This window comes from Aeromonas dhakensis, from assembly GCF_000820305.1.
Classification (GTDB): domain Bacteria; phylum Pseudomonadota; class Gammaproteobacteria; order Enterobacterales; family Aeromonadaceae; genus Aeromonas; species Aeromonas dhakensis.
Map to the genome: position 1 here is coordinate 1 of NZ_CDBH01000017.1, position 56,382 is coordinate 56,382.

The window sequence follows — 56,382 nt, forward strand, 5'->3', positions numbered from 1 at the left end:
GGCCGAGCTGCTGACCGGCGTCAAGGTCACCGACGAAGCGAGCGCCCGCGAGGCGGCCGCCCGTTTCCACCAGATGGGCATTGCGGACGTGATGATCACCCTGGGGTCGCAAGGAGTCTATTGCAGCAAGGGGCAGCAGCAAGCGCTCATCCCGGGCTTTCGGGTGAAAGCAGTAGACACCACGGCGGCCGGCGATACCTTCAACGGTGCCCTCTTGGCGGCTGAGCTCGCCGGCGCCGACTTTGACGCGGCCGTGCGCTTTGCCCACGGCGCCGCGGCGCTCTCCGTCACCCGGTTTGGTGCCCAGAGCTCCATCCCGAGCAAGCAGGAGGTCGACGCCTTCCTGCTTGAGCAGATTGCGCAGGGGCACTGATGGCCAATATCAAGGAGGTGGCGGCGCTGGCGGGGGTGTCGACCACCACCGTCTCCCACGTCATCAACGAGACCCGTTTCGTCGCCGAGGAGACCCGCGAGCGGGTCTTCGCCGCCATGCGCGATCTCAACTACGCCCCGAGCCTGGTGGCCCGCAGCCTCAAGGTGAAGGAGACCAACAGTATCGGCATGCTGGTCACCACCTCCAGCAACCCCTTCTTTGCCGAGGTGGTACGCGGGGTGGAACGCTACTGCTTCGAGCAGGGCTACAACCTGATGCTGGGCAACACCGAGGGGCAGGCCGAGACCGCCCTCTCCTACCTCAAGATGATGCTGCGCAAGCGGGTCGACGGCCTGCTCATCATGTGCAGCGAAGGGCAGCAGGAGGTGTTCAACCAGCTCGACTGGCTCAAGAGCCTGCCGGTGGTGGTGATGGACTGGGGGATGGAGAGTGCCGACGTGGACCTCATCGCCGACAACTCCCATCGTGGCGGCTACCTGGCGACCCGCCACCTGCTGGGGCTGGGTCACAACGCCATCGGCTGCATCACGGGCCCCCACAGCCGCGCCCCCGCTAACCAGCGGCAGGCGGGCTTCGAGCAGGCGATGCAGGAGGCCGGTCTCACCGTCAATCCGGACTGGGTCCAGGAGGGTGACTTTGACTGCGCCAGCGGCCATCAAGCGATGCGCCGCCTGCTGGCGCTGCCCGAGCGTCCCACTGCGCTGTTCGTCTGCAACGACATGATGGCGATGGGGGCCATCAGCGCGGCGCATCAGGCGGGACTGGTGATCCCGCGGGATCTCTCCATCGTCGGCTATGACAACGTGGCGCTGGCCGAATTCATGTCGCCACCACTCACCACCGTCAATCAGCCGAAAGAGGAGCTGGGCCGCCTCGCCGTCACCCGGCTGCTGGCGCGCATCAACGGCGAGGCGCTGGCGGATCACCTGATCACCGTCGATCCCGACCTGGTGATCAGAGATTCCTGCGCCCCTCGCCCCTGACATACACGTACAATAAAAAACAAGGCGGCCCCAGGGTCGCCTTGTTTCATTCCATCTTTGCTCAGCGCAATCCTTGTTGCCACTCAGGCCAGTTGTCTTGCCTCACCGCCCGCCAGCACCTGCAGTTGCACCAGCCCCAGTCGCCAGGCCAGCGGCTGCAACAACTCGCCATGTTCATCATCCTGCGGTAACCAGTAGCGCACGGGCCAGCCGGCCGCCAGCTGCGCCGGGGTGGCGCTGCCAATGTCTCTGAGCGCCAGGGTGCAACCCTGCTGCCGCAATCCCGCCAGCAAGGCAGTATCCGGTTGCAGTGCCGGCACCAGCAGCACCAGCGGCGTGCGGGATGCCCCCGGCATACAGGCCAGTACTTGGGCCAGCTGAGCCTGATTGTCGAGCGGGATCAACAGCCCCCGACCATCGCCATGCAGCGTCTCGTGCGCCTGCAGCAGCCGGGCCAGCACGGGGCCCTGCACGCCGCACTCCTGCAGCCAGCGCATGGGACAGGATGTACCCTGCTCTTGCCAGTAGAGCGCCAGTTGCCACAGGCCGTTGCCCTGTTCATCCGTCATCGCCTGCAGTGCCACCCGCAGCGGCGCCGGCTCGCGTCCGGCCAGCCAGTCGCGCAGCTGATGCAGCTGGTGCTGGGTCAACTGCAACTGCTGCAGCATGGCCGGCGCAAACCAGCTGATGTCCCCCTCCTGGCTGCGCTTGGCCTGATTGAGGGCCAGGATGGCCTGATCCAGCAGCCGGCCGGCATCCTGCTGCTGCGCCCTGGCCACCCCGAGCCGGCAGGCCAGCTCGAAGCTGCACTCCCGGGTCACGAACTCGAAGTGGAGCAGGCTCATCAGCTGGTGGATGCGCGCTTCCAGCGTCCCGTCCGCCGTGGTCAGCACCACGGCGAACTCGTCGCCACCGAGCCGGTAGGCGTGGCTGCCGTGGGCCTGCTGCAGCTTGTCGGCCACCGTCTGCAACAGCCGATCACCCACCTGATAGCCGAGCAGATCATTGACCTGCTTGAAGCGCTTGAGATCGAGTACCACCAGGGCGCTCGCCTCGCCGGCATACAGGGCGCGAGAGAGCTGCTCCTGCAGGGCGCGGCGGTTGCCAAGCCGGGTCAGGGGGTCGAGCAGGGCGAGCCGGCGATTGGCAAGGTTGGCACGAATGAGGGCGGCCACCAGAGCGCCGCCAGTCAGCAACAGGATCAGTTGCCAGATCTGCAACCAGAACAGGCTGCTGCGGATCTGGCTCACCGAACGTTCCCGCTCCTGACCGGAGAGGATTTGGTTGCCTATCTGCTCGATGAGCCGGGTCTGGCTGGCGATCTCCTCCTGCAGGCGGGCGAGTTGGGCCCCTTCCCGCAGCGCCCCTGCCGCCATCTGGGGCTCAAGCCGCTTGATCTGCTCGAACAGTCCGGCCAGCGCCCTGCCAAGCCCGTGCCGCTCGCGCGCCTCGGCGGTTTCACTGCTGATGAGAAAGATGTCGAGCCGGTTCCACAGCAGATCGTAATCGAGGCTCAGGGTCTCCATCTCCACTTGACCGACCCGATAGAGCCGCAGATCGGCGAGGAAACGCTGGGATTCGAGCATCACCTGGCTGATGTTCCAGTGGATGTTGCGATAGAAGGTGTCGACCAGCTGCTCCTGGCGATGCTGCAGATAGAGGCTGCTGCCCGATGAGAGCAGAAACAGCAGCGAGACCGCCACCAGCAGCAGTTTGTGGCGGGATAGCCCCATCAATCGACGATCTCGATGCGGGTCACCTGCCACACCATGCAGTTGTGGATGGCGGGCACGTCCAGCTTGGGGTAGCTGGTAAACGGGATGAGCAACCAGAGCGGCCCCTTGTTGCGCCGGGTCAGCGGCTTGCCGTCCTCCGCACGCACCAGGGTCAGCGGCACGCCGTCGAACAGGGCCAGATCCACCACCTGTTGATAACCGTTGAGGGCCGAGACGGCGATCTTGCGGGCATCCTGGATCCCTTGTGCCGCCAGCACGGTTGCCAGGGTCGGCCCACGATAGTGGTGGGCGCCCTGGGTCCAGGGAGTGGTGGTGGTAAACTCGGTCTGTGGCAAGGCGGAGAGGGTCGCCTCATCGAGGGCCACTTGCTGGCCGCCTGGCAACACCAGAGTCATCAGGGAGGCCTGTGCCGATGCGCCGGCACAGGCCAGCATCAGGAGGGAAAAAGCGATCCATTGCTTGAGAGTGATCATGTAAGTTGCGCCAACTGCGTCCCATTTTTTGGCTGCCAGTGTGGCGATTTCACCGGTTCATTGCAACTGCGCTGATGCACAATAGCTAGGGGCCGCGCATCTCCATCCAGTTGTGCCCCTCGATCTGCGCCGGCTGGTGTACGCCGCAGCGTTGCAGCAGCTCATCCACATAGGCCGGCACCAGCAGGGAAGCCGGACCGTAGCGCTTCTCGTCAAACTGGCTGCCCACTTCGCTCGGCTCCAGATTGAGCTCTATGGTGTGGGCCCCGTTCAATCCCGCTTCGTGTACGAAACCGGCCGCCGGATAGACGGCGCCAGAGGTGCCGATGGAGATGAACAGATCGCATTGGGCCAGCGCGCTGTAGATGCGATCCAGCCCGAGCGGCATCTCGCCAAACCAGACCACGTGCGGGCGCAGCGGCTGGGGAAACTGGCAACAGGTGCACAGCTCCTCCTGATGGAGATCGCCGCGCCACTCGATCACCTGACCCGAGCCTGGGCAGCGCGCCTTGAGCAGCTCACCGTGCATGTGAATGAGGTTCTTGCTGCCGGCGCTCTCGTGCAGGTTGTCGATGTTCTGGGTCACCAGGGTGACGCAGCCCGGTAGCAGGCGCTCGAGCCGGGCCAGCGCATAGTGGGCCGGATTGGGGTGAATGTGGGGTTGCTGCAGCTGATGGCGGCGAGAGTTGTAAAAGCCCTGTACCAGCTCAGGATCCCGGGCATAGCCCTCCGGCGTCGCCACATCCTCCACCCTGTGCTCCTCCCACAGACCGTCACAGGCGCGAAAGGTCTTGATGCCCGACTCGGCCGAGATCCCGGCACCGGTAAGAATGACGATGTGTTTCGCTGACTGCACCATGACTGACTCCCTCTGGCTAGCTCTCTGGCTGACCTTAGCACAGGGTGAAAAACCGGCCTATTCGCCCTTGGTCTTATTATGATGGCGCTTACAGGGTGTCGAACACGCTCAAATCGAGTCGCACGAACACCAGCTCCCGCCCTGTCACCAGGGTGAGCGGCAGGCCCAGCCCGCGCAGCAGCGCCAGCATGGGGCGATTCTGGGGCAGCACCTCCGCCGTCCATTCGCGGATCCCCTCGCCGCGCGCCAGCAAGGCCAGCGCCAGCAGGATGCGCCGCCCCGCCCCTCTGTGCTGGAAGTGATCGGCGACGATGCAGGAGAACTCGGCCCGATCCGGGTGCAGCCGCCGCCGGATGGACTGGGCCTGGGCCAGCGGCCGCCCCTGACCGTCGGTCAGCAGCAGGCCAATCTGGTGTTCCCTAGGGTAATCGAGGAAGAAGGCGAGCTGCTCATCGCTCAACCTCTGCTTGGCGCGCATGAAGCGCAGGTAGACGCTCTGCTCGCCGAGTTCGTCATAAGCCGCCCGGATGCGGGCGGGATCGGCCCCCGCCAGCTCCTGCAAACGGCAGGGAACGCCCCCGACCTCCATCATCAAGGGCAGGTCGGCGCGGGTACGAGGATGAAGCCAGCCGGCCAGGGAGCGCCGCAGCCGGGCTTCGTCCGGCGGCCAGCAGAGGTAGCGGGCCACCCTCTACCAGCGCCCCGCCATGCCGCGATCGCGCCACAGATTGTGGTCCAGCAGATTGAAGGGGTCGTCCAGATAGAGGGCGATGCCAAGCTCCCTGGCTCGGTTGATGAAGCGCCCCAGCAGGGAGTCCGGGGTCATGGCCTCCAGGCTCGGCAGCAGGCTCTGCCCCAACAGCAGGTGCTGCAGCGGCATCCGCTCCAGCAAGTCGAACGGAATGTGCTGATCGTTGTCCAGCAGCAGGGCGAGCCGTGCCCCCGCCAGACTAGCCTGCAGCACCAGGGCAAAACGCTCCGCCTGGCTCAACAGGTGGTCGCGCCGGTGGATCAGCAGGGTGAGCTCGCCAGGCTCCCTGCCCCGCTGGACGAGCCACTCGCGCACCAGCTCCCAGCGCGGCGGCAAGCCGGTCACCGCCAGCCAGATGGGCAAGGGGGACGGGGGATCGGACAAGAGTCCGAGCAACCCCTTCTCCTCCCCCTGCCAGGTGCGGATGGTACGGCGCAGTCCGCTCAGGCGTCGCTGACGCTGCGGCCCCAGATAAAGCCCCTTGAGCAGGCTCAGCAGATCGTCGGCCAGCAGCGGCTTGGCCAGGGCCGCCAGCACGTTGAACCCGGCATCGTGCAGCAGGCGGCGGGCACCGTCGATCAGGGTCTGGTCGTGGGCGGAGAGCAGCACGATGGGCAGGCCGCTGTGCTGGTATTGGGGCTGGCTCATCAGCAGGCTGATGGCATCCTGATCCACCAGGCTGAGATCGCTCACCAGCAGCTTGACTTCGCCACCGGCCAGCGCCTTGATGCAGGCATTGCCATCCTGCACCCACTGACAGGGCAATCCCAGTCCCCTGATCTCCTGCTGAATGTGGGCCCCCTGAAACGGGTGATCCTCCAGCAACAACACCTGGGTCTGGGCCAGCCACTCCTGCCACGCCAGATAGCGGCCATTGACCCCCGCCAGCCAGTCATCAGTGAGGCGATAGATCCCCTCCGCCTGCGCTGTCAATTGCGGCAGGTAGTCGGCACCAGCGTGGGAGTCGGGATCGAACAGGGCGATGGCGCCGGCGGCAAACAGACCTTCCCACTGCCAGCAGGCATCGGGCCGGGTGCGGCGCAGGGTGGCAAATTCCGGCAGTTCGACGGCTTTTGCCGCCCGATAGGCAACCCCGTCCAGGGCATAGATGGTCACGGGGTGGAACAGGCGCTCATCCGTCTCTTCCGAGTTCAGCAAGGCCAGTAACTCTTCATCTGTGATGATCATGTCAGAGCCTCTCACGTAGTCGCCGGCACACCTCGTCCAGAGCTTGCCGCAGCGGGGGTAGCAGGGGTTGCCGTGGATCCCGTTTCCACTGTTCAATCACCTGGACGAGCGGGGTCACGCCCACCATTTTGGCGGCCCCCTTCATCTTGTGTAAAGCGGCTTCCAGTGCCATCTCGTCTGCTTGTGTGACACAGCGCTCAATGTCGGCCAGATCCTGGCCGGTCGCCTCCAGATAGAGGGAGATGAGCTCGGGGGTGAGCAGCGGCATCTGGGCTTCTGACCAAGAAGCAGGCGCTGCCGCCTTCTGCTCCGGGTTCGGCTCGGGTGCGGGATCCCCCAGAGTGCGCAGCAGATTGGCGAGATCCTTGAGCAGCAGCGGCTTGTCCAGATGACCACGACAACCGCAGCTGGCCAGCTGCGCCGCCGCCGGCTCGCTGAGATCGGCGGTGATCACGTAGGTGGGCAGATGTTGCCAGCGCGGGGTGTCGCGCAGTCGGCGGCAGAGCTCGGCCCCGTCCATCACCGGCATCTGCAGATCGGTCAGCACCAGATCGACCGTCTCGTGCTGCAGCATGTCGAGCGCCAACTGGCCGTTGGCCGCGCTGATCACCTGGGCCCCCAGCTGGGTCAGCTGCATGCTGATCAATACCCGGTTCACCTCGTGATCTTCAACCAGCAGCACCCGCATCCCCTGCCCCGGCAACGTGATCATGCCCTGGGCGGAGGGCACCAGCCGCGGCTGCATCAGGCTGACTACAGAGCCCGGCACCCAGGGTTCGCCCTGCCAGTCCCAGTAGCGCAGCCCCTGTTCATCCTGGCGGGCGCTCAGTACCGGGCCGGCCGGATCGTCCGGCAGATCGAGCTCGCCGAGCCAGGGCAGCAGATAGTCCCGCTCCGCCCCGTCGAGTGCCACATGGACGCTGCTCACCCGCGGGCGCCAGCGCGGCATCTCCTGCAGCAGCACCAGCGGCAATGCACAGGTGAAGCGGCTGCCGCCGGTTGTGCGCGGCTCGACCCGGATCTCGCCCCCCATCTGCTCCATCAGCTGGCGACAGATGGCGAGCCCGAGCCCGGTCCCCTGGGCCCGCGGCTGGCCCTCCTCCCCACCCTGTTCAAAGGGCAGGAACAGGCGCGGCAGCAGCTCGGCACTGATGCCGGGCCCCTCGTCATCCACCCCGCACAACAGCTGGGTGCCGTCCCGGCGGGCCCACAGCACCACCTCGCCACGGCTGCTGAACTTGATGGCATTGGCCAGCAGGTTGTGCAGCACCTGCTGCACCCGATGGGGATCCAGCTCCACCTGAGCGGGCAGCCGGTGATCCAGATCCAGCCGCAGCTGCAGCCGCTTGGAGCGAGCCTTGGACCAGTGCACGGCTGCCACATGCTCGCACAAGTCCACCAGATCGGTAGGCTGGGGCGAGAGCGCCAGCTGCCGGTTCTCGTTGCGGCTGAAATCGAGCACGTCGTTGAGCAGGCCCAGCAGCTCGTCCCCTGCCTGCCTGACATGGGAGAGCGCAGAGTGCTGCTCGGCATTGAGGGGGGTGTGGCTGAGCCACTCCAGCAGCCCCAGGATGGCGTTCATGGGGGTGCGAATTTCGTGGCTCACCGCCGCGAGGAAGCGGCCCTTGGCCAGCACGGCCTGCTCGGCCCGCTCATGGGAGGCCTGCAGTGCCTGCTCCTGCTCGACCCGCACCGTCACATCCTGCACCACCCCGTATACCCGCCACCCCTGCTCGGGCAGGCTGCGCCCCCGGCCGTAGAACTGCAGCCAGCGGGTACCCTTGAGCGGATGCTGGTAGCGCAGGGCATAGGAGAAGGGCTGGCCGGCCTGCAGCATCTCGCGCATGGGCTGCTGCATCTCGACCTTGTCCTGCGGCGCAAGCCGTCCCAGCGCCTCGCCCGGGTTGCGGCGGATCTGCTGACTGGCCAGCCCCAGCAGCTCATAGCTGCCGCGGCTGATGAACTCCACCTGGCGGATCCCCTCCTCGTGCAGCAGGAACTGGATCACCACGCCGGGTACCGTGTTGGTCAGCGCCCGCAGGCGCCGCTCGGCCTGACGCAACAAGCGGGTGCGCTCGCGCAGGGCACTGATGTTGGAGAGCGCGATGAGATCCCCCGCCGGCGACTGCTTGCCGAGCTGGAGCGGGATCTGGGCGTAGGAGTAAACCTGATCACCCAGCGCCATCTCCCCCTCGCTCTCTTGCAACTGGGCCTGCGGCAGCTGCAGTTCCGCCAGGTAGCGGGCCTCCAGCCGCTTGGCCTGCTTGTTGCGCTTGATGATCTCGCCCTGATTGTCCCGCAGGAACACCGGCACCGGCAGTGCCTGGAACAGGGACTCCCGGAACTGGCTCTCCAGAGCCAGGGTCCGCTCCATCGCCTGGCGCTGACTCACCTCCCGGGCCAGCTGCTGGCGCGAGCGCCAGATCAGCCAGATGACACCGGCACTGATCAGCAGCGCCAGCAACACCGAACCCAGCCAGATCCCGTAGCTGACCCCGGCCTGCTGGGTCAGTACCAGACGGTGCCAGCGCAGTTTGAGATCGTCATTCTGCTTGCCGGTGAGGGTCATCAGACTCTGCTCCATCACCCCGGCAAGCCTGGGGCTGTGCCGACTGATGGCAAACCCCAACCCGAAACGCTGCGGCAGCTCCCGCACCTCCAGCCCGTCCAGCTGGTTGTTGCGAAGCGGGTATTGCAGCTGATAGAGCTCGGCCAGCATGGCGTCGGCCGCGCCGCTCTGTACCGCCGCGATCCCCGCTGCCAGGGTGTCGCTCTTGCGCCAGTGATGCGCACCCTCCAGGCGGGTCAGCATCTCTTCGTCATAGAGGGTGGCGGGCACCGCTATCCTGCCCTTCACCGCCGCCAGCGTCTCGAACGGCTGGGTCTTGCGGCTCACCAGGGCATAACGGCTGACCGCCATGATCCGGGTAAAGTCGAAGGCATCGGTCAGCGCCGGCGTCTCCAGCAGGCCGACCATCATGTCAGCCTCGCCGCTTTGCAGCTTGGCCAGCGCCTCTTCTCGGCTTGCGGTGGGGATCACGTGGAAGTTGAGCCCGGTCTGCTGGCTCACCAGTTTCAGCACGTCCGCGCTCCACCCCTTGAGATCGCCCTGCTCGTCGAGGCCGCTGTAGGGCATCAGATCCGGGTTGACCACCAGCTTGATGGCGCTGGAGGTGCCGACCAGCCAGGCCTGCTCCTTGTCGGTGAAGTGGAGCGGGTTGATGTCCTGCTCCCCCTGCGCCAGGTAGCGGTCGAGATCCTGATAGAGGGAGCCCGGCGGCAGGTAGCGGATGGCGGTGTCGATCAGCTCGCGCAGCGCCGGTTTGTCCCGCATCATCAGCCGGTAGCTCACCACCAGCTCGTCGCTGCGCAGGCGGCGCAGCCGCAGCCCGGTGTCCGGGTATTCGCGCATCAGGTAACGCAGTTGCAGGTAGTCGCCGAGGTAGGCCGTCCCCTTGCCCGCCGCCAGCGCCGCGTACCAGTTGTCCGCCTCGGTCAGGGGCTGCTGGGTTGAATGGGGATAGAGGGCCCGCAGCACCTCGTTCGCCTGCCAGATGGGCGAGACCAGAAACCTGGCCTGCTCCAGCTCGCCGCGATAGAGGATGGCGGACTCGGCCTCCAGCATGGCACGACTGAGCGCCATCCCGGGCAGTGCTTCCAGAGAGGGGCCCACGTTGGGAATGAGATCGCAGCGCCCCTCCAGCAATCCGCTGCGCACGGCAGACCAGTTGGGCAGCTTCTGATAGATGAGCGGAAAGGGGAGCTGTTCGGCCAGTCGCTCCATCTGATCGACCAGCAGCCCTCCCGACTCATCGAGATAAGGCGGTCTGATGAGCGCCGGATAACAGATGGTCAGCGACTTGGTGGCATCGGCAAATGCCTTGGCTGTCGTGGAGAGAGGCAGATCCATCGCCTGCAGTGGCGCGGCCAGCAGCAGACCTAGCAAAAGACTGGTTTTTATCATGAAAAAGTAAAAGCCAGGCGGTTGCCTGGCTTTTTGTCACTCGTTGGGTTCAACATTTTCTACCCTGGCCTTGAGTTTCTGACCAGGCCGGAAGGTGACCACCCGCCGGGCGCTGATGGGAATATCTTCGCCGGTTTTCGGGTTACGTCCTGGACGCTGGTTCTTCTCACGAAGATCAAAGTTACCGAAGCCTGAAATCTTGACTTGTTCACCACGCTCAAGCGCTTGTCTGATCTCTTCAAAGAAGGCTTCCACCATATCTTTGGCTTCACGCTTGCTCATCCCGAGCTGGGTGAACAGGTGCTCTGCAATGTCGGCTTTGGTAAGCGCCATAGATCAATCCCTCAAGGATGCATTCAACTCTTCACCAAGGGCCCGCACGACATTGTCTACGGTCTCGGCAATCTCTTTCTCCTCCAGAGTGCGCTGGGTGTCTTGCAGAACAAGACTGATGGCCAGGCTCTTCTTGTCCTCGGCCATACCAGCACCCTGGTATACGTCAAACAAGTTTATTCCAACTACCTGATTTCCGCCAACTTTTTTAATTACTGCCAGCACATCGCCAGCCAGAACCGCAACATCAACCACCACGGCGATGTCACGACGGTTGGCCGGGAAGCGGGAAACTTCGGCTGCAACCGGCACCTTGGCCGGGGTCAGCTTGTCCAGTTCCAGCTCGAACATCACGGCGCGGCTCTTGAGGCCCAGCTTCTTCTCGAGGCTCGGATGGATCACACCGATGTGGCCGATGACCTCGCCATTGCGCAGGATCGCCGCGCTCTGGCCCGGGTGCAGGGCACTGTGCTCGGCACGCTCGAAGGTGAAGGTGGCGCCTTCGGCGGTCAAGTCCAGCACCGCTTCCAGATCCCCTTTCAGATCAAAGAAGTCGGCAGCGCGGCTCTTGATGTCCCAGTGCTCGTCGCTCTGGTTGCCGGTGATGATGCCGGCCAGCATGGGCTCCTGACGGATGCCGTTCTCCGCATTTTCGTCCTTGATGAAACGCAGGCCCTGCTCGAACAGACGCACCCGCGGCTGCTGACGGTTCTGGTTGTAGACCACCGCCTGCACCAGACCCGGGAACAGAGAGACACGCATGGCAGACATCTCGACCGAGATCGGGTTCGGCAGCACGATGGCATCGCTATGCGGGAACAGGGTCTGCTGAGCCTTGGGATCCACGAAGCTGTAGGTGATCGCTTCCTGGAAGCCGCGATCGACCAGCAGGTCGCGCACCCGCTTCAGGGTCACCTGCCCTTCTGCCTGCTCGACCATCGCGAGCGATGCGGCGGGCTTGAGGTTCGGGATGTTGTTGTAGCCGTAGATGCGGGCCACTTCCTCGATGAGGTCTTCCTCGATGGCGATATCGAAACGCCAGGAGGGGGCCAGCGCAGTCCAGCCGTCGGCATCCACAGTCACCTGCATGCCGAGGCGAGTCAGGATCTCGACCACCTGCGCATCCGCTACGCTGATGCCGATCACCTTGTCGAGCTTGCTACGACGCAGCTTGGTGGGGGCAGCCTTGGGCAGATGGGCATCGGATTTGACCTCGATGACTGGACCCGCTTCACCGCCGCAGATATCCAGCAGCAGACGGGTGGCACGATCCATCACCTTGGCCTGCAGCTCAGGGTCGACGCCGCGCTCGAAGCGGTGGGAGGAGTCGGTGTGCAGACCGTAGGCACGGGCACGGCCGGTGATGGAGAGCGGCGCGAAGAAGGCGCACTCCAGCAGGATGTCGGTGGTGGTCTCGGAGACACCGGTGCGATTGCCGCCGAAGATGCCGGCCATGCAGGCAGGGCCCTGGGCGTCTGCGATAACGAGCGTGGTCTCTTTGAGCTTCACTTCGTTGCCATCGAGCAGGGTCATGGGCTCGTCGGCCTTGGCGCGGCGCACCACCAGTTCCCCTTCAAGCGTCGCCAGGTCGAAGGCGTGCATCGGCTGACCGTATTCCAGCAGCAGGTAGTTGGTGATGTCGACGATGGCATCGATGGAACGGATACCACCACGGCGCAGCTTCTCCTGCATCCAGAGCGGGCTCTGGGCGTGCAGGTTCAGCCCCTTGATGACGCGGCCGAGATAACGGGGGCAGTCTGCCGGCGCTTCAACCCGGATCGGGAAGGTAGCGTCGATGGTGGCAGCAGCAGGGGTCCAGGTCGGCTCGACCACGTCAACGCTGTTGAGCACGCCGATTTCACGGGCCAGACCGGCGATGCCGAGGCAGTCGGCGCGGTTCGGGGTCAGATCCACGTCGATGCTGACGTCGTTGAGCGCCAGGTAGTCGCGGATATCGGTGCCGATGGGGGCGTCAAGCGGCAGCTCGATGATGCCATCGGCCTCGACGTCGATACCCAGCTCGCTGAAGGAGCAGAGCATGCCGTGGGACGGCTGGCCGCGCAGCTTGGCTTTCTTGATGGTGAAATCACCCGGCAGGGTCGCCCCGACCTTGGCCACGCACACTTTGAGGCCGGCGCGGCAGTTCGGTGCACCGCAGACGATGTCCAGCAGCTCTTCTTCGCCCACGTTGACCTTGGTCACCCGCAGCTTGTCGGCGTCCGGGTGCTGGGCGCACTCGACCACTTCACCCACCACCACGTTGTTGAACTGCCCGGCCACCGCTTCCACTGCGTCCACTTCCAGACCGGCCATGGTGATTTGCTCGGCCAGTGCGTTGTCACTCAACTCGGTGCGGACCCACTCCATCACCCAGGATTTACTGAATTTCATGTTCTCTCGCCCTTACTTGAACTGCTTGAGGAAGCGCAGGTCGTTTTCGAAGAAGGCACGCAGGTCGTTGACCCCGTAACGCAGCATGGTTAGGCGTTCAACGCCCATGCCGAAGGCAAAGCCGGAGTATTTTTCCGGATCGATGCCGACCGAACGCAGCACGTTCGGGTGCACCATGCCGCAGCCCAGCACTTCCAGCCACTTGCCGTTCTTGCCCATCACGTCCACTTCGGCGCTCGGCTCGGTGAACGGGAAGTAGGAAGGACGGAAGCGAATGGTCAAGTCTTCCTCGAAGTAGTTGCGCAGGAAGTCGTGCAGGATGCCCTTGAGCTCGGTGAAGCTGGCATGCTCGTCAACCAGCAGGCCTTCGACCTGATGGAACATCGGGGTGTGGGTCATGTCGTAGTCGTTACGATAGACGCGGCCCGGCGCTATGATGCGGATCGGCGGCTGCTGATGTTCCATGGTGCGGATCTGCACGCCCGAGGTGTGGGTGCGCAGCATCAGATCAGGATTGAAGTAGAAGGTATCGTGATCGGTACGCGCCGGGTGATGGGCCGGGATATTCAGCGCATCGAAGTTGTGGAAGCCATCTTCAATCTCGGGACCACGGGCAACCTTGAAGCCCATCTCGCCAAACAGGCGCTCGATGCGCTCGATGGTGCGGGTCACCGGGTGCAGACCGCCATTCTCGATGCGGCGGCCCGGCAGGCTGACGTCGATGGTCTCGGCGGCCAGCTTCTGGTTCAACACGGCAACTTCGAGGGCTTCACGACGCCCGTTCAGGGCATCCTGAACCTGCTGTTTGGCCTGGTTGATCACGGCGCCCGCGGCGGGACGCTCTTCAGCGGACAGGGCGCCCAGGCCCTTCATCTGCTCGGTAAAAAAGCCCTTTTTACCCAGATATTTGACCCGGATTTCGTCAAGGGCGGCGATGTCGCTTACGCCCTCAATTTCGGCCCTGGCTTGGCCGACTACTTCTTCAAGCTGTTGCATGTCTTCCTCGTCACCACTCCCGGTACAGGAGCCTTTAGGCTAAATAAGGTCAAGAGGGGAATAATACAAAAAAAGCCCCTTCACTGACCATAGTTAAGGTGCCCTTTTCTCCCTAGAAATCATTTTGTTATCAAGTAGGGCTTCGAGCCGGACCTGCTTCTTCTTTGCGATTGGGTACACAATTTTAGTTTGATGGCATATGAAGCCATATGTATAGCTATCATGATGGTAGAGTCATCGCCGCCTGCAAGCGACAAATGACAGACAACAAAAAAGGAGGCCTAGGCCTCCTTTTAGCATTTATAACAGAACCGGATTAAACCAGAGCTGCTTTGGCCTTTTCAACCAGGGCGGTGAAAGCCAGCTTGTCGTGAACGGCGATATCGGACAGGATCTTGCGATCGATCTCGATGGAAGCCTTCTTCAGACCGTTGATCAGACGGCTGTAGGACAGACCGTTCTGACGGGCTGCTGCGTTGATACGAGCAATCCACAGTTGACGGAACTGACGCTTTTTCTGGCGACGGTCACGGTAGGCATACTGACCAGCTTTGGTTACCGCTTGTACCGCTACGCGGTAGACACGAGAACGGGCGCCGTAGTAACCCTTGGCGGCTTTCATTACTTTCTTGTGACGAGCGCGAGCGGTCACACCACGTTTAACTCTTGGCATTTTTCACATCCCCCCTTATGCGTACGGCAGACAAGCGACAACACGTTTGTGGTCGGCAGCGGAAACAAAGAACTTCGGTCCCAGCTGACGCTTACGCTTACTGCTCTTCTTGGTCAGGATGTGACGCAGGTGGTTGTGCTTGCACTTGAAGCGACCTGAGCCAGTCTTCTTGAAGCGCTTTGCGGCGCCCCGGTTGGTTTTCATCTTCGGCATTTCATACTCCGCATTGTGAGTGACAACAAAATCGCAAGGCGAACCGACTCATGGGGCTGGCCCCATGAGTCAATTTCTTGTGGGCCTTAAGATTTCTTCTTGGGTGCGAGGACCATCACAGCTTGACGGCCTTCGACTTTCGGGAACGATTCGACTACGGCCAGCTCTTCCAGGTCGTTCTTGACGCGCTCCAAAACCTTGATACCAAGATCCTGGTGTGCCATTTCACGACCACGGAAGCGCAGGGTGACCTTTGCCTTGTCCCCGTCTTCCAGAAAGCGAACCAGGTTGCGTAGTTTTACCTGATAGTCGCCTTCGTCGGTGCCAGGACGGAATTTGATTTCCTTGACCTGGACGACTTTCTGCTTTTTCTTCTGTTCTTTGGTGGTTTTGCTCTTTTCGTAGAGGAATTTGCCGTAATCCATGATCCGGCAAACGGGCGGCTCAGCGTTCGGACTGATCTCGACCAGATCCACTCCGGCCTCAAGGGCCAAGTTCAGAGCATCCTGGATGGAGGTGATGCCAATGGCTTCACCATCCAGGCCAGTCAGACGAACTTCTTTCAGACGGATCTCTTCGTTGATCCGGTGAGCGCGGGCTTGCGGTTGCTTGCCCAGTTTTTTTCCGCCTTTTATAGCTTATTCCTCCACTTTCTTTTGTCCGCGGGTCTGAACTTCCTGGGTCAACAGAGCAATCAGCTCTTCAACAGGATAAGAGCCCAGGTCAGCCCCTTTACGGGTACGTACTGCAATCTTGCCGACTTCTACTTCTTTGTCGCCGCAGACCAGCATAAAAGGTACCCGCTTCAAAGTATGCTCGCGGATTTTAAAGCCAATCTTCTCATTTCTCAAGTCCGCTTTTGCGCGAAGGCCCGCATCATTCAATGCTTTGGCTACTTTCACCGCATAATCGGCCTGATTGTCGGTAATATTCATGACCACGGCCTGGGTAGGTGCCAACCAGGTCGGGAACAGTCCGGCGTACTCTTCGGTCAGGATCCCGATGAAACGCTCCAGCGAGCCCAGAATGGCGCGGTGGATCATCACGGGGACGTGACGTTCGTTGTCTTCGCCCACATAGGTGGCACCCAGACGGCCCGGCAGGGCAAAATCGAGCTGCACGGTACCACATTGCCAGGCACGGTCAAGGCAGTCATGCAGGGTGAATTCGATCTTGGGACCGTAGAAGGCCCCCTCGCCCGGCTGCAGGTCGTACTTCAGACCGTTCAGCACCAGCGCTTCGGCCAGTGCGGCCTCGGCGCGATCCCAGGCTTCGTCGGAGCCGATACGCTGTTCCGGACGAGTGGAGAGCTTGACCACGATGTTCTCGAAACCGAAGGTGCCGTAGACGTCGTAGACCATGCGGATGCACGCAGACACCTCTTCCATGATCTGCTCTTCGGTACAGAAGATGTGGGCATCATCCTGAGTGAAACCCCGTACCCGCATCAGGCCGTGCAGGGAGCCTGACGGCTCGTTGCGGTGGCAGGAGCCGAACTCGGCCATGCGCAGCGGCAGGTCGCGGTAGGATTTCAGACCCTGGTTGAAGATCTGCACGTGACCCGGGCAGTTCATCGGCTTGATGGCGTACTCGCGGTTCTCGGACTGGGTGGTGAACATGGCCTGGGCGTACTTCTCCCAGTGACCTGAACGCTCCCACAGCACGCGATCCATCATGAAGGGACCCTTCACTTCCTGATAGTCGTACTCTTTGAGCTTGCCGCGGATAAAGGTTTCCAGCTCGCGGAAGATGGTCCAGCCGTCGTTGTGCCAGAACACCATGCCAGGCGCTTCTTCCTGCATGTGGTACAGGTCGAGCTGCTTGCCGATCTTGCGGTGGTCGCGCTTGGCGGCCTCTTCCAGACGCTGCAGATAGGCCTTGAGCTGCTTCTTGTCGGCCCAGGCGGTACCGTAGATGCGCTGCAGCATCTTGTTGTTGGAGTCGCCGCGCCAGTAGGCACCGGACATCTTCTGCAACTTGAAGTGGTGGCAATGACGCATGTTGGGCACGTGCGGGCCGCGACACATGTCGATGTACTCTTCGTGATGATAAAGACCTGGCTGGTCATCACGGGCAATGTTCTGATCCAGGATCTCGACCTTGTAAGTCTCGCCACGGGCTTCGAACACATCGCGTGCTTCCTGCCAGGAGACCTTCTTCTTGACGACGTCGTAATCCTTGGCGGCCAGCGCCAGCATGCGCTCTTCCAGGGCAGCCAGATCTTCATCGGTCAGGGTACGGTCGAGATCGATGTCGTAGTAGAAACCGTTGTCGATGACGGGACCGATGGCCATCTTGGTCTGGGGCCAGAGTTGCTTGATGGCATGACCCAGCAGGTGAGCACAGGAGTGGCGCAGAATGTCCAGACCTTCTTCGTCTTTGGCGGTGATGATGGCCAGGGAGGCATCGGCTTCGATCAGCTCGCAGGCATCCACCAGTTCACCGTTTACCCGACCGGCAATGCACGCCTTGGCGAGACCGGGACCGATGTCCGCGGCCACGTCCATGACGGAAACGGCGTGGGCAAATTGACGTTGGCTGCCATCAGGCAGAGTAATGATTGGCATTGTGTGTTTCCTTATACAGTGGTGCCCCCTACCAAAGGGCACATGCGGGATGGAAAGATTCATTCAAAAATGGGTGATGTTCTGGCTCTCCACAGCACTTTGCGAAGACGCCCCGTGACGCAAACAACCCGTTCAACGTCGCAAGACAAACCAAAAACCGAACCATGCTACCAGAAGTAGGCGGGGCTGTATCGGGTTTGCTGAGATTTTCTACAACCAGATGAACCGCTTGGAGGTTATTCTCCTAGCAGAGGCTGCCAGTTGAAGTCGAACGTGGAGCTCCCCTCCTGGGCCAGTTCCAGCTCCTGCAGCACCTTGAGCGCCAGCTGGTTGCCCTGCCTGGCGGCCTGATAGAGCCACTCCTTGGCACGGGGCAAATCGACCCGCCCGCTGACCCCCATCAGATGGAGCACCCCCACCTTCAACATGGCGGGCACATCGCCGTTCCTGGCCGCCAGCTCCATCCAGTGAAATGCCTCGCGCAGATCCCGCTTCACCCCGGCACCCCGCAAATAGAGCTCCCCCAGCCGGTATTGGCCGAAGGCGTCCCCCGCCTGCGCCGCCTGACGATAGAGGCTGATGGCGCGATCCATATCCTGCTCGCTCCCCTGCCCCATTTCATGGCTCCAGCCCATCAGCGCCTGCGCCCGTGGCTGGCCCTGATCCGCCAGCGGCGACCAGATCCGGGTTGCCTCATCGAAGTGACCGGTGCGCCAGGCGCGGTTGGCCGAGGCCAGCTCCTGCTCGGTAGAGAGCGGGATCAGGCGCCAGATAACCAGCGCAATGACAGCGATGAAGAGCCAGCGGTAGGTGATGGGTGCCATGATGATTTCCGTGATCCAGTTCGCATTTCGTCTATGTAAACGAAATGTAGCGCCGCGATCAAGCAAGAGATCCTTTTGACATGCTTTTTATGGCGGGATAGGTCGGCAGAACTTGCATTCGGCAATGGGGGGCAGCATGATAACTGTATATATAAACAGTGCTAGTGCAATGCGATGGCAGGACGAGGCAGTTCCCACAATGTTGATCACCGTTTCAGCGGCCAGCGGGTCGATGCGGTCGACGACGGCTGGACCCAACCCGAGTGGGAAGCGGCATTCGCCGCCAGCGCTCCCCGCACCGAGGTGACGGAGATCAGCGCCCGCAGCATCATCAGTTACAACAGTTCCCCCGACGTTCCCTTCGGCCGCTCCATCAATCCCTATCAGGGGTGCGAACACGGTTGCATTTACTGTTATGCCAGACCGAGCCACGCCTATCTCGAGCTCTCCCCCGGCCTCGATTTCGAAACCCGGCTGTTCGCCAAGCTCAATGCCGCCGAGCTGCTGCGCCGGGAGTTTGCCAGACCCGCCTATCAGCCGCAGACCATAGTGCTGGGGGCCAATACCGACCCTTATCAGCCCATCGAGCACCACTATCGCCTCACCCGCCAGTTGCTGGAAGTGATGCTGGCCCATCGCCATCCGGTGGGGATCATCACCAAGAGCGCCATGATATTGCGCGACCTCGATCTGCTGACGGAGCTGGCCCAAGAGGGCCTCTGCCAGGTGATGGTGTCGGTCACCACCTTGAATGAAACCCTGCGGCGACAACTGGAGCCAAGAGCAAGCACGGGGGCCGGCCGGCTCAAGGTGGTGGAGAGACTGGCCCGCGCCGGCGTGCCGGTCGGCGTGCTGGCGGCCCCCATGATCCCGCGGCTCAACGAACCCGAGCTCGAGCAGATCATCAAGAGCGCCGCCGAGGCCGGCGCCCACTGCGCCGACTATATCCTGCTGCGACTGCCCCACGAGCTGGCACCGCTGTTCAGTGACTGGCTGGAACAATACTACCCAGGCCAGAAGGAGGCGATCCTCAACCAGCTGCGAGCCAGCCGGGACGGCGCCCTCAACAGTCCAGCCTTCGGGACCCGGATGCGGGGAGAAGGCCAGTTTGCCGATCTGCCGGCCCAGCGCTTTCGCTTGATCGCCAAGCGGCTCGGGCTCGGCAAGCGCCACTTTCAACTGCGCCAGGATGCCTTCATCCGCCCGGGCGAGCAGCTGCGGCTGTTTTAATTCCCGTCATGACGCCAGCCCGTGGGCATGACCAAGTCAGCCTCGGGGGCGCACTCCTACAGCGCGCTCGCGGGCAATCAGCTCGACCGGCAGCCTCGCCGGTTCATGGGCCACTTCCAGCTCCTGTTCGTGCTGCGCCTCGTCCCTCCCGGCTTCGCCCCATACCCGGCTCCACCAGATTTCCCACATCACCCAGCTGGTCATAAGATGCTCCTGTGCGGCAGAGGCCGCCGTTGTGATCGCCGACGCAGGCAAGATGCCCTGCCCCCATGACAGAGGCATGACGCCCCGATGACATCTCGGTTGCCGCTCTGGCGGCAGCCTGGCTGGGGCGGCCAACGGCGGGCATAAAAAAAGAGCGACCTGAAGGTCGCTCTTTCGTATCGGGCAAAAGGGGAACGATTACTCGTCGCCCGCCTCCCCGGCATCGACAGCACCGGTGTCCGCGGCGGTATCGGTGCCTTCAGACACCTCACCCTCGACGGCCAGCGCCTCGGTTTCCTCTTCGTCGCTCTCGGCAACGCGCTGCAGACCGACCACGGTTTCGTCTTCACCGGTACGGATCAGACGCACACCGCCGGTGTTGCGGCCGATGACGCTCACCTCGGACACCCGGGTACGTACCAGGGTACCGCCGTTGGTGATCAGCATGATCTGGTCGGTATCCTCGACCTGGATCGCATCGATCACCTTGCCGTTGCGCTCATCCACCTTGATGGAGATAACGCCCTGGGTACCACGGCTCTTGGTCGGGTATTCGTCCAGCGCGGTACGCTTGCCGTAACCGTTCTCGGTGGCGGTGAGGATGGCACCGTCGCCACGGGGCACGATGAGGGAGACCACCTTGTCACCGGCGCCGAGCTTGATGCCGCGCACACCGGCAGCGGTACGACCCATGGGACGCACGCCCTTGAAGGTGCCCTTGCTTTCGGTGCCTTCGCCGTTGTCGCTGCCATCATCGTCGTTGCCGGCGTCGTCGTCGGTTTCGACCTCGTCAGTGGCATCGGCATCGGCGCGACCGCTGCCTTCCGCGAAGCGAACAACCTTGCCCGCATCGGAGAACAGCATGATTTCGTTGCTGCCATCGGTGATGTCCACCCCGATCAGCTCATCACCCTCTTTGAGGTTGATGGCGCGGATGCCGGAGGAGAGCGGACGGCTGAAGTCGGACAGGCTGGTCTTCTTCACGGTACCGTTGGCAGTGGCGAAGAAGACATACTTGTCGGCGTCATATTCCTTGACCGGCAGAATGGCGGTGATGCGCTCACCCTCATCCAGCGGCAGCAGGTTGATGATCGGACGACCGCGGGCGCCACGGGACGCCTCCGGCAGTTGATACACCTTGAGCCAGTAGACCTTGCCACGGGTGGAGAAGCACAGAATGGTGTCGTGGGTGTTGGCCACCAGCAGACGCTCCACAAAGTCCTCTTCCTTGATCCGGGTGGCCGACTTGCCACGACCACCGCGGCGCTGGGCCTCGTAGTCGGAGAGCGGCTGATACTTCACGTAACCCTGGTGAGACAGGGTAACGACCACGTCTTCCGGGGTGATCAGATCTTCGATGTTGATCTCGGCGCTGGACATGCTGATTTCGGTACGACGCTCGTCGCCGTACTGCTCGCGCACGGCCAGCAGTTCGTCGCGGATCACTTCCATCAACCGTACCGGGCTTGCCAGGATGAACAGCAGCTCGGCGATGAGATCCAGCAGAGATTGGTACTCTTCCAGGATCTTCTCATGCTCGAGGCCGGTCAGCTTGTGCAGACGCAGGTCAAGGATGGCCTGGGCCTGCTGCTCGGTCAGGTAGTAGTGACCCTCGCGAATACCGAACTCGGGCTCCAGCCACTCGGGGCGGGCCGCGTCGTCACCGGCTTTTTCCAGCATGGCAGCCACGTTACCGAGCTCCCAGCCTTTGGCAACCAGGCCCGCTTTCGCATCGGCCGGGGTCGCACTGTGGCGAATGAGCTCGATCACCGGATCGATGTTGGCCAGGGCTACCGCCAGACCTTCCAGGATGTGGGCCCGATCCCGCGCTTTGCGCAGTTCGAACACGGTCCGGCGGGTCACCACTTCGCGGCGGTGCAGCAGGAACGCATCCAGGATCTCTTTGAGGTTCATCACCTTGGGCTGGTTATTGTCCAGCGCCACCATGTTGATGCCGAAGGTGGTCTGCATCTGGGTGTGCTTGTAGAGATTGTTCAGCACAATCTCGCCGGACTCGCCGCGCTTGATCTCGATGACGATGCGCATGCCGTCCTTGTCGGACTCATCGCGCAGGGCACTGATGCCCTCGATCTTCTTCTCTTTGACCAGCTCGGCGATCTTCTCAATCAGGCGAGCTTTGTTCACCTGATAGGGGATCTCGTGGACGATGATGGTCTCGCGACTGGTCTTCTCGTCTACTTCCACCTCGGCCTTGGCGCGCACGTAGATGGAGCCACGACCGGTACGGTACGCCTGCACGATGCCGGAACGACCGTTGATGATGCCACCGGTGGGGAAATCCGGGCCGGTGATGTAGGTCATCAGCTCGTCGATGGTGAGGTCGCCGTTCTCGATCAACGCCAGACAGCCGTTGACTATCTCGGTGAGGTTGTGAGGCGGAATGTTGGTCGCCATGCCCACCGCAATACCGGAGGAGCCGTTGACCAGCAGGTTGGGAACCTTGGTGGGCATGACAGCCGGGATCATCTCGGTGCCGTCATAGTTCGGCACCCAGTCCACGGTCTCTTTGTCCAGATCGGCCAGCAGCTCGTGGGAGATGCGGGCCATCCGCACTTCGGTATAACGCATGGCCGCGGCGCTGTCGCCATCGACCGAACCGAAGTTGCCCTGACCGTCGACCAGCATGTAACGCATGGAGAAATCCTGCGCCATGCGGACGATGGTGTCATACACGGCACTGTCGCCGTGCGGGTGATATTTACCGATTACGTCACCGACCACGCGGGCCGATTTTTTATAGGGCTTGTTCCAGTCGTTCCCCAGCTCGTTCATTGCATACAGAACGCGGCGGTGAACCGGTTTCAAGCCATCACGCACATCCGGCAGAGCTCGTCCTACGATCACGCTCATGGCGTAATCAAGATAGGAACTCTTGAGCTCTTCTTCGATGTTGACCGGCGTGATCTCTCTGGCCAGATCGCTCATAGAAAGCCTTAATCCCTAATTAGTTGTTCTTTGGCTTAAACAGCGCGACATGGTAACACACTGAGCCAAATATCTTAAGCCACAAATCCGGTAACAAGTCGGGCTGGTGTGACAAAGTCCGTCCGTTATAATGCCCGCCAGGACAATAGATTGCGCGCGCACTACCCTGCCTGCGCGCCCTTGCCACAGGATCATCAAAAAATGCACAGTGATGCCAATGTCGATCTGACAGAAATCGCCAAATTCGAAGCCATCGCCTCCCGCTGGTGGGACATGGAGGGAGAGTTCAAGCCGCTGCATCAAATCAACCCGGTGCGCCTTGACTGGATCACCGACAAGAGCGGCGGCCTGTTTGGCAAGCGCATCCTCGACATCGGCTGCGGCGGCGGCATCCTCGCCGAGAGCATGGCTCGTCGCGGCGCCCAGGTCACCGGCATCGACATGGGCAAAGAGCCCCTGGGCGTCGCCCGCCTGCATGCCCTGGAAGCGGGTGTGGAGCTCGAGTATCGCCAGATCACCGCCGAGGCCCACGCCGACGAAGCCCCGGGTCAGTACGACGTGGTCACCTGCATGGAGATGCTGGAGCACGTGCCGGATCCTGCCTCCGTGCTGCGCGCCATCGCCACCCTGGTGCGCCCGGGCGGCAAGGTGTTCGTCTCCACCATCAACCGCAACCCGAAAGCCTATCTGATGATGATCCTCGGCGCCGAGTACCTGATGAAGATGGTCCCCAAGGGTACCCACGATCACAAGAAATTCATCACCCCGGCCGAACTGTGTCGCATGGGTGAGGCGGCAGGCCTGCTGGTACGGGACATGAGCGGCGTCCACTACGCGCCTCTCTCCAACAGCTTCAAGCTTGGTCGCAACGTCGACGTCAACTACATGGTGGCGTTCGAGCGCCCGGAGCAAGGCTGATGACGACTCACCCTGCTGCGCCCCTTGGCTGCGTGCTGTTTGATCTGGACGGTACCCTGCTCGACACCGCGCCGGATCTCGGCGCTGCCGTCAACCATGTGCTGATAAGCGAAGGCTTTGCGCCGCTCTCTGACGACATCATTCGTCAGACCACCTCTCACGGGGCCCTGGGGCTGCTCAGGGCCGGTCTTGGTGACGAGCTGCTGGAGGAGCTGGGCGCCACCCGCCTTCGCACCGCCCTGCTCGACTACTACGCGGCCAACCTCTGTGTTGGCACCCGCCCCTATGAAGGCATGGTGGATCTCATCGAGTGGCTCGACGAGAAAAAGCTGCCCTGGGGCATCGTAACCAACAAGCCAGGCTTTCTCACCGAGCCGCTGCTGGCTGCGCTGCCGGCGCTTGCCAGTTGCGGCGTCACCGTCAGCGCCGACACTCTGCCGGTGCGCAAGCCCGACCCCGCCCCCATGTTCTTTGCCTGCGAGCAGCTTGGCGTCGCGGCCAACCACTGTCTCTATGTGGGGGATCATGTGCGCGACATCGAGGCCGGACGCAATGCCGGCATGCGTACCGCCGTCGCCGGCTGGGGTTACCTCAATGACGACGAGGATCCGGCCCAGTGGGGCGCCGATCTTCACTTTGATACCGTGCAGGCCCTGCATCACTGGCTGCGCTACGAGCTGGATTAAGCGGCCGCCTGCCTGAGCAGTCGGGCAAGGCTGCCGTGGATACATATAGAAGTGGATGATCAGGGGGAGCTCCACGCTTGGGTTCTCTTGGATAACGCAGCAGGTGGATAACACAAGAGATGGATATCAGACGCAGCTTTGCGACCATCCCTTGAGCTGAGCGGTGAAAATGACGCCCATCTGGTCACTCGCGCAGCAAAACGGAGGATCGGCAATTGATCCCCCGTTTTGCCGGTTTGACAAGCAGTGCGGCAGCGGGATCGGACACCTTTTGACCCTTGCTGCACAAGGGATAATCAGGCTGAATTTGCTAGTAAAAACACCCCGTTTTCGCAAGCAAAAAAAGTTATTTAAATTTTCCATGTTCGATCATCAGACTTGCATTTACCGGATCGGACGGATGAAAACCCGTTCGCTGTGAGCGTCCACTAACTCCATCGACAACACCCACAATTTATCCACAGCAATTGCCTTATCCACAGATTGCAAAGCCGGGCAGACCTCACTATCTTGTAGCTCGAATTCAAAATAACACTATATCTTGTGATTCATCGCACAATAGGTACTCACCTCCATCGCCCTGCCCGGGCCGGAGGCCAACGCCGTGCGATGGTTTTTCGGGAATCAACTAAAGGTCATCAGCCAATGAACTTGTTTGTGACGAAGCGTAACGGCCACAAAGAACCCATCGATCTGGATAAAATTCACCGCGTGCTGGACTGGGCCGCCGAGGGTCTCGACAACGTGTCGGTCTCCCAGGTGGAACTCAAGTCCCACATCCAGTTCTATGACGGCATCCGTACCGCCGATATCCACGAAACCGTCATCAAGGCCGCTGCTGATCTGATCTCCGAGCAAAGCCCGGACTACCAGTACATGGCCGCCCGTCTGGCCATCTTCCACCTGCGCAAGAAGGCCTACGGCCAGTTCGAGCCGCCCCACCTCTACCAGCACGTCGCCAAGCTGGTGGACATGGGCAAGTACGACAAGCACCTGCTGGAAGACTACAGCCAGGCCGAGTTCGAGGAGCTGAACGCCCACCTCGACCACTGGCGCGACATGGACTTCTCCTACGCCGCGGTCAAGCAGCTGGAAGGCAAGTACCTGGTCCAGAACCGCGTCACCGGCGAAATTTACGAGAGCCCGCAGTTCCTCTACATCCTGGTAGCGGCCTGCCTCTTCTCCAAGTATCCGAAAGATACCCGTCTGGACTACATCAAGCGCTTCTATGATGCAGTCTCGACCTTCAAGATCTCGCTGCCGACCCCGATCATGAGCGGCGTGCGCACCCCGACCCGTCAGTTCAGCTCCTGCGTGCTGATCGAGTGCGACGACAGCCTGGATTCCATCAATGCCACCGCCAGCGCCATCGTGCGTTACGTCTCCCAGCGCGCCGGCATCGGCATCAACGCCGGCCGCATTCGTGGTCTTGGCAGCCCCATCCGTGGCGGTGAAGCCTTCCACACTGGCTGCATCCCCTTCTACAAGTACTTCCAGACTGCCGTGAAGTGCTGCTCCCAGGGCGGCGTGCGCGGCGGGGCGGCCACCCTGTTCTACCCGCTGTGGCACACCGAGGTGGAGAGCCTGCTGGTACTGAAGAACAACCGTGGCGTGGAAGAGAACCGGGTCCGTCACATGGACTACGGCGTGCAGATCAACAAGCTGATGTACCAGCGCCTGATCAAGGGCGGCGACATCACCCTGTTCTCCCCGTCCGATGCGCCGGGTCTGTACGATGCCTTCTTCGCAGATCAGGACAAGTTCGAAGAGCTCTACGTCAAGTACGAGCAGGATCCGAGCATTCGCAAGAAGACCCTCAAGGCGGTGGATCTCTTCTCCCTGATGATGCAGGAGCGCGCCGGCACCGGTCGCATCTACATCCAGAACGTGGACCACTGCAACACCCACAGCCCGTTCGATCCGAGCGTGGCGCCGGTACGCCAGTCCAACCTCTGCCTCGAGATTGCGCTGCCCACCAAGCCGCTCAACAACGTGGATGACGAGGATGGCGAGATCGCCCTGTGCACCCTGTCGGCCTTCAACCTGGGCGCCATCGAGAAGCTGGAAGATCTGGAAGAGATGGCCGAGCTGGCCGTGCGCGCCCTGGATGCCCTGCTCGACTATCAGGACTACCCGCTCAAGGCCGCCAAGAAGGGCAGCATGAACCGTCGTACCCTGGGGATCGGCGTCATCAACTACGCCTACTACCTGGCGAAGAACGGTGCCCGCTACTCCGACGGTTCTGGTCTGGCGCTGACTCACCGCACCTTCGAGGCGATCCAGTACTACCTGCTGAAGGCCTCCGTGCAGCTGGCCCGCGAGTTCGGCCCCTGCCCGGCCTTCAACGAAACCACCTATGCCCAGGGGATCCTGCCCATCGATACCTATAAAAAGGATCTGGACAACCTGTGCAACGAGCCGCTGCACCTGGACTGGGAAGCGCTGCGCGAGGAGATCCGCACCGTGGGTCTGCGCAACTCCACCCTGACCGCCCTGATGCCGAGCGAGACCTCCAGCCAGATCTCCAACGCCACCAACGGCATCGAGCCGCCGCGCGGTCTGGTCTCTGTCAAGGCCTCCAAGGACGGCATCCTCAAGCAGGTGGTGCCCGAGTATGACCGTCTGAAGGATCAATACGAACTGCTCTGGAAGCAACCGAGCGTCGATGGTTACCTGCAGCTGGTCGGTATCATGCAGAAGTTCGTGGATCAGGCGATCTCCGCCAACACCAACTATGATCCCGCCCGTTTCGAAGGCAACAAGGTACCGATGAAGCAGCTGCTCAAGGACTTGCTGACCGCCTACAAATACGGCCTCAAGACCCTGTACTATCACAACACCCGTGATGGTGCGGACGATGCCCAGACCGATCTGCAAGATGACGGTTGTGCCGGCGGCGCCTGCAAGATCTGATGAACCGGGCGGGAGCGACAAGCTCCCGCCCTCCTGTTTCCCCTACTTCGCGATATTCGACAACCATGGCCTATTCAACTTTCTGCCAGACCCAAAACGACCAGCTCAAGGAGCCGATGTTCTTCGGCCAGTCGGTCAACGTGGCCCGTTATGACCAGCAAAAACACGAAGTGTTCGAGCGCCTGATCGAGAAGCAGCTCTCCTTCTTCTGGCGCCCGGAAGAGGTGGACGTCTCCCACGACCGCATCGACTTCCAGGCCCTGCCGCCCCACGAGCAGCACATCTTCATCTCCAACCTGAAGTACCAGACCCTGCTGGATTCCATTCAGGGCCGCAGCCCCAACGTGGCGCTGCTGCCGCTGGTCTCCATTCCGGAGCTGGAAACCTGGATCGAGACCTGGGCTTTCTCCGAGACCATTCACTCGCGCTCCTACACCCACATCATCCGCAACATCGTCAACACCCCTGCCCAGGTGTTCGACGACATCGTCACCAACGAGCAGATCCTGAAGCGCGCCGGCTCCATCAGCCACTTCTACGACGATCTGATCGAAGCGACCGCGCTCTACCACCTGCACGGTGAAGGCACCCATCAGGTGGCCGGCCGCGAGGTGTCCATCACCTTGCGCGAGCTCAAGAAGAAGCTCTACCTGTGCCTGATGAGCGTCAACGCACTGGAAGCGATCCGCTTCTACGTCAGCTTCGCCTGCTCCTTCGCCTTCGCCGAGCGCGAGCTGATGGAGGGCAACGCCAAGATCATCAAGATGATCGCCCGCGACGAAGCACTGCACCTGACCGGCACTCAGCACATGCTGAACCTGATGCGCAGCGGCCAGGACGACCCCGAGATGGCCGAGATCGCCCGCGAGTGCGAGCAGGCCTGCTTCGATCTGTTCAAGGAAGCCGCCATCCAGGAGAAGGAGTGGGCCGAGTACCTGTTCCAGGACGGCTCCATGATCGGCCTGAACAAGGACATCCTCTGCCAGTACGTGGAGTACATCACCAACCTGCGGATGGCCGCCGTTGGCCTGCAACCGGCCTTTGCCGGCGCCAAGCAGAACCCGATCCCCTGGATCAACACCTGGCTCTCCTCCGACAACGTGCAGGTCGCCCCGCAGGAAGTGGAAGTGAGCTCCTACCTGGTGGGTCAGATCGACAGCGAAGTGAACGCCGAAGACCTGGGTGATTTCGAGCTGTGAGTGACGCCACCGGCACGCTGACCGAGCCCCTGCACACCGCCCCCGCCAAGAGCGAGACGGGCGCACCGCAGGTACACACCCGGGATGGCGTGCTGCACGCCCACCCCGGCGAGAGCGTGCTGGAGACTCTGGAGCGTCACGGTCATCACGTGGAGTTCCAGTGCCGCAGCGGCTATTGCGGCGCCTGCCGCACCCCGCTGCTGGCAGGCAAGGTGCACTATGCCGCCGTGCCGCTCGCCTTTGTCTCGCAGGGAGAGTGCCTGCCCTGCTGTTGCAAGCCGGTGGGGGCCATCCGGCTCGACATCAAGAAGGGCTGAGACCACCCTCTCTTGATATGTCCAAGCTCACCTCGCTAAACAAAAAGCCGCCGGATTGCTCCGGCGGCTTTTTTACATCCATCTCTATGCCTCGTGGGCGGGCGGCTGATGCACAACCGCCCCCACAAGACCTTACAGCCAGGGCGCGGCGGTCGGCCCATGGTGCAGGCCCAGTTTCCAGACCCGCCCGAAGTGCTTGTAGTGACCGGCCGCAACACCGGCCTTCTCGCCCATGCCGTGGTAGAGGTCGAGGTGACCCTTCTTCACCGCCCCGCCCACATCCAGCGCGATCAACAGCCGCAGCTGATGCTTGCCGGTCCAGTTGCCCTCTTTGTCCAGCAGCGGTACTTCCGCCAGGATCGGCGTACCCATCGGCAGCAGGGTCTTGTCGGCGGCCACCGCAGCCATCGGCAACAGCGGGATGCCGGCGGCCCCGATCACATCGTTGGTGGGGCGACGCTCGAAGAAGACATAGGAGGGGTTCTGCTCCACCAGCTCCTTGACGCTCTCCTCCGGCTGACGGTTTGCCCACTCCTTGATGGCCTTCATGGACATCTGCTCCCTGGGCACCTCGCCGCGATCGATCAGCACCCGGCCGATGCTGACGTAACCGTGACCGTTCTTGCCGCTGTAGCCCAGATACTGCAGCCTGTCGTCATCGCCATAGTGAACAAAGCCCGAGCCCTGCACGTCCATCAGGAAGTTGTCGATAAGAGACTTGCTGTAGCCCAGCTCCAGCCCGCGGTTGGCCAGCGCCCCCTGGTGGATCTGGGCCCGGGTCGGACAACGACTGCCGCAGTTGGGCATGGCGTAGATGGGGTACTTGTATTTCGCATCCGGGCGGTGGCGCACCTCCAGCACCGGCGAGTAGTAACCGGTGAACAGCACGTTGCCCATCCGATCCGAGCCGCCCAGCTGGGCCAGGCTGATGCCGTAGCGGGTAATGTCGGCGGGATTGCCGCCGTTCGCCACCCAGCGGGAGAGCTGGTGATAGAGTTCGCCATAGCGGCGGGTCATCTTGCCGGAGCGCTCCAGCACCAGCCTGCTCTGGGGGCCGAACTTGCTGTAGTCGGCGCGCACGCGGCTGTTGACGCGCTCAACCCGCACCAGATCGTCGGGCAGCATGCCGTCCAGATACTGCTTGCCCAGATTTTCCGGCACCTCGCAGTTGAGAAAACATCTGGCATCGGGTTTGTTTTTGGGCACCTGGGCTTGCTCAGAGTTGCCCGCACAACCGGCCAACCCCAGCACAGCGGCGGTCAGCCAGTACGCGTGTTTATTCATATGTCCTCATATAACACCAAGCGTCATGTTCGGCGGGGAAGATGCCAAATTTGCAGGGGGAAAGCAAACGCCTTCAAGCCTGCAACGACGGATTTCTCCAAAGGGGATCTTCTGGGTTATAACAAGGTAACAAGGTGTGAGGGGCCATGGATGGAACAGCTCGAAATCTTCCCGCTGCAGAGCCCCTGCATCGGGGTCTGTGAAGTGAACAACAAGGGCTACTGCAAGGGGTGTTTGCGCAGCCGCGAAGAGCGTTTCAACTGGCTCACCATGACCCCGGCCCAGCAGCAGGAGGTAATGCGCCTGTGCCGAGGCCGCAAGGCGCGGGTGGAAGCCGCCCGCCGCAAAGCGCTGGAGGGGGCCCAGAACGAGCCGCAAGAGCAACCGGGTTGGGATTTCTAGTTTCTCCCCCTCCTCCTTTCACGACAAACATAAAAAAGCGGCCCGCAGGCCGCTTTTCTTTTTGACACTATGAGATGTTGCCGGATCGCAAGGCTTATGCCGTGGCCAGCTTGGCCTGCTCTTCACCGCGTTTGAGCATGGCGTAAGCCACCCCGGTCAGCAGCGACCCTGCCGCAATCGCCACGATATACATCATGACGTTGCTGATGGCGTTCGGGATGAACAGCACGAACAAACCGCCGTGGGGTGCCATCAGCTCGCAGCCGAACAGCATGGAGAGCGCACCGGTCAGGGCGCCGCCCGCCATGCAGGCAGGGATGACGCGCATCGGATCCTTGGCGGCAAACGGGATGGCCCCCTCGGAGATGAAGCACAGACCCAGCACGAAGGAGGCCTTGCCCGCTTCCTGCTCCGCCTTGATGAACTTGGTGCGGGCCAGGAAGGTGGCGATCCCCATCCCCAGTGCCGGCACCATGCCGGCGGCCATCACGGCTGCCATGGGAGCGTAGGTCTTGGAGGCCAGCAGGCCGACCCCGAAGGCGTAGGCTGCCTTGTTGACCGGGCCACCCATGTCGAAGCACATCATGGCACCGATGATGACACCCAGCAGCACGGCGTTGGCAGAGCCCATGTTGTTGAGGAACTCGGTCATGGCATTCATGATGCCGGCCACCGGGCCGCCCACCACGTAGATCATCACCAAGCCGGTAAACAGGCTGGCAAACAGCGGAATGATCAGAATGGGCTTGAGCGCTTCCAGGGTCACCGGCAGACGCACCTTGTCGCTCAGGTACTTGGCGCTGTAACCGGCCAGGAAACCGGCCACGATGCCGCCAAGGAAACCGGCACCCAGCGAGCTTGCCAGCATGCCGCCGATCATGCCGGGAGCGAGACCCGGGCGGTCAGCGATGGAGTAGGCAATGTAGCCGGCCAGCACCGGGATCATCAGGGCGAAGGCGGAGCCGCCACCGATCTTCATCAGGGCGGCGGCCAGGGTGCCTTCCACCTTGAACGCCTCGATACCGAACACGAACGAGAGCGCGATGATGAGGCCGCCCGCCACCACCATGGGCAGCATGAAGGAGACCCCGGTCAGCAGATGCTTGTAGGGGCCGGCTTTTTCCTCTTTCTTGGGTTGGCTGGCACCGCTGTGGCGATAGGTCTTGGCCTCGTTCCAGGCCTTGTCGAGCTCGGCACGGGTTTTCTTGAGCGCCGCGCCCGTGCTGGTGCGATAGACCGGCTTGCCGTCGAAGCGAGCCATGTCCACTTCGATGTCGGTAGCGAGGAACACCAGGTCGGCGGATGCAATCTCCTCGGCAGTCAGGGCGTTCTGGGCACCGACCGAGCCTTGGGTCTCGACGCGGATCTGATGACCCAGCTGTTTGGCCATGGTCTCCAGCGCTTCTGCCGACATAAAGGTGTGAGCCACCCCGGTCGGACAGGCGGTCACCGCCACGATGCGCTTGCCAGCGGCGGCCGGTTTGGTAGCTGCGGGCGCAGCTTGATGGCGATAGACGCTGGCGCCGCTGGCGGCGGCCTCCAGCAGTGCGGCCGGATCCTGCAGGGCGAGATCCATGCTGCCCTGATAGACCCGCTTGCCGTCATAGGCGGCGAGATCCACCGGGGCGCTGGCGACAACCAGCACCAGCTCGGCCGCAGCAATCTGCTCCTTGCCCGGTACCTGACGGGGCTGCACGCTGGAGCCGACGTCGAGGGTGAGCTCCCAGCCTGCCAGTTTGGCCTGCTGTTCTATTCGTTTTGCAGCGAGAAAGCTGGTGGCAATGCCCGCCGGGCAAGCCGTAACCAAGATTGCTTTCATTGGGCATCTCCTGAGTTTTCCATTGAGGGGGTATGGCATTGAACCGGTGCCAGCGCATCCAGACGCTGTACGCGCACCTGTTCAAGCAAGGGGTCGAGCACACTGATATCGTCAAAGCCGACCGCCACCTGGCTGACCGCCAGCGCCGAGACGGCGGTGGCGAGGCGCAGGGTCTGCTCCGGCGTCCAGCCAAGGCTGAGACCATGGGCGAGACCGGCCACCAGAGAGTCGCCGGCACCAACCGTGCTGACCACCTGCATGCGCGGCGGAATGGCCTGCCAGACGGCATCCGGGGCAAACCAGATGAGGCCATCCGCGCCATTGGAGATCACCACGTTGGGGATCCCGCTTGCCTGCAGCGTGCGGGCACACTCGGCCTGCTCGCTCAGGGTCTTGATGGGGCGGCCGGCCCACTTGCCGAGCTCCTCCAGATTGGGTTTGACCAGGGTCGGCGCCGCCTTGATCCCTTCGCTTAACGCCGCGCCGCTGCAATCGAAGATCACCTGCTTGCCTTTGGCCTTGAGCAGGCGAATGAGGCGGGCGCAGTAATCGGGGGCCACCCCTTTGGGCAGGCTGCCTGCCAGCACAAACCAGTCGGCGTGAGGGGTCAATTGGTCGATGGCCTGCTCCAACGCGCCCACTTCACCCTCATGGATGGTGAGCCCCGGCAGATTGAGATCGGTGACCCGGCCGGATTGCTCGGAGATCTTGACGTTGATGCGGGTGCTGCCCGCCACGCGCACGAAGTGATCGGCCAGGGCCCGCTCCGTAAACAGGGAGACGAAGCTCTGCTGGTTATCGGCGCCAAGCCAGCCGGTGACGCCTACGTCGCGGCCCAAGTCCTTGAGCACCATGGCCACGTTGATCCCCTTGCCCGCCGCACGCAGATTGGCCTCGCTCACCAGGTTCACCTCGCCCAGGCTCATCGCCTCCAGACGGGCGGTGAGATCGAGCGCCGGGTTGAGGGTGATGGTCACTATGTCCATCAGTGCGCCCCCTCGCCCAGCCCGGCCGCAATGGCGGCGCCTATGCCCTTGAGGGCCGCTTCGGCGTCAGCCCCTTCGGCGCGAAACGCCAGACGATGGCCACACTTGACGCCAAGGCCGATCACCTTCATCAGGCTCTTAGCGGAGACCGCCTCGCCGCTGCCATCCAGGTTCGCCACCCGAATGTCGGATTCATACTCCTTGGCCACCTTGACCAGCATGGCGCCGGGACGGGCATGCAACCCGTGGGGGTTGATGATGGTGAAGGTTTCACTAAGACCGCTCGCCGGGCCCGCCTGCAGCATGGCCAGCCCCTCACTACCTGCCAAGGTGGCCAGCTGACCGGCAGCGGCCAGCTTGGCCAAGTTGTCGAGCTGCGCCAGATGGCCGCTATCTGCGGCGCACAGCAGCAGCAGGGCGCTGACCGGTTGCTCCCCGGCGTTCAGTGCAGTGCTAGGCGTGGCCAGCACCCAACCGGTCTGGGCCGCTTGCACGCGGGCAAGCCAGATCCCCTCGCCCAGGTAGGCGGGGTCGCTTGCCAGCAGGGCGCTTACCATGGCGGCATCGCCCCAGCCGGCGGATTTGGCGCGGGCGGCGGCGCCCAGCAGCAGCTGGTCGCGATCGTCTGCCGGGAAGTCGGCCAAAGCCAGGAACTGCACCTCTTTGGGCGCCGTGGCACCGGTCAGGATATTGATGATGGTGTCGGCATCGGTGGCCTCTTTCAATTGCGCCGCCGCCTGCTCGTCACCCAACACGTGGGTGAGCTGGCGCAAAATGCCCAGATGTTCGTCAGATTTGGCGGCGATGCCGATGGCGAAGTAGGCGATCTGCCCCTCATCCCATTCGATGCCATTGGGGAACTGGGCCACCATGACGCCTGTGTTCTTCACCAGATGCCGGGTGTCGGTGGTGCCGTGGGGAATGGCGATGCCGCTGCCAAGATAGGTGGCGTGCTGCGCTTCACGCGCCAGCATGCCATCTACATATCCCGCTTCCACCAGACCGGCTTCGGTCAGTTTGCCTGCCAACAGGGCAATGGCTTCGGCCTTGGTCGCCACCGACTGCCCCAGCAGGATCTGCTGTCGCGCCAACTTCAACATAGAGATTCTCCATCAGGTGCCGGGCGGCCTGACCGTACCGGCGCATCAAACATAACCATTCGTGCCACTCGCCAGCTGACAATAGACCGGATTGCATCCCTTCGGGAGCCATGCCGGGTTTTTATGCCCGGCCATCGATTGTCTGCTGACAAGCTGAATCGTTTCACTTACACTCAGACTGAATCGTTTCAGCGAATTGATCAAGTACCCACAAAGAGTGCTTTTCAATGATATGATCCCGCGCACACTTTTCGGTGCCCTCACCAGGCAGTGCCCGTGGGCCTTGCAACTCAAACAGAGCCAATATGATGAAACTGGATGAAATCGCCGCCCTCGCCGGTGTCTCGCGCACCACGGCCAGCTATGTGATCAATGGCAAGGCCGATCAATACCGCATCAGCCAGGTCACCCGCGACAAGGTGATGGCGGTGGTCACCGCCCACAACTACCAGCCGGACAGCCGCGCCGCCTCCCTGCGTGGCGGCCAGACCAGGACCCTGGGCTTCATCCTGCCCGACCTCGAGAATGCCAGTTACGCCAAGCTCGCCAAACGGCTGGAGCAAGGGGCGCGGGTACAGGGTTATCAGCTGCTGATCGTCTGCTCGGAAGATGACCCCGCCACCGAGAAGGAGCTGGCCGAGATGCTTGCCAGTCGCCATGTGGATGCGCTGCTGGTGGCCAGTTGCCTGCCACCCGAAGATCCCTTCTACCTTGGCCTGCAGACGCGCGGCATTCAGGTGCTCGCCATCGACCGTGCCATGGCAGCCGACAAGTTCGTCACCGTCGCCAGCGAGAACCAGAAGGCGAGCTTTGATCTCACCGCCTCCCTGCTCTCGCCGGCAATCAAGCACATCGCCCTGATCACCGCACTGCCGGCGCTCACGATCAGCCGTGAACGCAAAGCCGGCTTCGAGCAGGCTGTTGCCAGCCACAGCACGGCTTGCCATCTGTGTGAAGGGGCCCATTTCTCCCGCGCCGAAGGCTATCGCCTGATCAAGACGCTGCATCAGCAGCTCGGCCAGCTGCCCCAGGCACTGGTCGCCACCTCCTACATCCTGATGGAGGGGGTGCTCGACTATCTGCTTGAGCAGGAGACCGACATGAGCCGGCTCGCCATGGCCACCTTCGGCGATGATCGCCTGCTCGATTTCCTCCCCTTCGGCATCAACTCCCTGCCCCAGCAGCACGATGCCCTCGCCAGCCAGGCGCTGGAGCTGGCCCTCAAGGCGATTGGCGGCGAATACCAATGCGGCCTCCACTATGTGAGCCGCACCCTCAAACGCCGCCGCTGATCCCCTCTCCATGGCGCGCCGCTGCGGCCTCCCTCGCAGCGGCGCGTTTTTTCACCACCCCAAAACCATATCTGTCATCATTTATTTCCACATATTCTGCCAACCCAGTACAAAATCCGCTTTTTCAGGCTTGTTTCCACCATTTTGATCCGTTAACTTGGCAACCAACTTTTACAACCACAGGTTTTTCGTAACGATGGGTTCACTCCGATATTGCTAGCCTCCGGTCTCGACCCCGGAGGCGCCTTGCCAACACCTCATATGCCTGCTGTGCACCGCGCAGTTTCTCGATTCGGATGGACACCATGAACACCAAAACCCTGGGATGTACCCTGTTGATTGCCGGCACCACCATAGGCGCCGGCATGCTGGCCCTGCCGCTGGCCTCTTCGTCGCTCGGCGGCCCCGCCACCCTGCTGCTGATGATCGGCCTCTGGGCCCTGATGGCCTTTACCGCCATGCTGCAGGTGGAAGCCAGCCTCAACACCGGCAAGTGGTACCTGCACCAGCTGGCGGATCACCTGCTCGGCCCCTGGGGCAAGCGCATCGCCTCCTTCTGCATCCTGATGCTGTTCTACTCGCTGGCCTCCGCCTACATCAGCGGCGGCAGCAGCCTGCTGGCCCAGGCGCTGGCCGATGCCGGCCTCCCCCTCAGTCAGGAGCAGGCGGCCTGGGCCTTTACCCTGCTGTTTGGCGGCATGGTCTGTGTCGGCACCAAGCAGGTGGATTACCTCAACCGGCTGATGTTCACCGTCAAGCTGGTGATCATGGTGGCGGTACTGGCACTGCTGTTGCCGCGCACCGAAGGGCAGCACCTACTCGCCCTGCCGCTGGGCCAGGGGCTGTTGCTGGCGGGTCTGCCGGTCATCTTCACCTCGTTCGGCTTTCACGGCTCCATCCCGAGCGTGATGCTCTACCTGGGGGACTGCCCCAAGCAGCTGCGCCGGGTCTTCGTGTGGGGATCCGCCCTGCCGCTCATTCTCTACGTGCTGTGGCAGGTCGCCATCCTGGGTCTGCTGGGTCAACAGGCCCTGCTCCAGAGCGGTGGCGCGCTGGACACCCTGCTGGCCAACGTCGGCAAGCTGGTGAGCTGGCCCGCTTTCAACCAGGCCATGCACCTGTTTGCCGATCTGGCGCTGGCCACCTCCTTCCTCGGGGTTACCCTGGGTCTGTTTGACTTCATGGCCAAGGTGACCCGTCGCAAGGACAACTGGCAGGGTCGCACCCAGACCGGCCTCATCACCTTCGTGCCGCCCCTGCTGTTTGCCCTCTACTTCCCGCAGGGCTTCATCATGGCGCTCGGCTACGCCGCCATTGCGCTGGCGATACTGGCGGTACTGCTGCCGGTGGCCCTGGTGTGGCAGAGCCGCAAGCAGGCCGAGACGCACCACTACCGCGCCCCGGGTGGCGTGCTGTCCCTCGGCCTTGCCGGTGCCATGGGCGTGCTGATCGTCGGGGTGCAGGTGAGCGTCAGCATGGGACTGTTGCCGGCGCTCTAAGCCAGAGCCGGTATTGCATGCCCCAATAGCAAAAAAGAAAAAGCCCCTCCAACCCATTTGGCGGGGCTTTTTCTATGTCATCGGTATATGCCATCGATATAAAGGGACCCACCGGTGCGGTGATCATCTCCTTGTGCATCAAACGTTCATATATGCACCATGCATCGACACTCTGTATATATGTGAACAATTCTTGTACACTGATAACAAATCGCCTTTTTGGCAACAGAATACACGCTCAATCCAGTAAGGAGCCTGACATGGTCGCAACCGCACACGTTCAACGGCAAGATGGCGCCATTGATCCCAGCAAGGCGCTGCCGGTGGTGTTTCGCATCCTGGACAAATGGCAGTGCAACACAGATGAACAGTTGCGACTGCTCGGCATCTCTTCGCGTTCAACTTTGAACAAGTACAAGGAGTCCCACGGCGGGATCAGACTGAGTGCGGACCTGCAGGAGCGAATGAGCTACCTTCTCAACATTCACAAGAGTCTCCGGGTACTGTTCAGCGCGGACGAGAGCATCTATGGCTGGGTACGCAAGTCCAACAGCCACCCCTTCTTCGCCGGCCGCAGCGCCATGGAGGTGATGCAGGGTGGCCGCGTGGCCGATCTCTATGAGGTCGCTACCCGCCTGCACGCCTGGCGCGGAGGCATGGCCTGATGCAGACGCCCCCGCAGCGCGTATTCAAGGACGAGTCAGCCTACCGGATCATCCCGAGTCGCTACCCCACCATCTGCCTCTATGAGGATGTGGCCAACGCCGACGAGCTGGAGGCGGTCTGGGCCATCGAGGCACTGACCAACGACAGGCTGAAGGAAGAGGCCGGCGAGCTGACGCGGGTACCGAAAGCGGACTGGCTGGTGGGCTTGGCTGGTGGCAGCCATGTGATGGCTGCCTTCACCCACCTCAATCCGGAAGGGGCCCGCTTCACCACCGGTGATTTTGGCGGTTATTACTGCGCCCCCAACCTCGACACCGCCATTAAGGAGACGGTCTACCACCAGGAGCGCGTCTTCGGCTACACCCGTGAACCCGCCCAGAAGGTGCAGATGCGGGTGATCCATGCCGAGTTCAGTGCCAGCCTGGTCGACATTACCGGCGCGGCCTTTCTCGCCACTCCGCTCTACCATGCTACCGACTACGGATATTCCCAGGCCTTCGCCCGCGAGCAGAAAGCCCTAGATGTGGACGGCATCTGTTACCGCTCGGTGCGCCACAGCGGCCACGACTGCTACCTGCTCTATCGCCCGCGCCTGGTCAGCCGCGTCCATCAGCCCCGCCATCTGGAGTACCACTGGAACGGCAGCGCCATCGCCAACGTGCTGCAAATCAAGCTCTATGGGGCACCATAATTAATAAATGAAAGGAGCAGAGGATGAGGCAGCTACAAATAACTATGCGATGAAATTGGCTTTTTTTGGAACCTTTGAATTGACCATCTGAACTGAAAAATGCACTCTATTTATCGACGTTTATTCAGTTGAAGTGCGCTACATTTCATGGCTTCCTCTCTTCTTTCATGTAATGCAGCCGCAAATTTGTAAACATTATTTAACCTGTCACAGGGTATAGGTGAAGCTATGGAAGAAAAGATCTTTTTTAATCAGGGAAATGTTAGTGTCAGTAACAGTCGGTTTATTGTAGATGGTCAAACATACGCAATGAATAATGTGACGTCCGTCAAGTCGGGCGTAATCGAACCTAACAGGACTGGTTCCATCATCCTTGGCATCATTGGCCTATTAATGTTATTTGGAAGCAGTGGGGGCTGGCTCATTGCAGGCTTGGTACTGCTGGGCCTTGCCGTACTAGCTTGGAAAGGCAACAAGAGACAGTTCACGGTACTTTTGAACTCTTCATCGGGTGAGAACAAAGCTCTAGTAAGCACTGATGAATCTTACATAAAGACTGTAATTAACTCTCTGAACGATGCAATTGTAAGTCGAGGATGAACTCACTTACATCCAATACTACTTGTCACCCTTTCAACGGACCTGCTATCTAAAGCAGCTTGCTAGGATGATGGTCTGTTTTTGAACCAACAACCGACGTTGTATTAATGACAAAAGCCCCGCCAGACTGGCGGGGCTTTTTACATCAACCGAGCGAGGGAGCAGGCTCCCAGGCCGTTTACTGGTTGTGGGTAGCGCGACGGGGACGACGAGCCTGGGCCGGTTTGCCGGCACCATCGGCCGGACGCTGGCCGCCCTGGGGCTTGGGCTTGCCGCCGTTGCCAGTGCGATTGCCACCACCGTTACCACCGACGCCATTGCCGGAGCGACCGGCACCCTGGCGCTGGCCCTGGCCTTGCGGGCGCGGCGCACGGCGCTGCTCGCTCGGATCGCGCGGTTCTTTGCGCAGCGGCGCCCCGATGCCACGGGCGATGTTGTCGAGCGTCTCGCGGGAGGCTTCAAAACCGGCCACCTGCTCGCAGGGGATGCTCTGCTTGGTCAGCCGCTCGATGGCCTTGATGAGCTTGCCTTCATCGGCCGCGACCAGGGAGATGGCGTGACCGGCGGCGCCGGCACGGCCGGTACGGCCGATACGGTGTACGTAATCTTCCGCCACGTTTGGCAGCTCGAAGTTCACTACCTGGGGCAGCTTGTCGATGTCGAGGCCGCGGGCGGCGATGTCGGTCGCGACCATGACGCGCACGCTGCCATCCTTGAAGCCGGACAGGGCGCGAGTACGGGCCCCCTGGCTCTTGTTGCCGTGGATGGCGGCGGCGCTGATGCCGTCCTTCTCAAGCTTCTCGGCAACCCGGTTGGCGATGTGCTTGGTGCGGGTAAACACCAGCACCTGCTGCCAGTTGTTGCTGGAGATGAGGTGGCTCAGCAGGGCAATCTTGTTGGCCTTGTCGCACGGGTGCACCAGCTGCTCGATGCGCTCGGCGGTGCTGTTGCGCGGGGTCACTTCGATCACCGCCGGGTTGTCCAGGAGGCCAGTGGCCAGCTCGCGAATTTCGTCGGCGAAGGTGGCGGAGAAGAGCAGGTTCTGACGCTTTTTCGGCAACAGAGCCAGGATGCGGCGGATATCGCGGATAAAGCCCATGTCGAGCATGCGGTCCGCTTCGTCCAGCACCAGGATCTCGACTTCGTCGAACTTGACGGCGTTCTGGTTGTAAAGGTCCATCAGACGGCCCGGGCAGGCCACCAGCACGTCCAGACCACGGCGGGTCGCCATCATCTGCGGGTTGATGCTCACGCCGCCAAATACCACGTGGCTGCGGATCGGCAGGTGCTTGCCGTAGTTGCGCACGCTCTCGCCCACCTGGGCGGCCAGTTCGCGGGTCGGGGTCAGCACCAGGGCACGGATGCGGTTCGGGGAGACCTTGCGCTTGCTCTCGGTCAAGCGTTGCAGCATCGGCAGGGTAAAACCTGCGGTCTTGCCGGTCCCGGTCTGGGCGGCGGCCATCAGATCACGGCCAGCCAGTACCGCCGGGATCGCTTGTTGCTGAATGGGAGACGGGGTGTCGTAGCCTTGCTCGGCAACGGCACGCAACAAGGGTTCGGCCAGACCGAGGGAAGTAAAACTCATAGTTACCTGCTAGGGATAGGGGCGCCGGGGATCCGTGATGGGGCTCCTCTGCTGAGCCGATGCCATCTCGCCAGATCCGGGCCTGTTGAGAACACAACGATTTCCCCGGGGAGCAGAGCAAAGGGGAAAGAATAGGGGCGCAGTCTAACGGAGTTATTGAGGAGAAACGAGAAAAATGTGATGTTCCTCCCAGCATGTTTGCCAAAAGCCGGTCACCGTCCCGCCGAGAAAAGCCGTTCAAGAACTCATTCGAATCAGGCTATGCTTGATGCCAGACCATGGCGACGCCGCCGCGGCGATCCTGCAACAAGGAGGTTCAGGTTCATGCGTGTTCATTTTCTGCCTGCCGGCCGCTACTGGCTGCTTCTGCTGATGCTTGCCCTCACTCTGCCGCTGCAGGCCAACACCAGGTTGTCCGTCGCCTGGGGTCACTGGCCTCCGTTCAGCTACATCAATGCCCAGGGGACGCTGGATGGGCTGGACGTGAGCCTGACCCGCCAGATCCTGGCCCAGGCGGGGCTCACGCCCCGCTTTCGCAATCTGCCCTGGGCTCGGGCCCTTCATCTAATAGAGCAGCAGCAACTCGATCTCGCCATGGGGGCGCTCGATACGCCGGAGCGGCGTGCCTTCGCCCGTTTCTCGGCCCCCTATCGGCGCAGCACCTTTGTGCTGCTGAGCAGCGATCCCATTCCGGGCCAGCGCGAGCCCTGGCAGGATGTGCAGAGCCTGCAGGGGCTCTGCCAGCAAAGCCAGCTGCGCCTTGGCAAGCTACGCGGCACCCGGCCGACCCAGCTGATGGCATCCTGCCCTGCCCTGAAACAGGCGAGTGAATACAACAGCGACGATCGGCTGATCGATCTGCTGCTGGCCCGCCGCCTCGACGGCATCATCGTCGAGTGGCAATACGCCCGTTACCGGTTGCAGCAGTTGGGGGCCGACGGTTTTATCCACTGCCAGCTGCTGCTCCACCACCAGCCGGTCAGCCTGATGTTTGCCAACAGCGCCATCGATGACGACACCCTGGCCCGGGTCGATGCGGCGATCGCCAACCTGCCGCCGGCAAGCGGCAACCCTACCCCGCCCACCTGCCGGCTCGACAACCCGGCGGCCGACACGTCCCCTGGCCCACTCGCCAAGAGGGGGTGAATAGCCATCAAAAAGGCGACCCTGAGGTCGCCTTTCTATTGTGTCTGCGATAGCGCCACCCGATCAGCCGAGTGGTGAACAGGCCGATCAGCGCAACTGCGGAGTATGCGTCAGCACGCCCTGGTTCTGGGCACGGTGGCGCAGCAGGTGATCCATCAACACCAGGGCCAGCATTGCCTCGGCGATGGGCACGGCGCGAATGCCGACGCAAGGATCGTGGCGACCCTTGGTGATCATCTCGATGGCCTCGCCTTCGGTATTGATCGTTTTGCCCGGCACCGTGATGCTGGAGGTGGGTTTGAGCGCCATGCTCACCACGATATCCTGACCCGACGAGATGCCGCCCAGAATGCCGCCCGCATGGTTGCTGGCAAAGCCGGCCGGGGTCATTTCGTCGCGATGCTCGGAGCCCTTTTGCTCCACCACCGCAAACCCGTCACCGATCTCCACCCCTTTCACCGCATTGATGCCCATCATGGCGTGGGCGATGTCGGCGTCGAGACGATCGAACACCGGCTCCCCCAGGCCCACCGGCACATTGCTGGCGATGACCTGCACCTTGGCGCCGATACTGTTGCCCTCTTTCTTCAGGTCGCGCATGTATTGATCGAGCGCTTCCAGCTTGCCCGCATCGGGGAAGAAGAAGGGATTCTGCTCGATCTGCGCGGCGTCGAATGCTTCAGCCTTGATGGGGCCGAGCTGGGAGAGAAAGCCGGTGATCTCGATGCCGTGCACCTGTTTCAGGTACTTCTTGGCAATGGCCCCCGCCGCCACCCGCATGGCGGTTTCACGGGCGGAGGAGCGACCGCCGCCACGATAGTCGCGCTGGCCGTACTTCTGGTGATAGGTGTAATCGGCGTGGCCCGGACGGAACAAGTCCTTGATGTCGGAGTAGTCCTTGGAGCGCTGATCGGTGTTCTCGATCAAGAGCCCGATGGAGGTGCCTGTGGTCTTGCCCTCGAACACCCCGGAGAGGATCTTCACCTCGTCCGGCTCGCGGCGTGGCGTGGTGTAGCGGGAAGTGCCGGGCTTGCGCCGGTCCAGATCCCCCTGCAGATCCGCTTCGCTTATCTCCAGCCCCGGCGGGCAGCCGTCGACCACGGCGCCCAACGCCAGGCCGTGGCTCTCGCCGAAGGTGGTAACCCGAAAGAGTTGGCCGAAACTGTTCCCTGCCATGCTTGCTCCTGCTTAGCTCTTGTAAATCGCGAAATGGTCCTGGTACTGCACCAGCTCGGCACGGGTCATCACGAACACGCCGTGACCGCCGTTCTCGAACTCCACCCAGGTGAAGGGCACGTCAGGGAACTGGGCTTCCAGATGGATCATGCTGTTGCCCACCTCAACCACCAGCACACCATCGTCTTTCAGGAAATCGGCGGCATTGGCCAGCAGACGCTTGGTGAGCTTGAGGCCGTCGGAGCCGGAGGCCAGCGCCAGCTCGGGTTCGTGGCGAAACTCGTCCGGCAGATCCGACATGTCTTCGGAGTCCACGTAGGGCGGGTTGGAGACGATGAGATCGTACTTGTCGCCGACCGGCAGATCGCGGAACAGGTCGGAGCGGATCGGAATGACCTGCTGCTCCAGCCCGTGATCGTTGATGTTGCGCTCGGCCACGTTGAGGGCATCGACGCTGATGTCGATGGCATCCACTTCCGCTTCCGGGAACTCGTGGGCCATGATGATTGCGATGCAGCCGGAGCCGGTGCACAAGTCCATGATCCGGGTCGGTTCGTCTTTCAGGAAGGGGGCGAAGCGGTTGGCCACCATCTCGGCGATAGGGGAGCGGGGAATGAGCACCCGCTCGTCCACGTAGAACTCCCAACCGGCATACCAGGCCTTGTTGGTCAGGTAGGGGGCGGGAATGCGCTCCTGCACACGGCGGATGATGAGCTCGGCGATGCGGTGCCGTTCGCTGGTGGTCAGGCGGGAGTGGCGCATGGCCGGATCCACGTCCGGCGGCAGATGTAGCGCGGGCAGTACCAGCTGCACGGCCTCATCCCAGGCGTTGTCGGTACCATGTCCGTAGAAGATCCCGGCGTCGTTGAAACGACTCATGGCCCAGCGCAACATGTCCTGGATGGTGTGCATCTCGGCAACCACCTCATCGATAAATATCTTGTCCAAATCCACCTCCAAGTCGAGTAATATCCGGCCCGAGAATTCTATACAGCGAGCAAGACGAGTACCTGATGAAAAAAACGCCCTCACCGACAGACGAGGAAACCCTGCTGTTCCGCGATGCGATAAAAGGTACCCGGAAAATCAAGCAAGATACCATAAGGGCCGAGTTACGCCCGGTCAAGCAGAAACGCGAAATGCGTGAGAGCCGCGAATCCCTTGGGGTTGACCACTATTTCAGCGATGAATACCAGCCCCATCTGGAAGAGGATGGACCGACCCGTTACGTGCGCGACGACGTGTCGAAATTCGAGCTGAAAAAGCTCAAGCGCGGCAGCTATCCGCCGGAGATCTACCTGGACCTGCACGGCATGAACCAGCAGCAGGCCAAACAGGAGTTGGCGGCCCTGCTCACCCTCTGCCGACGCGAGAACATTCACGTCGCCTCCGTGATGCACGGCATCGGCAAACACATCCTCAAGCAGCGCATCCCGAGCTGGCTGGCCCAGCATCCCAATGTGCAGGCGTTCCATCAGGCCCCCCGCGAGTGGGGCGGTGACAGCGCCATCCTGGTGCTGCTGGATATCGAGGAGTAACGCCTTCGCGCCACCCGCCGGCAACGCCTGCGGTATGAGCCCCGCAATCAAGGTGCAATAAAAAACCACCGACGTCTGGCGGTGGTTTTTTATTGGTACTGGCACCTCTCCCCTAGCCTGCCGCCTCCACGTAGCGCTTGAAGTTGTCGAGGATCCCCTGCCAGCCCGCCTGCTGCTGGGCCGGGGTGTGGCTCGACTCGGCATCGAAGGTCTCCTGCACCCGGGTGCCGCCCGCCTCGCTCGCAAACTGCACATCGACCTCGCGCCCGTCATCCATCAAGAACGAGAGGCGGGTCGGCGCCTCCACCCGGGTAAAGGTGCCGGTGAAATCAAAACCTGCGCTGCCATCCTTGGCGGCCATGTGATGGCAAAAGCGCCCACCCACCACCAGATCGACCCGGCTGCTGGTGGTGTGCCAGTCGCTGGAGGCCGCATTCCACCTGGCGATGCAGTCCGGATCGTTCCAGGCCCACCAGACCGCCTCTATCTCCTGCTCGATATGAGCCTCGATGCTGATCTTCATCTCGCCCTCCCTGCTTCGTTGCGCTGACCAGACCGCTGCGCCGGATCCGGTGCCGTTTGTAGATGCCCGCAAGTAAAGCCCAATCCGGGCCGACCGGCCAGTTTGCCAGAGCGGACGCTCTGTGGCCGGCCCCTGCCCGGCTCCGTCAACCGGGCATCAAAGCGGCCGCACTATACTGAATATCAATATGTTATTCGCCATGGAGGTTGCATGTTCACACAGGGTTCCCACGCCGATATCAAGTCCTCTCTCGATGCCATCGGTGCCGCCGTCGCGGTGTTTTCCCTCGACAAGGACGATCGCTTTACCCTCATCTCCGCCAACGACACCTTTGCCCAGGCTTTCGAGCTGGATGTGCTGGGCTGCATCGGCAAGCGCCTGGGCGAGATGTTTCCCCGCTACATCACCGGCAGCATAGAGCAGCCGATGCACGAGTGTGTGAGCCAACAGACCGGGCTCGAGAGCGAGCTGCCCATCGATACCCTGTCGCGCACCAGCTGGTGGCGCTTTGTCATCTCCCCCATCATTCCCGAGCAGTCCCGCATCACCCGCATCATGGTCACCGCCATCGACATCACCGCCAAAAAACAGCTGGAGGAGGCGCTCAAAATGAGCCGCAAGCGCTTCGAGGCGGTGGTCAACTCCGCCTATGACGGCATCATCAGCGTCAGCAGCGAGTCGCGCATCGAACTTATCAACACCGCCGCCTGCGAGATGTTCGGGGTGGACGAAAGCTACCTCGGCAAGCGGCTGGAGACCCTGCTGCCCCAGCGCTTTCGGGCCAACCACGACGGCTATTTCAAGGCGTTCAGCAACTCCCCCATCAACTCGCGCCCCATGCACGCCCGCGCCTCCGTGATGGGGCTGCGCCGCGACGGCAGCGAATTTCCGCTGGAAGTGACCATCGCCAAGATCAACCTGGGTCAGACCACCGAGATGACCGCCATCCTGCGGGACATCTCGGAGCGGGCCAAGCTGGTGGAGGAGCTCAAGGTGGCCGCCACCACGGATCCCCTCACCGGGATCGCCAACCGGCGCCGCTTCGACGAGCTGGTCAAGCTGGAGATGCAGCGCTGCCAGCGCTTCAGTCACACCATGAGCCTGCTGCTGATCGACATCGATCACTTCAAGCAGATCAACGACACCTATGGCCATCAACAGGGCGATCAGGCCATCCTCAGCCTGGTCAAGCGGGTCGCCAAACAGCTGCGGGAGGTGGACATGCTGGGCCGCTGGGGCGGCGAGGAGTTCATCGTATTGCTGCCGGAAACCTCGCTGGAGCTGGCCTGGGCCAGTGCGGAGCGGATCCGCCTCGCCGTCGAGTCGCAGCTGCATCAGCTGGGCGCAGGCACCGAGGTACCGCTCACCATCAGCGTCGGCATCAGTGCCAGCCTGGGCCCGCAGGATACGGTGGAGCGCATGGTGCGCCGGGCCGATACCGCCCTCTATCTGGCCAAGAAACAAGGGCGCAACTGCTCAAGGAAGGCGCTGCCAGATTCCCCCTGATAGGCGACGCCAAGCCTGATAGACAATCATCAAACCTGGCGCCTTCCTCGATTCAAGGTAGCGAGACCATGTTCACTGCCCGGCCGGGCAAAGAAACGCTGCGGCCCGCCAGCGTCGTCACATGCCAGCGACACCTCCAGCACGGCCCCGTTGGCCAGCTGCCACTCGAAGAAGTCGTCAAATCCCGCCACGGTCAGCGCCCGGATCACCTTGGCCACCACGCCGTGCGCCACCAGCAACACCCGCTCCTGATGGCAACTCTGCGCCAGTTCCGCCAATCCCTGCCCGACCCGGGCAATGACTTCGTCCAGCGATTCGCCGCCGGGCGGTGCCTCGGCCCAGCGCCGGGTGATGTTGCGGGCCCACAGCGCAGGATAACGCTCCCGCGCCTCTTGCTGGGTCAGCCCCTCGAACACCCCGACATGGCGCTCGCGAAACGCGGGGGCAAGGATTCCCGGCAACGCCAGCTCGTCCGCCACCAGGGCCGTGCTTTGCCGTGCCCGCAGCAAGGGAGAGCTCAGCAGCCGCTGAAACGGAGCCTGCGCCAAGACCAGCATCTTTGCCTGCGTTCTGATCTGGGCCACGCCGGTGTCGCTTAGACCGATATCCAGCGCTCCCTGATAGCGCCCCTCGGCATTGGCCTGAGTTTGCCCGTGGCGCATCACTACCAATTGCATGGTCTGTTCCTTTGATTGCGGCCGATGCTCACGCTACCTCGCCCCCATGCTCACGGCTTGGGTGCAAACTGCTCGAACACCTGCTGACCAGTCAGGGTAGGTGTCTCGTTTTTCAGCTCGTAAAAATCGGGCTTTTCATCGATGAAGATCTGGCTCGCCAGCTGGAAAGATTCGTTTTGAAACAGGCCGGCCGGCACTATGTACTCATCCGTCGGCAACAGGTGATAGAAAAGGTGGGTGCCGCAGGTGGGACAAAAGCCCCGCTCCGCCCACTCCGAGGAGCGATAGGCCACCGGGGTGAGTCCGCTAAAGTGCACCTCCTTGCCGCAGTGCACCGCAAACAGCGGGCCGCCCGACCAGCGCCGACAGGTGCTGCAGTGGCACAACCCCACCTCCTTATGATCGCCGGCCGAGACCTCAACCCCGCCACACAGACAATGTCCCTTCATCACTCCTCCCTGCGTCTTGCTGTCGCTTGTCGTCGCTGACCTGACCGAGTCATTGCAGCCACTACCGGATCAGATGAGTACCATGTTGCGCCCTCGTCGGCCACCATCCCCATCACAAAACCGGCTGCGAGATGACTAACAAAGCCGCCGGCCAGCACTCCTTTAATGCAATCCGACTGCCTTCCGGGTCCTGAAATTTGGCCACCTTGATGCCCTCCCCGACCTCTGTCACTGGGATTTCGAAATGCACGGCAATAGTGAACATGGGGTTGCTCCCTGATGTTGACTCATTTACGCATACGCAGTGATGCCTTATGACGGGATGGCGGCCAATCCTTTTAACTCTTGCATGTCGTCGCCCGATAAAATATCGGCTGGGTGAGGCATGCCTGATGGATTAAATAAGGGGCATTTCAATAAGGCAACACATCATCAATGCCAAACTGAATAAATCTCAGCTGACGCCCCCCCAAGATAAAAAACTGAGTCAGTCCGATATAGATGACTGACTTACTGCATCAGCATCGGCAGCTGTCGGCTATTACCCCCCCCTCATTGGGCCCTCATATAAGTGATAAGGGCCTGAGTATCACCCTCTCTTTCCAAATTAAATGCAAGCTCAATTTTTCCATGTCGGATATTGCAAAAGGGGGACAATATGTCCCCCGCATTGGCTTGAAAAGCTGTTATCAACCACCTCGCGAATTGATATTGGCCGCTTTGCTTTATTTCGTCGGCACCAGCACCCAGGGATCCCCCTTGCCCGGTTCATTGCCCTGGGTCCACCACTTGGCCTGATAGATGGCCCCCTTGTAGCTCACCTGATTGCCTGCGGTATAGACCTTGCTGGCACTCCAGGCAGGTACATCGCCCACCGGGGGATCGGTCGGGTCAACCGGCGCAGGATCCAGCTTGGCCACCACTCTCACCTTGGGCCAGTTGGCGTGGGAGCCGTAGAAGTTGGTCACGCACTTCTCGTAATCTCCTGGCACCAGCGCCGAGTAGGCGGTCTGGAACCCCACCAGCTCACACTCGAACGAGTAGCCACCTGGCCGATCCGGGTAGTATTTCCAGTTGCCGTCCCAGTTGGTGTAGAGCACGTCGGTGGCGCCGTTGAGGTTGAGGCTGCCATAGGGGGTCTGCTGCCAGCAGGTGTTCTTCTCGTCGGCCTTGACCGGGATCTCGTAATGCTTGGCCAGCCCTTCCCAGTAGCGGATGCGGTTGACCGGCTGACCCTTGTCCTTGTTCTGCTCGCCGCACTCGATGCCGCCGTTGATGACGTTGATGGTGGTGCCAAAACCGTAGCCGATGCCAGCGGCGATCTCGCGCTGGGAGGGCACCCAGGTGCGGTCAATCACGTGCAGCATGGCAGGCTTGGGAGCCTGCGGGGTCAGGAAGAACCAGATAGCGGAGGCGAGGTTGAGCCAGGAGTCCGCCACCAGCCCGGGGTTGTTAAGCAGCACGGTCGCATCGCCGTCAAACATCGCCTCGGAGAAGGCACCGTAGTTGAAATGGTAGGAGAGCTGCTTGGCGCCGCGACCGAAATAACCCTGCCCTGTGCTGCAGGGCCACTTCTTGTTCTGCCAGTCGTTCTGGCCGCAGCCGGTGGTGTAGCCGGTCTGCCCCTCCGACCAGCCCATCTCGCGCACGTGCACCAGCGCCTGTTGCCACTCCTCCAGGGCCAACGGGTTGTCGGAGATATTCTCCTTGGCAATGTGGCCGCCGGTCTCCTGGGCGAAATGGGCAAAAGCGGTGATGATGGATTTTTTGCAGATGGCATCGGCATCACGGCCATCGGTATATTCACCGCAAAAAGCCGGGAATTTACCGACCGCCCGCAAGAAGCGCTCGTAGGTATATTCAGGTGCCGCCATCTGGGTTAAATAATCCCAGTCCGATTCGGTGAATACCCGCTCGACCCGTTTGACGTTATCCGGATTGCTCGCTGCCCTCGGTTTGATGGCATCAACAATGGTATTGGAACGTGTCGCCAACGCCTTTGCCCAAATCCCGTACATGGGATTGGCCGTCTTGGATTTTTCAACCGCCGCCAGATCCGGTGCGGCAATCACATATCCACCGGCATTTTGTGGGTCGGGTTGAATATTCATGGCATGACTTGGCAATGCGCAGGCAGCCGCAACCAGCCAGGCACAATGTGTAGGCTTGAACATAACAGACAGTCCTTATGTCAGAATAACGTCGGGATAAGAGTCGCCTCGAGAGTAATATTATCAGCCACTAAATTCACGATGAAAATTAAGAATATTATCGGAACTGTGAGCCAATTCACTCTGTCGGTCGGCCCCCATAAAATGCATTGTGAACCGATGTTTTGACGCGGCGGCCGGATATATGTAAATAAACCGAAGAAAAATGAAAAAAGAGCGATAAAGCCGCTCTTTCAACGAAACAAACGCCCCAGTCGGCGACCTCGAAGGTTAAACAGCAAGCCGCTGCAACAGACCCCGCAACGAAGGGCCCCGCCGCTTATTTTTCTGGCGTGCGCACCGCGCGGATCAGGATATTGCGGGGAGTCATGGGCTTGTCGCAAAACTCGCCCACTTCCACCCGGTAGCCCTGCTCCTGCAGGAAGAGGGCGCGATCCAGCACCAGCCAGAGCTCCAGCGGTCGACGAAACAGGTGACGCACCAGCTCCATGCGGGCGACATCGCCATAACGCGCCTCCCCCTTTGCCAGAAACCCGGCGTAGTCGAGGCTGGCCGGCAACACCAGCCCCTTTCGCTCGGCGGCCCAGCCACAGAAATCCTCGAAGGTGCCGGTCAGCAGGCTCTTTTGCATGTTGGGCACCGGCAGATATTCATCCACCCCGCGCACCTGGCGCTGCAGGCAGTCAAAGGCCAGCCGCCAGGCCACCTCCTGCTCGCGCAGGCGGGCGATGCGGGCGCCACCGGTGACCGTCTCCTGCAGCGGCAACTTCAGATCGCTCTTGGCAAGCTGCAGCGCACTGGCCTTGGCCGGGCCGGAGAGCGGGCGGTAGTGGCTGGTGCGGATCAGGTGATAACAGCAGGGGGAGAGGGTCACCCCCTCGGCACCGCGCGCCGCTACCTGTTCAATCAGATGGGTGTGCAGCTCGCCGCAGGCGTGCAGCGCCATGGCGTGATGGGCCGGAGCGATCAGCTGGGCGGTCTCATCGGCGAAGGCATCGGCACAGACAAATGCCATCCGGGCGCCGTCACGGGCGGCCAGCAGGCGCCCCTCTTCGCACAGGGGCGCCTGCAGCTCCAGGCTCAGCACCTCGGCCTGACGGTGCAGGGAGACCAGCCGCCCTAGGTGGCCCTTGCCTGCACACCACTCCAGATAGGGGCCGCGATGGGCGGGCAGGCAGGCGGTGAAGGCTTCAATCTGGGCCTGCTTGCGCCCCGGCATGTACATCGCCATGGTCCGCTCGCACGGGATGGGTTCGCCCGTCAGGGTCGGCAACGCACTCAGGGCATGCAGCGCCGAGCCCTGCGGGATCCAGGGGGCCAGCAGCTCGCACAGTGCGGGCATGTCGCCATCAAGCCGCTCAATCTCGGCCAGCGACAGGGCATTGAGCCGCTCGGCCAGCGCCGGCGTCGTCTTGGCAAAGGCGAGGTCAAGGTGATGATAGGGTTGATATTGCCACCAGTGCCGGGCTTCGCTCAGCAGTCGATCCAGTTGTTGAAAACGTTGAGCCAGCACGCGCGCCCCTGTTCTGCCGTCAAAATGGAGGCTCATTCTAGCGATCCCGCGCCAAAAAGCACTCTCATCCATGCTGCGCCGGCGTGGTTGTGCCACCATCCCCCAGCTTCAGCACGGGCAAAGAGAGCCCCTTAGGTCAATCCCTCCGGCCCGCCATAACCCTGCGGCGGGGCTTAGCCTGACAAAGAGCGGGGTTTTGTGGTATATTCCGCCCCTTCATTATCTTGGCCTGCCCAGCGCGGGCCATTTTACCAACGTGAATGGAACCAAAACATGACCATCAATGCCATCCTGCAAGCGCGCGCGGGCGCCAAGTGTGAACTGTGCGGTGCCGAACAGGCACTGACTGCCTTCGCGGTCCCCCACTCTCCGGCCAGCGATGATGATCACAGCGTTGCCCTGTGCGACACCTGCCATGGCCAGCTGGAGCAGCCAGAAACCACAGTGGTCAACCACTGGCGCTGCCTGGGTGACAGCATGTGGAGCCAGGTACCTGCGGTACAGGTCATGGCGTGGCGCCAGCTGAAAAACCTCTCCGCCCAGGGCGAGGTGTGGGCCCAGGACATGCTGGACATGATGTACATGGAAGACGAGACCAAGGCCTGGGCCGAAGCCGGCCTGGCCAGCGAGGATGACGACAGCGTACCGACCGTCGACTCCAACGGCGCCGTACTGGTCGAAGGTGACTCGGTGACCCTGATCAAGGATCTGGACGTCAAGGGGGCGGGCTTCACCGCCAAGCGCGGCACCCTGGTGAAGGGCATCCGCCTCACCAACAACCCGCTGCACATTGAAGGCAAGGTCAACGGCGTGCAGATCGTGCTGGTCGCCGCCTACCTGAAAAAGGCCTGATCGCCCTCACGAACCGATAGCAAGAGCGCCCCGCGGGGCGCTTTTTTTATGGCTGCCAATTGCCCTGCAGCGACCCTGTTCTGGCTTCGTAGCGTCGCAGCACAAGGCCCTACACCGGCATGCTGTCTGCCGTTATTTTGAGCGAAAGGTTGGTGTCATCAGCTACCCTGTGGCACTCTGGGGGTTCATGGACTGACCTACCCCGACACCGCGAGTGTCATCATTGCAAAAGGAGCACGCCAGATGGCCAAAGTCAGCAAGAAAGAGATCAAGAAGAAGATCGCCACCCGCCTCGAGAAAATTGCCAAGCACGAGAGCAAGATCAAGAAGCTGAAGAAAGCCCTGAAATAAGGGCCGACACAATAAAAAACCGCCAGTTGGCGGTTTTTTATTGGCTGGGTCACATCAGGCGGGCGCGGCCAAATACCCGGATTGAACTGCCGGGCTCGGGGGGGATCTCGGCGTGCAGGTGCGATGCCATCCCCATCTCCTCCCCCTGCAAGAGATCGATGATGCCACCGTGGGGCCAGTGCAGGTCCCGCAGGTAACCGGCAAAGGCTGCGGTGGCCGCGCCGGTGGCGGGATCTTCATAGACGCCACCATAGGCAAAGGGGTTGCGGGTATGAAACAGCTGCTCGCGGGCGGCGTGAACCAGCAAGATGGTGACCAGCCCCTCTTGTTGCATCAGGGTGCGCCCCGCGGCCATCTCGTAGTGCATGGCCGCCAGGGCCGCGCGGCTGTTGAGGGCCAGCACCAGATGATCGGCGCCGCCATGGATAAGGGCCGGCGGAATGCGGGGATCCAGATCAGCCCGGGTATAACCAAACAGCGCCAGCGCATCTCTTACCAACGCTGCGGGAGCGGGCTTGCTGCGAGTGGGCGGTGACTGCAATGCCGCCTGCCACTCCCCTTCCCCATCCAGCCAGCTCGATACCGAAATGGTGGCCTGATTGAGCTGCAACCCATACTCACCGGGGCCAACCCGGCGGCCCAGCGCCACCCCAAGGGCAATGGTGGCATGGCCGCAAAAAGGCACCTCGGCCAGTGGAGAGAAGTAACGCACCCGCCACTGCGACGCCGCCGTCCCGGCCGTCCCATCGGCAATGGCGAGCGGCGCGGCAAAGGCCGTCTCTGAAAAACCCACCTCGGCGGCGATGCGCTGCATCTCCTCGGCAGCGGGCAGCTGAGCACCAAGCCAGACCCCGGCCGGATTGCCTCCCGTCTCCCCAGAAGAGAAGGCGGCAATACGCACCAACTCGGGTTTCCACTGTGCTGCTGGCTCTGTCATGACTTGCTCCTGACGATGGCTGATAACCCTGGCCTGCCGACTGTGTTTGCACATACCGCAGGCCGTTTTTCATAAGATAGCGAGCCCGTCGTGGCCGGTAAATTAAATGGTACACGGGTGCCGCTTGGGCGCCGCAGAGCCGGGCGGCAGCAACTACCTTTGAGGCGTGTCTGTATAAGGTCCTGCAGTGGAGCACCCTATGTATTCTTACACCCTCACCTTCAAGGAGGAGGTCGACAAGCTGACCGCCCCCGAACATGAGATCGGCCTGCACAGCCCCGCCCAGGCCGGTGATTTCATCATCCTCTCCGATGGCAGCCGCCATCAGGTGATGTTCGTCACCCATCGTGCTCACTACAGCAGCCTCTACCTCGACAAGGGGGTTCGAGTGCCGCAGGGCTAGAGGAAAGCCATCAGCCGCTGCAGACAACCAAAGCGCGGCTCCTGGCCGCGCGTTGAACGTTCCGGGCAGATCAAGGGATATCAGAGCACCTTGATCACCGGCTGATGCATGATGGCGACCTCGTTCTGATAGACCACCAGCTCACCCGGCGGCATGCCCTGCTCACCCAAAACGGTCACGGCGCACTCGTAGCGGTAAGGGCCGCTGGTGAATTGAAAGGTGTGGTTGCCTCCTGTGCCCTCCACCCTGACGGTGCCATTGCTGAGCACCAGGTCCGGTTTGTCGCTGAGCGCCTTGCCCTTGGCCCAGGAGGCGTAGCGATAGCGGCCATCCCCCAACTCGTCGATGCGAATGGTAAATTTCTCGGTCTGCCACATCAGCTCGGGGCGTTTGTACTCCCGCAGGCCGGGATAAAGATCGCTTTTCTGTTTGGCGACAAGCTCGGCCTTGCGTTTTGCAGCCTGCGCCGTCTGATGATTGATACCGATCACCTTGCCATCGAAATCCAGCCACACCTCGCCACTGCCGAGCATGATGCCGCGCCAGCCCATGGCCTGCCAATCCTGCCCGGCCCGGGAGCTGGCGATGCGCTTTAAAATGGCCTCATCAAACACCTCGTCGAAACGGGCCACCATCTCGGACGAATTATTGATGACCGGGATGGGATACTCCTGCTTGAAGGGGTACTTGATCTGGCGGGCCAGCGCCTGCTGATCCCGCGCCTTGGCGGCATCGATCACCCGCTGCACCAGGGGCTGATACTCGGCGGCGAGCTGCGGCTTCTCGGCGTAGGCCGGCATCATAGCCAGCAGCCAGCCCAGCAGCGACACCAGCATCAGACTCCCCCAACGAAGCGCCATTTTCCCCGGCGCTTTGCCTTTCTCACCAACAGCCCACTGCACCTTGTTCATCTCATCTCCTTCAGTGGCTTGCAGCCTGCCCTGTTCATATCGTCATTCAGGGCGCATCCGGTAACCAATATTCATAGAAATCTGTTTCAGCATGCTTGGGGTTTGGCCCAAGATATCGCCACCCGCAGCGTCGATAGAAACGCAGCGCACGCAGGTTGAGGCGGCTGACCGACAGCACTGCCCGCCGGCAACCGGCCTGCTGCATTGTGTGGGCAACGTGCTGGAGCAGCAATGCGGCCAGGCCCTGTCCGCGCGCCTGCGGCGTCAAATAGATCAGGTGAACGTAGCCGCTATCCGGCTCGGATGAAGAGGTACGAAATTCCAGCTGCCCTACTATTTCGCCACCGCGCCATACATGCAGATAATGCCACTCCCGGCTGGTCAGCCTCGTCGTCATCCGTTCCCGATAGCCCGCCAGGAACGCGTCAAATCCGTCGTCGCGATGGAAGCTGCACACATAGGCGTCCCGGCGCGCTGCCACACAAAACTCATAGTCACGGGCCAGATTGACCCTGTTGAACGCGAGGTTCATTCACCATCCTTGTCATAGCGCTTGCTTATCATGGTCTGAACCGAGCTCAGGAGCATTGGATGACATCAGTCAAATGCATTCTCAGCATCTCTGATGGTGGAAGATATCAGTTTTTCGAAGATTTCCATTTGTCCGGCAGGAATAAGCTGAGATTGCATCAATCTACGTTTTTCCGGACCAAAACACCGTTCGGCCACCCAGCCAATCAAATAAACCAAGGAGAGGCAGCCGCCTGCCGTTGCAATATTTCCTTGCACTACCAGGGGAGAGTCTTGAACATCTCCCCCCATCTCCAGCAACCGGGCTTTGGCTGCAGGGTTGGTTGTCAATTTCTTTCCCTTCAGCAAACCCAGTTCATGCAATATGAATGAACCTGCGCATATTGAGCCAATCAGCTGCCGCTGCGGCTCCAGTCGCAACGCGGACATGAACTCATGGTCCTGCAGCGCGGCAGGGATGCCACGCTGCCCGCTGGTGATCAGCACCACATCCTGATCACGGGCTTCCGTCACATGTCCATCCGTCTTTACGTTGATACCCAGTGCAGAGCCATGCTCCGGTTTGGTTCCCAGTATTTTCACCGACCAGCTATCTTTGCTTCTCCCAAGCAGGTCATACATCAAGAAAAAATCCACATCGGTGAAATCATCAAATAAAACAATACCAACCTTGTACATGGCTACCCCGCCCTCCCGTGCAGATAATCAGATGGATATGTAACGCGCCGCATGAAATATCGCGTCATGTCGCCTTGAGGTGCTTTTTTACCTTCTTCAACGCCATAGTGCGCTTGCGCGGCGAGAGATAATCGATAAACAGATTTCCCTGCAGGTGATCGATCTCATGCTGCATCACGACGGCCAGGAAATCGCAGCTCTTTACCGTGATCGGGACGCCATGACGATCCAGCGCCGACACCCCCACTGTGCTGTAACGTTCGACGTCGGCGTAATAATCGGGCACGGAGAGACACCCCTCTTGCCCAAGCGCCGGTTCAGGACCGCTTATCACTTGC

52 protein-coding genes and 1 pseudogene (1 of these 53 only partly in view) are annotated in these 56,382 nt (G+C 61.6%); 19 read left to right on the forward strand and 34 right to left on the reverse strand.

Annotated elements, in window-relative coordinates; translation table 11 throughout:
- Both BN1143_RS01605 and BN1143_RS01610 read left to right on the forward strand, forming a co-directional pair.
- On the forward strand, nt 1–373 hold a 373-nt coding region (locus BN1143_RS01605; RefSeq protein ID WP_042049419.1), incomplete at its 5' end, for a PfkB family carbohydrate kinase.
- On the forward strand, nt 373–1,377 hold the full coding sequence (locus BN1143_RS01610) for a substrate-binding domain-containing protein (RefSeq protein ID WP_042049420.1): 1,005 nt from the start codon (nt 373–375) through the stop codon (nt 1,375–1,377). The genes BN1143_RS01605 and BN1143_RS01610, both read left to right, overlap by 1 nt.
- 83 nt (nt 1,378–1,460) lie before the next feature.
- Here BN1143_RS01610 and BN1143_RS01615 read toward each other — a convergent pair whose 3' ends face one another.
- The 14 genes and pseudogenes from BN1143_RS01615 to BN1143_RS01680 form a co-directional block, all read right to left on the reverse strand.
- Nucleotides 1,461–3,110, reverse strand: coding sequence for a GGDEF domain-containing protein (locus BN1143_RS01615; RefSeq protein WP_042049421.1), 1,650 nt, complete (start codon nt 3,108–3,110; stop codon nt 1,461–1,463).
- On the reverse strand, nt 3,110–3,586 hold the full coding sequence (locus BN1143_RS01620) for a putative pterin-binding protein (protein ID WP_042049422.1): 477 nt from the start codon (nt 3,584–3,586) through the stop codon (nt 3,110–3,112). The genes BN1143_RS01615 and BN1143_RS01620 overlap by 1 nt, the downstream gene beginning before the upstream one ends.
- Nucleotides 3,587–3,671: 85 nt before the next feature.
- Nucleotides 3,672–4,463: pseudogene (gene cobB / locus BN1143_RS01625) on the reverse strand (Sir2 family NAD+-dependent deacetylase); the annotation flags it as partial.
- A gap of 70 nt (nt 4,464–4,533) precedes the next feature.
- The gene (locus BN1143_RS01630) at nt 4,534–5,133 is read right to left on the reverse strand and encodes a GNAT family N-acetyltransferase (RefSeq protein ID WP_042049423.1); all 600 of its coding nucleotides are present in this window, start codon (nt 5,131–5,133) and stop codon (nt 4,534–4,536) included.
- A 3-nt stretch (nt 5,134–5,136) separates the two neighbouring features.
- On the reverse strand, nt 5,137–6,384 hold the full coding sequence (locus tag BN1143_RS01635; protein ID WP_017788034.1) for a response regulator: 1,248 nt from the start codon (nt 6,382–6,384) through the stop codon (nt 5,137–5,139).
- 1 nt (nt 6,385) lies between these two features.
- Nucleotides 6,386–10,330, reverse strand: a complete 3,945-nt coding sequence (locus BN1143_RS01640) for an ATP-binding protein (protein WP_042049424.1) — start codon at nt 10,328–10,330, stop codon at nt 6,386–6,388.
- A 54-nt stretch (nt 10,331–10,384) separates the two neighbouring features.
- Nucleotides 10,385–10,681, reverse strand: a complete 297-nt coding sequence (gene ihfA, locus BN1143_RS01645; protein WP_005300715.1) for an integration host factor subunit alpha — start codon at nt 10,679–10,681, stop codon at nt 10,385–10,387.
- Between the two features lie 3 nt (nt 10,682–10,684).
- The gene (pheT, locus tag BN1143_RS01650; RefSeq protein WP_024941823.1) at nt 10,685–13,072 is read right to left on the reverse strand and encodes a phenylalanine--tRNA ligase subunit beta; all 2,388 of its coding nucleotides are present in this window, start codon (nt 13,070–13,072) and stop codon (nt 10,685–10,687) included.
- Nucleotides 13,073–13,084: 12 nt separating this feature from the next.
- Nucleotides 13,085–14,068 carry a phenylalanine--tRNA ligase subunit alpha gene (gene pheS / locus BN1143_RS01655; protein ID WP_005300689.1) on the reverse strand — a complete coding sequence of 328 codons (984 nt, stop codon included), beginning with the start codon at nt 14,066–14,068 and terminating at the stop codon, nt 13,085–13,087.
- Between the two features lie 316 nt (nt 14,069–14,384).
- Complete coding sequence (gene rplT / locus BN1143_RS01660) at nt 14,385–14,741, reverse strand: 50S ribosomal protein L20 (RefSeq protein WP_005300683.1); 357 nt, start codon at nt 14,739–14,741, stop codon at nt 14,385–14,387.
- A 15-nt stretch (nt 14,742–14,756) separates the two neighbouring features.
- Nucleotides 14,757–14,954 (reverse strand): 50S ribosomal protein L35, encoded by a 198-nt coding sequence (gene rpmI / locus BN1143_RS01665; protein ID WP_005300673.1) that lies wholly within the window; start codon nt 14,952–14,954, stop codon nt 14,757–14,759.
- Nucleotides 14,955–15,040: 86 nt separating this feature from the next.
- Nucleotides 15,041–15,589 carry a translation initiation factor IF-3 gene (gene infC, locus BN1143_RS01670; protein ID WP_026139078.1) on the reverse strand — a complete coding sequence of 183 codons (549 nt, stop codon included), beginning with the start codon at nt 15,587–15,589 and terminating at the stop codon, nt 15,041–15,043.
- Between the two features lie 3 nt (nt 15,590–15,592).
- Nucleotides 15,593–17,521: a threonine--tRNA ligase gene (thrS, locus tag BN1143_RS01675; RefSeq protein ID WP_042049425.1), complete on the reverse strand. Its 1,929-nt coding sequence runs from the start codon at nt 17,519–17,521 to the stop codon at nt 15,593–15,595.
- A gap of 236 nt (nt 17,522–17,757) precedes the next feature.
- Nucleotides 17,758–18,345: a tetratricopeptide repeat protein gene (locus BN1143_RS01680; protein ID WP_042049426.1), complete on the reverse strand. Its 588-nt coding sequence runs from the start codon at nt 18,343–18,345 to the stop codon at nt 17,758–17,760.
- A gap of 174 nt (nt 18,346–18,519) precedes the next feature.
- On the opposite strand from BN1143_RS01680, the gene BN1143_RS01685 reads away from it, so the two are divergent.
- On the forward strand, nt 18,520–19,575 hold the full coding sequence (locus BN1143_RS01685) for a PA0069 family radical SAM protein (RefSeq protein ID WP_042049427.1): 1,056 nt from the start codon (nt 18,520–18,522) through the stop codon (nt 19,573–19,575).
- A 36-nt stretch (nt 19,576–19,611) separates the two neighbouring features.
- On the opposite strand, the gene BN1143_RS22585 is transcribed toward BN1143_RS01685, so the two are convergent.
- Nucleotides 19,612–19,779, reverse strand: coding sequence for a hypothetical protein (locus BN1143_RS22585; protein WP_162851586.1), 168 nt, complete (start codon nt 19,777–19,779; stop codon nt 19,612–19,614).
- A gap of 198 nt (nt 19,780–19,977) precedes the next feature.
- Entirely contained in the window at nt 19,978–22,725 is a 2,748-nt protein-coding gene (gene gyrA, locus BN1143_RS01690) for a DNA topoisomerase (ATP-hydrolyzing) subunit A (RefSeq protein WP_042049428.1), read from the reverse strand.
- Nucleotides 22,726–22,926: 201 nt separating this feature from the next.
- Between gyrA and ubiG the strand changes: the two genes are divergently transcribed.
- The 5 genes from ubiG (at nt 22,927) to yfaE (ending at nt 28,758) form a co-directional block, all read left to right on the forward strand.
- Entirely contained in the window at nt 22,927–23,643 is a 717-nt protein-coding gene (ubiG, locus tag BN1143_RS01695; RefSeq protein ID WP_005300640.1) for a bifunctional 2-polyprenyl-6-hydroxyphenol methylase/3-demethylubiquinol 3-O-methyltransferase UbiG, read from the forward strand.
- Complete coding sequence (locus tag BN1143_RS01700) at nt 23,643–24,329, forward strand: HAD family hydrolase (RefSeq protein ID WP_042049430.1); 687 nt, start codon at nt 23,643–23,645, stop codon at nt 24,327–24,329. Before ubiG ends, BN1143_RS01700 begins: the two co-directional genes overlap by 1 nt.
- Nucleotides 24,330–24,974: 645 nt before the next feature.
- Nucleotides 24,975–27,242, forward strand: coding sequence for a class 1a ribonucleoside-diphosphate reductase subunit alpha (gene nrdA, locus BN1143_RS01705; protein ID WP_026139081.1), 2,268 nt, complete (start codon nt 24,975–24,977; stop codon nt 27,240–27,242).
- Nucleotides 27,243–27,307: 65 nt separating this feature from the next.
- Complete coding sequence (gene nrdB, locus BN1143_RS01710) at nt 27,308–28,441, forward strand: class Ia ribonucleoside-diphosphate reductase subunit beta (RefSeq protein WP_005300631.1); 1,134 nt, start codon at nt 27,308–27,310, stop codon at nt 28,439–28,441.
- Nucleotides 28,438–28,758 (forward strand): class I ribonucleotide reductase maintenance protein YfaE, encoded by a 321-nt coding sequence (gene yfaE / locus BN1143_RS01715; protein WP_010634047.1) that lies wholly within the window; start codon nt 28,438–28,440, stop codon nt 28,756–28,758. Before nrdB ends, yfaE begins: the two co-directional genes overlap by 4 nt.
- A 132-nt stretch (nt 28,759–28,890) precedes the next feature.
- Here yfaE and mltA read toward each other — a convergent pair whose 3' ends face one another.
- Nucleotides 28,891–30,042 (reverse strand): murein transglycosylase A, encoded by a 1,152-nt coding sequence (gene mltA, locus BN1143_RS01720; RefSeq protein WP_005300625.1) that lies wholly within the window; start codon nt 30,040–30,042, stop codon nt 28,891–28,893.
- Between the two features lie 150 nt (nt 30,043–30,192).
- Here mltA and BN1143_RS01725 point away from each other — a divergent pair, with 150 nt between their 5' ends.
- Nucleotides 30,193–30,444 (forward strand): DUF1289 domain-containing protein, encoded by a 252-nt coding sequence (locus tag BN1143_RS01725; RefSeq protein ID WP_005300622.1) that lies wholly within the window; start codon nt 30,193–30,195, stop codon nt 30,442–30,444.
- 94 nt (nt 30,445–30,538) lie between these two features.
- Here the strand turns inward: BN1143_RS01725 and fruA are convergent, their stop codons facing one another.
- From fruA to fruB, 3 genes are read right to left on the reverse strand one after another with little or no spacing between them, the layout of a single operon-like run.
- Nucleotides 30,539–32,263 carry a PTS fructose transporter subunit IIBC gene (gene fruA / locus BN1143_RS01730; RefSeq protein WP_042049431.1) on the reverse strand — a complete coding sequence of 575 codons (1,725 nt, stop codon included), beginning with the start codon at nt 32,261–32,263 and terminating at the stop codon, nt 30,539–30,541.
- Entirely contained in the window at nt 32,260–33,249 is a 990-nt protein-coding gene (gene pfkB / locus BN1143_RS01735) for a 1-phosphofructokinase (protein WP_042049432.1), read from the reverse strand. Before pfkB ends, fruA begins: the two co-directional genes overlap by 4 nt.
- A complete protein-coding gene (gene fruB / locus BN1143_RS01740) occupies nt 33,249–34,349 on the reverse strand; it encodes a fused PTS fructose transporter subunit IIA/HPr protein (RefSeq protein WP_042049433.1) in 1,101 nt (366 codons plus the stop codon). Before fruB ends, pfkB begins: the two co-directional genes overlap by 1 nt.
- A 305-nt stretch (nt 34,350–34,654) precedes the next feature.
- On the opposite strand from fruB, the gene cra reads away from it, so the two are divergent.
- From cra to BN1143_RS21660, 5 genes are all read left to right on the forward strand, one after another.
- A complete protein-coding gene (cra, locus tag BN1143_RS01745; RefSeq protein ID WP_042049434.1) occupies nt 34,655–35,641 on the forward strand; it encodes a catabolite repressor/activator in 987 nt (328 codons plus the stop codon).
- Nucleotides 35,642–35,946: 305 nt separating this feature from the next.
- A complete protein-coding gene (locus BN1143_RS01750; RefSeq protein WP_042049435.1) occupies nt 35,947–37,140 on the forward strand; it encodes an aromatic amino acid transport family protein in 1,194 nt (397 codons plus the stop codon).
- A gap of 260 nt (nt 37,141–37,400) precedes the next feature.
- Nucleotides 37,401–37,805 carry an MbcA/ParS/Xre antitoxin family protein gene (locus tag BN1143_RS01755; protein WP_042049436.1) on the forward strand — a complete coding sequence of 135 codons (405 nt, stop codon included), beginning with the start codon at nt 37,401–37,403 and terminating at the stop codon, nt 37,803–37,805.
- Nucleotides 37,805–38,497: an RES family NAD+ phosphorylase gene (locus tag BN1143_RS01760; RefSeq protein ID WP_042049437.1), complete on the forward strand. Its 693-nt coding sequence runs from the start codon at nt 37,805–37,807 to the stop codon at nt 38,495–38,497. The genes BN1143_RS01755 and BN1143_RS01760 overlap by 1 nt, the downstream gene beginning before the upstream one ends.
- A 228-nt stretch (nt 38,498–38,725) precedes the next feature.
- Nucleotides 38,726–39,097, forward strand: a complete 372-nt coding sequence (locus tag BN1143_RS21660; protein WP_082038396.1) for a DUF6232 family protein — start codon at nt 38,726–38,728, stop codon at nt 39,095–39,097.
- Nucleotides 39,098–39,275: 178 nt separating this feature from the next.
- Here BN1143_RS21660 and BN1143_RS01765 read toward each other — a convergent pair whose 3' ends face one another.
- Complete coding sequence (locus BN1143_RS01765) at nt 39,276–40,682, reverse strand: DEAD/DEAH box helicase (protein ID WP_042049438.1); 1,407 nt, start codon at nt 40,680–40,682, stop codon at nt 39,276–39,278.
- A 324-nt stretch (nt 40,683–41,006) separates the two neighbouring features.
- On the opposite strand from BN1143_RS01765, the gene BN1143_RS01770 reads away from it, so the two are divergent.
- A complete protein-coding gene (locus BN1143_RS01770) occupies nt 41,007–41,828 on the forward strand; it encodes a substrate-binding periplasmic protein (RefSeq protein WP_042049439.1) in 822 nt (273 codons plus the stop codon).
- 87 nt (nt 41,829–41,915) lie between these two features.
- Here the strand turns inward: BN1143_RS01770 and aroC are convergent, their stop codons facing one another.
- Nucleotides 41,916–43,004, reverse strand: a complete 1,089-nt coding sequence (gene aroC / locus BN1143_RS01775) for a chorismate synthase (RefSeq protein WP_010634057.1) — start codon at nt 43,002–43,004, stop codon at nt 41,916–41,918.
- 12 nt (nt 43,005–43,016) lie between these two features.
- Nucleotides 43,017–43,952, reverse strand: a complete 936-nt coding sequence (prmB, locus tag BN1143_RS01780) for a 50S ribosomal protein L3 N(5)-glutamine methyltransferase (RefSeq protein WP_005300587.1) — start codon at nt 43,950–43,952, stop codon at nt 43,017–43,019.
- 65 nt (nt 43,953–44,017) lie between these two features.
- Between prmB and smrB the strand changes: the two genes are divergently transcribed.
- Nucleotides 44,018–44,542 (forward strand): endonuclease SmrB, encoded by a 525-nt coding sequence (gene smrB, locus BN1143_RS01785; RefSeq protein WP_005300583.1) that lies wholly within the window; start codon nt 44,018–44,020, stop codon nt 44,540–44,542.
- Nucleotides 44,543–44,654: 112 nt separating this feature from the next.
- Here the strand turns inward: smrB and BN1143_RS01790 are convergent, their stop codons facing one another.
- On the reverse strand, nt 44,655–45,065 hold the full coding sequence (locus BN1143_RS01790; RefSeq protein WP_017785297.1) for an SRPBCC family protein: 411 nt from the start codon (nt 45,063–45,065) through the stop codon (nt 44,655–44,657).
- Nucleotides 45,066–45,275: 210 nt separating this feature from the next.
- Here BN1143_RS01790 and BN1143_RS01795 point away from each other — a divergent pair, with 210 nt between their 5' ends.
- On the forward strand, nt 45,276–46,571 hold the full coding sequence (locus BN1143_RS01795) for a sensor domain-containing diguanylate cyclase (protein ID WP_017780146.1): 1,296 nt from the start codon (nt 45,276–45,278) through the stop codon (nt 46,569–46,571).
- A 29-nt stretch (nt 46,572–46,600) separates the two neighbouring features.
- Here BN1143_RS01795 and BN1143_RS01800 read toward each other — a convergent pair whose 3' ends face one another.
- From BN1143_RS01800 to BN1143_RS01820, 5 genes are all read right to left on the reverse strand, one after another.
- On the reverse strand, nt 46,601–47,248 hold the full coding sequence (locus BN1143_RS01800; RefSeq protein ID WP_042049440.1) for a histidine phosphatase family protein: 648 nt from the start codon (nt 47,246–47,248) through the stop codon (nt 46,601–46,603).
- 50 nt (nt 47,249–47,298) lie between these two features.
- On the reverse strand, nt 47,299–47,697 hold the full coding sequence (locus tag BN1143_RS01805) for a GFA family protein (RefSeq protein WP_017788011.1): 399 nt from the start codon (nt 47,695–47,697) through the stop codon (nt 47,299–47,301).
- A gap of 112 nt (nt 47,698–47,809) precedes the next feature.
- Nucleotides 47,810–47,962, reverse strand: a complete 153-nt coding sequence (locus BN1143_RS01810; protein ID WP_017788010.1) for a hypothetical protein — start codon at nt 47,960–47,962, stop codon at nt 47,810–47,812.
- A 460-nt stretch (nt 47,963–48,422) separates the two neighbouring features.
- A complete protein-coding gene (locus tag BN1143_RS01815; RefSeq protein ID WP_082038397.1) occupies nt 48,423–49,871 on the reverse strand; it encodes a chitinase in 1,449 nt (482 codons plus the stop codon).
- Between the two features lie 316 nt (nt 49,872–50,187).
- Nucleotides 50,188–51,417 (reverse strand): methyltransferase, encoded by a 1,230-nt coding sequence (locus tag BN1143_RS01820; protein ID WP_042049442.1) that lies wholly within the window; start codon nt 51,415–51,417, stop codon nt 50,188–50,190.
- Between the two features lie 237 nt (nt 51,418–51,654).
- On the opposite strand from BN1143_RS01820, the gene BN1143_RS01825 reads away from it, so the two are divergent.
- On the forward strand, nt 51,655–52,233 hold the full coding sequence (locus tag BN1143_RS01825; protein WP_042049443.1) for a PhnA domain-containing protein: 579 nt from the start codon (nt 51,655–51,657) through the stop codon (nt 52,231–52,233).
- Nucleotides 52,234–52,633: 400 nt separating this feature from the next.
- On the opposite strand, the gene BN1143_RS01830 is transcribed toward BN1143_RS01825, so the two are convergent.
- Nucleotides 52,634–53,521 (reverse strand): PhzF family phenazine biosynthesis protein, encoded by an 888-nt coding sequence (locus tag BN1143_RS01830; RefSeq protein WP_042049444.1) that lies wholly within the window; start codon nt 53,519–53,521, stop codon nt 52,634–52,636.
- A 199-nt stretch (nt 53,522–53,720) separates the two neighbouring features.
- On the opposite strand from BN1143_RS01830, the gene BN1143_RS01835 reads away from it, so the two are divergent.
- Nucleotides 53,721–53,924 carry a hypothetical protein gene (locus BN1143_RS01835; protein ID WP_042049445.1) on the forward strand — a complete coding sequence of 68 codons (204 nt, stop codon included), beginning with the start codon at nt 53,721–53,723 and terminating at the stop codon, nt 53,922–53,924.
- Between the two features lie 80 nt (nt 53,925–54,004).
- On the opposite strand, the gene BN1143_RS01840 is transcribed toward BN1143_RS01835, so the two are convergent.
- The 4 genes from BN1143_RS01840 to def form a co-directional block, all read right to left on the reverse strand.
- The gene (locus BN1143_RS01840; RefSeq protein ID WP_042049446.1) at nt 54,005–54,835 is read right to left on the reverse strand and encodes a hypothetical protein; all 831 of its coding nucleotides are present in this window, start codon (nt 54,833–54,835) and stop codon (nt 54,005–54,007) included.
- Nucleotides 54,836–54,881: 46 nt separating this feature from the next.
- Complete coding sequence (locus BN1143_RS01845) at nt 54,882–55,367, reverse strand: GNAT family N-acetyltransferase (protein WP_042049447.1); 486 nt, start codon at nt 55,365–55,367, stop codon at nt 54,882–54,884.
- A gap of 65 nt (nt 55,368–55,432) precedes the next feature.
- On the reverse strand, nt 55,433–56,044 hold the full coding sequence (locus BN1143_RS01850) for a DJ-1/PfpI family protein (protein WP_042049448.1): 612 nt from the start codon (nt 56,042–56,044) through the stop codon (nt 55,433–55,435).
- A gap of 64 nt (nt 56,045–56,108) precedes the next feature.
- Nucleotides 56,109–56,382, reverse strand: partial view of a peptide deformylase gene (gene def / locus BN1143_RS01855; RefSeq protein ID WP_042049449.1) — the 3' portion only. The gene runs 227 nt beyond the window's last position; 274 of the gene's 501 nt are visible here — the last part of the coding sequence; its start codon lies beyond the right edge, outside the window; its stop codon occupies nt 56,109–56,111.

Excerpts from the sequence above, each read along its gene's own strand:
- BN1143_RS01685 (WP_042049427.1), top strand. The coding sequence starts at position 18,520 with ATGGCAGGACGAGGCAGTTCCCACAATGTTGATCACCGTTTCAGCGGC.
- BN1143_RS01615 (WP_042049421.1), bottom strand. The coding sequence starts at position 3,110 with ATGGGGCTATCCCGCCACAAACTGCTGCTGGTGGCGGTCTCGCTGCTG.
- rplT (WP_005300683.1), bottom strand. The coding sequence starts at position 14,741 with ATGCCAAGAGTTAAACGTGGTGTGACCGCTCGCGCTCGTCACAAGAAA.
- BN1143_RS01805 (WP_017788011.1), bottom strand. The coding sequence starts at position 47,697 with ATGAAGGGACATTGTCTGTGTGGCGGGGTTGAGGTCTCGGCCGGCGAT.
- fruB (WP_042049433.1), bottom strand. The coding sequence starts at position 34,349 with ATGTTGAAGTTGGCGCGACAGCAGATCCTGCTGGGGCAGTCGGTGGCG.
- BN1143_RS01750 (WP_042049435.1), top strand. The coding sequence starts at position 35,947 with ATGAACACCAAAACCCTGGGATGTACCCTGTTGATTGCCGGCACCACC.
- BN1143_RS01815 (WP_082038397.1), bottom strand. The coding sequence starts at position 49,871 with ATGTTCAAGCCTACACATTGTGCCTGGCTGGTTGCGGCTGCCTGCGCA.
- BN1143_RS01840 (WP_042049446.1), bottom strand. The coding sequence starts at position 54,835 with ATGAACAAGGTGCAGTGGGCTGTTGGTGAGAAAGGCAAAGCGCCGGGG.
- BN1143_RS01610 (WP_042049420.1), top strand. The coding sequence starts at position 373 with ATGGCCAATATCAAGGAGGTGGCGGCGCTGGCGGGGGTGTCGACCACC.
- BN1143_RS01830 (WP_042049444.1), bottom strand. The coding sequence starts at position 53,521 with ATGACAGAGCCAGCAGCACAGTGGAAACCCGAGTTGGTGCGTATTGCC.
- pheS (WP_005300689.1), bottom strand. The coding sequence starts at position 14,068 with ATGCAACAGCTTGAAGAAGTAGTCGGCCAAGCCAGGGCCGAAATTGAG.
- gyrA (WP_042049428.1), bottom strand. The coding sequence starts at position 22,725 with ATGAGCGATCTGGCCAGAGAGATCACGCCGGTCAACATCGAAGAAGAG.
- BN1143_RS01760 (WP_042049437.1), top strand. The coding sequence starts at position 37,805 with ATGCAGACGCCCCCGCAGCGCGTATTCAAGGACGAGTCAGCCTACCGG.
- BN1143_RS01635 (WP_017788034.1), bottom strand. The coding sequence starts at position 6,384 with ATGATCATCACAGATGAAGAGTTACTGGCCTTGCTGAACTCGGAAGAG.
- BN1143_RS01700 (WP_042049430.1), top strand. The coding sequence starts at position 23,643 with ATGACGACTCACCCTGCTGCGCCCCTTGGCTGCGTGCTGTTTGATCTG.
- thrS (WP_042049425.1), bottom strand. The coding sequence starts at position 17,521 with ATGCCAATCATTACTCTGCCTGATGGCAGCCAACGTCAATTTGCCCAC.
- BN1143_RS01755 (WP_042049436.1), top strand. The coding sequence starts at position 37,401 with ATGGTCGCAACCGCACACGTTCAACGGCAAGATGGCGCCATTGATCCC.
- BN1143_RS01795 (WP_017780146.1), top strand. The coding sequence starts at position 45,276 with ATGTTCACACAGGGTTCCCACGCCGATATCAAGTCCTCTCTCGATGCC.
- BN1143_RS01680 (WP_042049426.1), bottom strand. The coding sequence starts at position 18,345 with ATGGCACCCATCACCTACCGCTGGCTCTTCATCGCTGTCATTGCGCTG.
- BN1143_RS01800 (WP_042049440.1), bottom strand. The coding sequence starts at position 47,248 with ATGCAATTGGTAGTGATGCGCCACGGGCAAACTCAGGCCAATGCCGAG.
- smrB (WP_005300583.1), top strand. The coding sequence starts at position 44,018 with ATGAAAAAAACGCCCTCACCGACAGACGAGGAAACCCTGCTGTTCCGC.
- BN1143_RS01820 (WP_042049442.1), bottom strand. The coding sequence starts at position 51,417 with ATGAGCCTCCATTTTGACGGCAGAACAGGGGCGCGCGTGCTGGCTCAA.
- ihfA (WP_005300715.1), bottom strand. The coding sequence starts at position 10,681 with ATGGCGCTTACCAAAGCCGACATTGCAGAGCACCTGTTCACCCAGCTC.
- aroC (WP_010634057.1), bottom strand. The coding sequence starts at position 43,004 with ATGGCAGGGAACAGTTTCGGCCAACTCTTTCGGGTTACCACCTTCGGC.
- BN1143_RS22585 (WP_162851586.1), bottom strand. The coding sequence starts at position 19,779 with ATGACCAGCTGGGTGATGTGGGAAATCTGGTGGAGCCGGGTATGGGGC.
- BN1143_RS01825 (WP_042049443.1), top strand. The coding sequence starts at position 51,655 with ATGACCATCAATGCCATCCTGCAAGCGCGCGCGGGCGCCAAGTGTGAA.
- ubiG (WP_005300640.1), top strand. The coding sequence starts at position 22,927 with ATGCACAGTGATGCCAATGTCGATCTGACAGAAATCGCCAAATTCGAA.
- BN1143_RS01770 (WP_042049439.1), top strand. The coding sequence starts at position 41,007 with ATGCGTGTTCATTTTCTGCCTGCCGGCCGCTACTGGCTGCTTCTGCTG.
- fruA (WP_042049431.1), bottom strand. The coding sequence starts at position 32,263 with ATGAAAGCAATCTTGGTTACGGCTTGCCCGGCGGGCATTGCCACCAGC.
- BN1143_RS01765 (WP_042049438.1), bottom strand. The coding sequence starts at position 40,682 with ATGAGTTTTACTTCCCTCGGTCTGGCCGAACCCTTGTTGCGTGCCGTT.
- BN1143_RS01850 (WP_042049448.1), bottom strand. The coding sequence starts at position 56,044 with ATGTACAAGGTTGGTATTGTTTTATTTGATGATTTCACCGATGTGGAT.
- BN1143_RS01845 (WP_042049447.1), bottom strand. The coding sequence starts at position 55,367 with ATGAACCTCGCGTTCAACAGGGTCAATCTGGCCCGTGACTATGAGTTT.
- BN1143_RS01810 (WP_017788010.1), bottom strand. The coding sequence starts at position 47,962 with ATGTTCACTATTGCCGTGCATTTCGAAATCCCAGTGACAGAGGTCGGG.
- pheT (WP_024941823.1), bottom strand. The coding sequence starts at position 13,072 with ATGAAATTCAGTAAATCCTGGGTGATGGAGTGGGTCCGCACCGAGTTG.
- BN1143_RS01725 (WP_005300622.1), top strand. The coding sequence starts at position 30,193 with ATGGAACAGCTCGAAATCTTCCCGCTGCAGAGCCCCTGCATCGGGGTC.
- mltA (WP_005300625.1), bottom strand. The coding sequence starts at position 30,042 with ATGAATAAACACGCGTACTGGCTGACCGCCGCTGTGCTGGGGTTGGCC.
- rpmI (WP_005300673.1), bottom strand. The coding sequence starts at position 14,954 with ATGCCGAAGATGAAAACCAACCGGGGCGCCGCAAAGCGCTTCAAGAAG.
- BN1143_RS21660 (WP_082038396.1), top strand. The coding sequence starts at position 38,726 with ATGGAAGAAAAGATCTTTTTTAATCAGGGAAATGTTAGTGTCAGTAAC.
- BN1143_RS01620 (WP_042049422.1), bottom strand. The coding sequence starts at position 3,586 with ATGATCACTCTCAAGCAATGGATCGCTTTTTCCCTCCTGATGCTGGCC.
- cra (WP_042049434.1), top strand. The coding sequence starts at position 34,655 with ATGATGAAACTGGATGAAATCGCCGCCCTCGCCGGTGTCTCGCGCACC.
- nrdB (WP_005300631.1), top strand. The coding sequence starts at position 27,308 with ATGGCCTATTCAACTTTCTGCCAGACCCAAAACGACCAGCTCAAGGAG.
- BN1143_RS01835 (WP_042049445.1), top strand. The coding sequence starts at position 53,721 with ATGTATTCTTACACCCTCACCTTCAAGGAGGAGGTCGACAAGCTGACC.
- nrdA (WP_026139081.1), top strand. The coding sequence starts at position 24,975 with ATGAACTTGTTTGTGACGAAGCGTAACGGCCACAAAGAACCCATCGAT.
- BN1143_RS01790 (WP_017785297.1), bottom strand. The coding sequence starts at position 45,065 with ATGAAGATCAGCATCGAGGCTCATATCGAGCAGGAGATAGAGGCGGTC.
- pfkB (WP_042049432.1), bottom strand. The coding sequence starts at position 33,249 with ATGGACATAGTGACCATCACCCTCAACCCGGCGCTCGATCTCACCGCC.